Source organism: Bradyrhizobium guangdongense (assembly GCF_004114975.1).
GTDB classification, from domain to species: domain Bacteria; phylum Pseudomonadota; class Alphaproteobacteria; order Rhizobiales; family Xanthobacteraceae; genus Bradyrhizobium; species Bradyrhizobium guangdongense.
Window position 1 is genome coordinate 2,673,567 of record NZ_CP030051.1, and the last position, 57,671, is coordinate 2,731,237.

General features: G+C 58.8%; 34 protein-coding genes and 2 pseudogenes (1 of these 36 only partly in view). 19 read left to right on the forward strand and 17 right to left on the reverse strand.

The window, feature by feature from the left end:
- Nucleotides 1-870 precede the first annotated feature (870 nt).
- On the reverse strand, nucleotides 871-3,975 hold the full coding sequence (locus X265_RS12800) for an efflux RND transporter permease subunit (RefSeq protein ID WP_128969241.1): 3,105 nt from the start codon (nucleotides 3,973-3,975) through the stop codon (nucleotides 871-873).
- Between the two features lie 455 nt (nucleotides 3,976-4,430).
- Here X265_RS12800 and X265_RS12805 point away from each other — a divergent pair, with 455 nt between their 5' ends.
- The 4 genes from X265_RS12805 to cysD all read left to right on the forward strand — a co-directional run bounded on the left by X265_RS12805 (nucleotide 4,431) and on the right by cysD (nucleotide 9,192).
- Nucleotides 4,431-4,580, forward strand: a complete 150-nt coding sequence (locus X265_RS12805) for a type II secretion system protein (RefSeq protein WP_128965141.1) — start codon at nucleotides 4,431-4,433, stop codon at nucleotides 4,578-4,580.
- Nucleotides 4,581-4,736: 156 nt separating this feature from the next.
- Nucleotides 4,737-5,039: a hypothetical protein gene (locus tag X265_RS12810; protein WP_128965142.1), complete on the forward strand. Its 303-nt coding sequence runs from the start codon at nucleotides 4,737-4,739 to the stop codon at nucleotides 5,037-5,039.
- A gap of 1,296 nt (nucleotides 5,040-6,335) precedes the next feature.
- Nucleotides 6,336-8,303 carry an adenylyl-sulfate kinase gene (gene cysC / locus X265_RS12815; RefSeq protein ID WP_244659507.1) on the forward strand — a complete coding sequence of 656 codons (1,968 nt, stop codon included), beginning with the start codon at nucleotides 6,336-6,338 and terminating at the stop codon, nucleotides 8,301-8,303.
- Nucleotides 8,296-9,192 carry a sulfate adenylyltransferase subunit CysD gene (gene cysD, locus X265_RS12820; protein WP_128965143.1) on the forward strand — a complete coding sequence of 299 codons (897 nt, stop codon included), beginning with the start codon at nucleotides 8,296-8,298 and terminating at the stop codon, nucleotides 9,190-9,192. The genes cysC and cysD overlap by 8 nt, the downstream gene beginning before the upstream one ends.
- Before the next feature lie 45 nt (nucleotides 9,193-9,237).
- Here the strand turns inward: cysD and X265_RS12825 are convergent, their stop codons facing one another.
- The 4 genes from X265_RS12825 to X265_RS12840 form a co-directional block, all read right to left on the reverse strand.
- Nucleotides 9,238-9,903, reverse strand: a complete 666-nt coding sequence (locus X265_RS12825; protein WP_128965144.1) for a PEP-CTERM sorting domain-containing protein — start codon at nucleotides 9,901-9,903, stop codon at nucleotides 9,238-9,240.
- 61 nt (nucleotides 9,904-9,964) lie between these two features.
- A complete protein-coding gene (locus X265_RS12830) occupies nucleotides 9,965-11,389 on the reverse strand; it encodes an HlyD family type I secretion periplasmic adaptor subunit (protein WP_128965145.1) in 1,425 nt (474 codons plus the stop codon).
- On the reverse strand, nucleotides 11,376-13,511 hold the full coding sequence (locus X265_RS12835; RefSeq protein WP_128965146.1) for a type I secretion system permease/ATPase: 2,136 nt from the start codon (nucleotides 13,509-13,511) through the stop codon (nucleotides 11,376-11,378). Before X265_RS12835 ends, X265_RS12830 begins: the two co-directional genes overlap by 14 nt.
- 268 nt (nucleotides 13,512-13,779) lie before the next feature.
- A complete protein-coding gene (locus X265_RS12840; RefSeq protein ID WP_128965147.1) occupies nucleotides 13,780-14,037 on the reverse strand; it encodes a hypothetical protein in 258 nt (85 codons plus the stop codon).
- Between the two features lie 24 nt (nucleotides 14,038-14,061).
- On the opposite strand from X265_RS12840, the gene X265_RS12850 reads away from it, so the two are divergent.
- Nucleotides 14,062-25,962 carry a beta strand repeat-containing protein gene (locus tag X265_RS12850; protein ID WP_164938552.1) on the forward strand — a complete coding sequence of 3,967 codons (11,901 nt, stop codon included), beginning with the start codon at nucleotides 14,062-14,064 and terminating at the stop codon, nucleotides 25,960-25,962.
- 104 nt (nucleotides 25,963-26,066) lie between these two features.
- Complete coding sequence (locus X265_RS12855) at nucleotides 26,067-26,894, forward strand: sulfotransferase family protein (RefSeq protein ID WP_128965149.1); 828 nt, start codon at nucleotides 26,067-26,069, stop codon at nucleotides 26,892-26,894.
- A gap of 359 nt (nucleotides 26,895-27,253) precedes the next feature.
- Here the strand turns inward: X265_RS12855 and X265_RS42260 are convergent.
- Nucleotides 27,254-27,352, reverse strand: a pseudogene (locus X265_RS42260) (PEPxxWA-CTERM sorting domain-containing protein); the annotation flags it as partial.
- A gap of 350 nt (nucleotides 27,353-27,702) precedes the next feature.
- Here X265_RS42260 and istA point away from each other — a divergent pair.
- Together istA and istB are read left to right on the forward strand one after the other, a co-directional pair.
- Nucleotides 27,703-29,217 (forward strand): IS21 family transposase, encoded by a 1,515-nt coding sequence (istA, locus tag X265_RS12865; RefSeq protein WP_430648578.1) that lies wholly within the window; start codon nucleotides 27,703-27,705, stop codon nucleotides 29,215-29,217.
- Nucleotides 29,214-30,026 (forward strand): IS21-like element helper ATPase IstB, encoded by an 813-nt coding sequence (gene istB, locus X265_RS12870; RefSeq protein ID WP_208764263.1) that lies wholly within the window; start codon nucleotides 29,214-29,216, stop codon nucleotides 30,024-30,026. The genes istA and istB overlap by 4 nt, the downstream gene beginning before the upstream one ends.
- A 124-nt stretch (nucleotides 30,027-30,150) precedes the next feature.
- Here the strand turns inward: istB and X265_RS12880 are convergent, their stop codons facing one another.
- From X265_RS12880 to rfbA, 3 genes are all read right to left on the reverse strand, one after another.
- The gene (locus X265_RS12880) at nucleotides 30,151-30,360 is read right to left on the reverse strand and encodes a carbohydrate binding domain-containing protein (RefSeq protein ID WP_128965151.1); all 210 of its coding nucleotides are present in this window, start codon (nucleotides 30,358-30,360) and stop codon (nucleotides 30,151-30,153) included.
- Between the two features lie 132 nt (nucleotides 30,361-30,492).
- Nucleotides 30,493-31,572 carry a dTDP-glucose 4,6-dehydratase gene (gene rfbB / locus X265_RS12885; protein WP_128969243.1) on the reverse strand — a complete coding sequence of 360 codons (1,080 nt, stop codon included), beginning with the start codon at nucleotides 31,570-31,572 and terminating at the stop codon, nucleotides 30,493-30,495.
- Between the two features lie 14 nt (nucleotides 31,573-31,586).
- Nucleotides 31,587-32,471, reverse strand: coding sequence for a glucose-1-phosphate thymidylyltransferase RfbA (rfbA, locus tag X265_RS12890; RefSeq protein WP_128965152.1), 885 nt, complete (start codon nucleotides 32,469-32,471; stop codon nucleotides 31,587-31,589).
- Nucleotides 32,472-32,623: 152 nt separating this feature from the next.
- Between rfbA and X265_RS42265 the strand changes: the two genes are divergently transcribed.
- From X265_RS42265 to X265_RS12905, 3 genes and pseudogenes are all read left to right on the forward strand, one after another.
- Nucleotides 32,624-32,833 (forward strand): dTDP-4-dehydrorhamnose 3,5-epimerase family protein, encoded by a 210-nt coding sequence (locus tag X265_RS42265; RefSeq protein WP_128969244.1) that lies wholly within the window; start codon nucleotides 32,624-32,626, stop codon nucleotides 32,831-32,833.
- Nucleotides 32,834-33,222: 389 nt separating this feature from the next.
- Nucleotides 33,223-33,486, forward strand: a complete 264-nt coding sequence (gene tnpB, locus X265_RS12900) for an IS66 family insertion sequence element accessory protein TnpB (protein ID WP_208764274.1) — start codon at nucleotides 33,223-33,225, stop codon at nucleotides 33,484-33,486.
- A gap of 232 nt (nucleotides 33,487-33,718) precedes the next feature.
- Nucleotides 33,719-34,054: pseudogene (locus X265_RS12905) on the forward strand (transposase domain-containing protein); the annotation flags it as partial.
- 52 nt (nucleotides 34,055-34,106) lie between these two features.
- Here the strand turns inward: X265_RS12905 and X265_RS12910 are convergent.
- Nucleotides 34,107-35,018, reverse strand: a complete 912-nt coding sequence (locus tag X265_RS12910; protein ID WP_128965153.1) for a class I SAM-dependent methyltransferase — start codon at nucleotides 35,016-35,018, stop codon at nucleotides 34,107-34,109.
- A 1,166-nt stretch (nucleotides 35,019-36,184) separates the two neighbouring features.
- Here X265_RS12910 and X265_RS12915 point away from each other — a divergent pair.
- On the forward strand, nucleotides 36,185-37,390 hold the full coding sequence (locus X265_RS12915) for a glycosyltransferase (protein ID WP_128965154.1): 1,206 nt from the start codon (nucleotides 36,185-36,187) through the stop codon (nucleotides 37,388-37,390).
- 7 nt (nucleotides 37,391-37,397) lie between these two features.
- Here the strand turns inward: X265_RS12915 and X265_RS12920 are convergent, their stop codons facing one another.
- Together X265_RS12920 and X265_RS12925 are read right to left on the reverse strand one after the other, a co-directional pair.
- Nucleotides 37,398-38,306: an FkbM family methyltransferase gene (locus X265_RS12920; RefSeq protein WP_128965155.1), complete on the reverse strand. Its 909-nt coding sequence runs from the start codon at nucleotides 38,304-38,306 to the stop codon at nucleotides 37,398-37,400.
- Between the two features lie 182 nt (nucleotides 38,307-38,488).
- Complete coding sequence (locus X265_RS12925; RefSeq protein ID WP_164938553.1) at nucleotides 38,489-39,460, reverse strand: acyltransferase family protein; 972 nt, start codon at nucleotides 39,458-39,460, stop codon at nucleotides 38,489-38,491.
- Nucleotides 39,461-39,736: 276 nt separating this feature from the next.
- Between X265_RS12925 and X265_RS12930 the strand changes: the two genes are divergently transcribed.
- From X265_RS12930 to X265_RS12950, 5 genes are all read left to right on the forward strand, one after another.
- Nucleotides 39,737-41,155, forward strand: a complete 1,419-nt coding sequence (locus X265_RS12930) for a hypothetical protein (RefSeq protein ID WP_128965157.1) — start codon at nucleotides 39,737-39,739, stop codon at nucleotides 41,153-41,155.
- Nucleotides 41,156-41,291: 136 nt separating this feature from the next.
- Entirely contained in the window at nucleotides 41,292-42,692 is a 1,401-nt protein-coding gene (locus tag X265_RS12935) for an oligosaccharide flippase family protein (protein ID WP_128965158.1), read from the forward strand.
- A 13-nt stretch (nucleotides 42,693-42,705) separates the two neighbouring features.
- Nucleotides 42,706-44,010 (forward strand): glycosyltransferase, encoded by a 1,305-nt coding sequence (locus tag X265_RS12940; RefSeq protein ID WP_208764275.1) that lies wholly within the window; start codon nucleotides 42,706-42,708, stop codon nucleotides 44,008-44,010.
- A gap of 274 nt (nucleotides 44,011-44,284) precedes the next feature.
- Complete coding sequence (locus tag X265_RS12945; RefSeq protein WP_128965159.1) at nucleotides 44,285-46,438, forward strand: hypothetical protein; 2,154 nt, start codon at nucleotides 44,285-44,287, stop codon at nucleotides 46,436-46,438.
- A gap of 360 nt (nucleotides 46,439-46,798) precedes the next feature.
- Nucleotides 46,799-48,274, forward strand: a complete 1,476-nt coding sequence (locus X265_RS12950; protein ID WP_128965160.1) for an FAD-dependent oxidoreductase — start codon at nucleotides 46,799-46,801, stop codon at nucleotides 48,272-48,274.
- 591 nt (nucleotides 48,275-48,865) lie between these two features.
- Here the strand turns inward: X265_RS12950 and X265_RS12960 are convergent.
- From X265_RS12960 to X265_RS12970, 3 genes are all read right to left on the reverse strand, one after another.
- The gene (locus X265_RS12960; RefSeq protein WP_164938554.1) at nucleotides 48,866-50,047 is read right to left on the reverse strand and encodes an acyltransferase family protein; all 1,182 of its coding nucleotides are present in this window, start codon (nucleotides 50,045-50,047) and stop codon (nucleotides 48,866-48,868) included.
- A gap of 7 nt (nucleotides 50,048-50,054) precedes the next feature.
- A complete protein-coding gene (locus tag X265_RS12965; protein ID WP_245478052.1) occupies nucleotides 50,055-51,008 on the reverse strand; it encodes a glycosyltransferase family 2 protein in 954 nt (317 codons plus the stop codon).
- Nucleotides 51,009-51,080: 72 nt separating this feature from the next.
- The gene (locus X265_RS12970) at nucleotides 51,081-52,106 is read right to left on the reverse strand and encodes a glycosyltransferase family 2 protein (protein ID WP_208764276.1); all 1,026 of its coding nucleotides are present in this window, start codon (nucleotides 52,104-52,106) and stop codon (nucleotides 51,081-51,083) included.
- Between the two features lie 440 nt (nucleotides 52,107-52,546).
- Between X265_RS12970 and X265_RS12975 the strand changes: the two genes are divergently transcribed.
- Nucleotides 52,547-53,560 carry a WecB/TagA/CpsF family glycosyltransferase gene (locus tag X265_RS12975; protein WP_128965163.1) on the forward strand — a complete coding sequence of 338 codons (1,014 nt, stop codon included), beginning with the start codon at nucleotides 52,547-52,549 and terminating at the stop codon, nucleotides 53,558-53,560.
- 50 nt (nucleotides 53,561-53,610) lie between these two features.
- On the forward strand, nucleotides 53,611-56,010 hold the full coding sequence (locus X265_RS12980) for a tetratricopeptide repeat protein (protein WP_164938555.1): 2,400 nt from the start codon (nucleotides 53,611-53,613) through the stop codon (nucleotides 56,008-56,010).
- Here the strand turns inward: X265_RS12980 and X265_RS12985 are convergent.
- Nucleotides 56,007-57,248 (reverse strand): hypothetical protein, encoded by a 1,242-nt coding sequence (locus tag X265_RS12985; RefSeq protein ID WP_128965165.1) that lies wholly within the window; start codon nucleotides 57,246-57,248, stop codon nucleotides 56,007-56,009. The two genes, X265_RS12980 and X265_RS12985, sit on opposite strands and share 4 nt — an antisense overlap.
- Before the next feature lie 35 nt (nucleotides 57,249-57,283).
- Nucleotides 57,284-57,671, reverse strand: partial view of a polysaccharide biosynthesis/export family protein gene (locus X265_RS12990; protein WP_128965166.1) — the 3' portion only. The gene runs 200 nt beyond the window's last position; only the last 388 of its 588 coding nucleotides appear in the window; its start codon lies beyond the right edge, outside the window — the gene reads right to left on this strand; the stop codon is at nucleotides 57,284-57,286.

Below are 57,671 nucleotides of genomic sequence, written 5' to 3' on the forward strand. Positions count from 1 at the left end.
GAGACGTGGACAACAAGCCTCGCGATGGCCAGGACTAATCTGCGCTCATGCCGATAGGCATGCGATTTTGTAGTCGCTAGCAGCTGGTGTCAGATGCGTCGACCGCTCGAGCACCGACCAACGCTTCGCAATTGCGAATGCTGGCACTGGCTCGTTCGCCGAATGCATGCTTCGTGGGCGGCTTACTTGGTGTGCTTCAGAAGATCGTGTCGCTGAGCCGCAATATCATCGGCTCGCGCTTGCTCTTCTTCGACCTCGCGCCTAAGCCTTAGCACCTCTTCGCGCATGCGACTGAGCGTCGACTTTTGCGACGTTACTAACGGCTTCGATTGATTCTTGCCCATGGGGAAGCAATAGTGCGGCGCGCGGAGCGGGCAAGTGGACTCCGAATTTAACCTAACCGGTCAACCTTACTGACTGGCTCTGATCCGGCGACCCCGCCCGTTTGCAGAGTCGACAGACCGCATCTGGCCTGAGACCCAGCCTTTGGCTCGACCCTTTCCCCCCGGCTAGGCGAGAGGTTTACTCGGACGCCTCGGATCGTTCTGCTAACGCGCAGATGGGTATTGCGCCCTCGCAGCCGTAACACCCCCGTGCAATCCTGGAGATTGGCTGATCGCGCTCAGCCGCAAGATCCCTCGCGCCATTCAGATGGTCGATATTCCTGATTTCGATTGAGCCCTTCTACATTCGGCCTTAGGTCGAGCAGCTAGGGCTTTCCTAAAATAGCGTGCAGAGCTGCTGCGCCACCAGCCGAGCTCTGTCCTCAAACTCGCCGTCGTCGATGGGCGATTCTGCTACGGCAGAGCCGGCTGCAGGTGAAATGGAAATGCAGATGATCACGACACAGCCTGTGCATGCCGGGCACGGTCATTCCGCAGGTACAACGTTCGTCTCAGGTGCTGGCGATCGGCGAAGGCGCTCGATCAGCAAATAGATCACGGGCGTCGTGTAGAGCGTCAGGACTTGTGAGACAAACAGGCCGCCGATGATGGTGATCCCCAGCGGACGCCTGAGCTCGGTGCCAGGCCCGGTCGCAATGACAAGCGGAATACCGGCGAACAGCGCCGCCATGGTCGTCATTAAGATGGGGCGGAAGCGGGCCTGGCAAGCTTCGAAAATGGCGTCGGCCGAGGACAGGCTGCGCTGGCGCTCGGCATCGAGCGCGAAGTCCACCATCATGATACCGTTCTTCTTGACGATGCCGATCAGCAGGATGATACCGACGAAGGCAATCACGGTCAGCGGCGTATTGGTGATCTGCAGCGCGAGAAGCGCACCCAGCCCAGCTGAGGGCAGGGTAGAGATGATCGTGAGCGGATGAGCGAGGCTCTCATAGAGCACGCCGAGCACGATATACATTGCTACCAGCGCGCCTAGAATGAGCAATGGCTGGCGGCCGCTGGTCCTGACGAAATCGCCGGCATTGCCGTCAAAGCTGCCGCGGATGCCCTCGGGCATATGCAGCTCGTCGACCGCGCGCTGGATATTCTGGGTCGCTGCCTGGAGCTGCACGTCCGGCATCAAGTTGAATGACACGGTGGTCGAGGGAAACGACTGTGAGTGGTGGACGGCGAGGGGAGCGAGCCCCCGGCTCGCTCGCATCACGGTGGAAAGCGGCACCTGCGTATCGTTTGCCCCGCGGACAAAGATGCGGTCGAGGTTGGACGGATCGACCTGGAATTTGGGATCTATCTCCAGCACGATCATGTACTGGTTGCGCTGGGTGTAAATAATCGAGATCTGCCGCTGCGAGAACGCGTTGTTCAGCGCGTTGTCGATGTCTTGGACCCGGACGCCGAGGATCGAGGCTTTCTGCCGGTCGATCGAGAGCATCAGCTGCAATCCATTTGGGTCGCGGTCGCTGGAGACGTCGGTGATGCCCTCGACCGTCTCCATCCTCTTCGCGACGACCGGCGCCCATGTCTGCAGCAGGCCAAGATCGGCGCTGGTGAGCGTATATTGGTAGTTGGAGTCGCTCTGCCGGCCGCCCGCACGGACGTCCTGGGCGGCGAACATGAACAGGCGGATGCCAGGCACAAGGTAGAGCGCGCGGCGCAATCGGTCGATGACGATTTCGGTCGAGACGTATCCGCGCTGGTCCGGCGGTTTTAAATTGATGAACATGACGCCGCGGTTGGACCCCTGTCCGCCGACGCCCCCGCCGCTGCCAACGACCGAGCCCAGTCCGGCCACCGCGGGATCGGCGAGAACGATGTCGGCGAGCTGTTGCTGCAAGCCCAGCATCGACTGGAATGAGGTGTCGGCGGAGGCGCGGGTCGCGCCGATGACAAACCCGGAATCATCCGTCGGAAAATAGCCTTTGGGGACCTTGATGTAGAGTGTCACCGTAAGGGCGATGGTCGCGAAGAAGACCGTCAGCGTCAGCAGCGGGAATTCCAGTGCGATGCGTAAGGTGTAGGCATAGAATGCGACGATGCGCGACAGCGAGCCCTCGATCAGGCGGTCAAACAGCGTGGCAGCCCTGGACGTGGTCCGCCGGATGTAGTGGGCGCAGATCATCGGCGTGACCGTCAGCGACACCAGCGTTGAGACGACGATGGCAAAGGTCAGCGTCAGGGAGAATTCGCGCAACAGGCGCCCGACGATGCCATCCATGAAGATCAGCGGCGTGAACGCGGCGATGAGGGACAGGCTGATTGAAACCACGGTAAAGCCGATCTGCCGGGCGCCCTCTACGGCAGCCTGGAACGGCGGCATGCCGCGCTCGAGATTGCGGTACATGTTCTCGATCATGACGATGGCGTCATCGACCACGAAGCCGACCGAGATGGCGAGCGCCATGAGCGACAGATTGTCGATCGAGAAGCCGGCAATCCACATGCCCGCGCAGGTACCGGCCAGCGCGAGCGGGACCGATATGCCGGCGGCGATCGTCGGGGTCGCCCTGCGCAGGAACACGAATACAACTAGCATGACGAGGAGCGCCGTTGCGAGCAGCGTCCACTGCATGTCGATCACGCTGGCCCGGATCGTGCCGGTGCGGTCGACCAGCGTGGCGATGTCCACGCCGGGCGGGATCCACTGCTTCAGCGCCGGGATCAGAGCCTTCACGCCGTCGACGGTGTCGATGACGTTGGCATTGCCCTGTTTCCGGATCTCGATCAGCACGGCGGGCTGCTTGTTGAACCAGGCGACCGAGCGCACGTTCTTCACGGAATCTTCGATTTCGGCGACGTCGCCAAGCCGTATGAAACTACCATTGGAACTCTTGATCAGGATGTCGCGAAACTCCTGCGCGGTGCGCATCTGCCGGTTCAGCGCCAGTATCTCGCTCTGCCGCTCGCCGTTGAACATGCCGACCGGACCGAGCGGATTGGCATTGATGATCGCGGCGCGCACGTCATCGGTGGCGATGCCGGCGTTCGACAGCGCAACGGGATTGAGCTGGATGCGCACCGCCGGCTGATCGGCGCCCGAGATCGTCACATTGCCGACGCCCGGCACCTGCGAGATCCGCTGCGCCAGCACGGTATCGGCGACGTCGTAGAGGGCGCCGGTCGACAATGTCTTGGATGTGAGGGCGAGGACATAAACCGGGGCCGCATTGGTATTTGCCTTGCCGAAGCGTGGCAGCGACGGAAGATCGCTTGGCAGGTCGGGAAGGGAGGCGTTGATCGCCGCCTGGACATCGCGCGCAGCGCGATCGAGGTCGCGGCTGATATCAAACTGCAGCAGCACGCTGGTGAGGCCGAGCGTGCTCGTGGAGGTGATCTGGTTAATGCCGGCGATCTCGCCGAGCCGCCGCTCCAGCGGTGCGGCCACCGTCGCCGCCATGACCGAGGGATCCGCTCCCGGACGAAAGGCATAGACGAAAATCGTCGGAAAATCGACGTTGGGGACGGCAGCGACGGGAAGAACGGGATAGGCGGCGACCCCGAGCAGGAACAGCCCAATCGAGAGCAGGGTGGTCGCGACAGGTCTGCGGATGAAGGGGGTCGAAATCGAGATCATCATTAAACCGCCATCCCGCCGGTGGAATGCCCTGAAGGGCTGTCCAGGCTTTCATGCATCCGCAGCTTGCGAGCCGCCATTCGATCAAATCGCCGCATCCGCGTTCTGCTCACCGCAGTTAATATGAGTCCCGATCGGGAATGCAATTCAGTCTTAAGGCGCGTGCGGTAGGGACCCAGCCGGTCGCAGCTGGCCTTCCGCAGTGATCGCTATCGCGCTTAAGCCGGTTTTCCGCTTGCCTGCAATTTGCAACCCGCCGACACTCCGAGATTGACCCTTTTGGCCTCGAATTCCTCCCATTGACGCATTAATCATTTCTCGCCGCACAGGATGCGGGGAAAAGAAGATCAGGTGCTGTTGGGGGCTTCAAATGCCGATCATAGCGACGGCACCGAGCGTTGGAAGACTGCGCCCGCACTTTGCCGGCCGCGCAACGGCCTCGGAGAAGGCTACCCTTGCGCGAGCTTCTGGTCGTGACGGGCATGCTAGCCATCCTGATTGCAGCCGCCGTCCCGCAGATGATGCGCTGTTTCGCCAAGGCCAAAGCACAATCGGCCCAGGTTGAGAACGAAAAATCAATACCGCGCTCGAGATGCATCACATAGACATCGCACTTAAACGTACTTTCGTCTGCATTTCGGAGACATGCGCGAGCAAGTTGCCTGAAGCCCGTGCCAGGTTGCTTGAATTCCATGCAAGCCTTGGCTTGATTTGGTAACTCTCGCCTTGCGCGCTTTCCGCCGAGTGAGGGGAATTTCGATATGGAAAAGTTGCTGCTTGCCTTGGTGCTCGCCTGCCAGCCCGGTGATCGGCTCTGGGATCTCAGCGGCAAGTTACCGCGCAATCTTCAATTCATCGACTTGGTGCTGTCCGTAGATCCCATCTACAGTCGGCTCTACATTTACGCGCCTGGCTTGCCGAGCGAATTTCAGCAGTGCTGTAGCAACAAGCCAACCTCTGTCCTGCGACTTCCGGTCGGGGATGGTCGGTTTTGCATTCGACAAAGTCAGCGACAAATGAAGTGGCGTATTCAGGCAATCGGACGGGCGGACATAGAAAGCTAGTCCAGTGTCACGCATGACCCGCTGGAGCTACGGGCAGGGCGTCCACTTTGTTGCGCGGAATGATACGATTTTTGCCCGGCACATGTCTGGAGTAAGCTGACAAATATACCTTGTCGACGTTTGGGTCCGTTTAAATTTTCTGGCGCCAGACGGCGGCAACGCCCGCGTCAACTGGCGGTCTGAGGAAGCGCTCATATTAGGTGTTGAGAAGATCCTGGTGCTACTCGGACCAGGCTAAGGTCACGGAGATCGCCTGCTCGCGGGTGGCCCCTCCAGCGATCAGTGCGGGAAGCGTTTACAGACCACCCGGCCGTCGATGCAAAAGTCCTGAACATGGCCTGCACGAAACAGGAATTGGTGCTACCGCCCCCCGCGTGCTCGTACTCAAAGTTGCCCAATAATTCCTCCGCCCGTTCCTCGGTGACGCTGGCGAAGAGGCCGATATGGGGAAGCTGCTCGCTGCCGGTCGGTGCGCGCAGCAGCAGCGTCTTTAAGACGCGTCAACGAGGTCAGCTCGGTATTCGAGCGAGCCCAGCACGTTCCGAGCCAGGGCTGGACGTTATTCGTTGCGATGGCATTTAGGCTGGCCGACAGACCGGCCGGATCGGCAGGCCGGCTCAGTAGGTCACCATAGACGCGGTTGACGAAGGCAGTGTCGGTGACGATGTCCGCTTGCACTCTGTTTTGCTAAACAGCACGAATACAACGACCGCACATGCGGCGAAGACGGGCGATCTCATCACGGCCAGCCACGCGGCTGTATGGCGTCTAACGCTTAGGAGCGACCGATGAAGCGAACGCTCGCACATCTCGTCGCCCCTCCCTCTGACTATAGACAGAACTTTGCTGCCATCAGCTCTCCCGCCGTCATGACGACGCTAATGTTTTTCTCTGAAGGACATGCCGAGCAAAGCCAAGACCGCGGATTTGGAGGCGCAGGCAAGCTTCGCTTTAGAGGGCGGTAGCCGACGCTTGGGAGTCTTCATCGAGTTACTCGGCATCGGCGCATGGGCTGACAGCACCCGACCCAGAAAGCCCTGGGCATATGGCGCACCTAAAAGGTTTCAGGAACGGCGGCTGCTGCGGTCGGCCTAATGTCGCCGGAGAGCGTTGCTCGACGACACCCGGAACTTGCCAAGGTTTCAAGTTGCGTCTAGACTTTTTCGTACAATCGTTCGTTGTTGGAGCAGTCCAGACGTTGGAATGTGGTCTCGAGGAAAGCTAGCCGATCAATTAACTTGACGGCTTGCGCAAGGCGAGAAGACGTTCGTGGGGCTCTGAGCAGTTTTCCTCTTGGTGATTTACTCATCTCAATCGGCGCATCTGCGGTTCTACGGATGTAAACGGATTGACGAAAACGGCGTGTTCGGCGCGTGTCGTGCAGTTCCAATCGGGTTAGTAAATAAATTGGCCGCTGACCAACGTGTTCTCAAGATTTTAACTTGCGGATCTGTCGACGACGGAAAGTCTACGCTGATTGGTCGACTTCTCTACGAACAGAGGCAGATCCCGGACGACGAGCTGGCCGCACTTCCGATCGGAGCCGATGCGGTGGTTGACTACTCATTGCTCCTGGACGGGCTCGAGCCGGAGCGAGAGCAAGGCATAACCATCGACGTCGCCTACCGGTATTTCAGGGCTGCAGATCGACACTTTATTGTCGCCGACACTCCTGGGCACGAGCAATACGTGCGCAACATGATTACGGGGGCCTCCACGTCAGATCTCGCAATTTTGCTGGTCGATGCCCGGAACGGCCTGACATCTCAGACATTTCGCCACGCTCATATCGTTTCGATCATGGGAATACGGCATGTCGTTTTGGCGGTGAACAAGATTGATCTCGTCAACTTCGATGCACAGGTGTTTCAGAGCATCTGTGCTGATTTTGCCAAGCTTGCGGAGCTCCTGCAGTTTTCAGATGTGGCGATGATTCCGGTGTCCGCGTTGTTGGGGGACAACGTGTCGACGCGCAGTTCGCGGATGAAGTGGTATGAGGGTCCGTCTCTGCTGCAGCATCTTGCGCGAACCGAAGTACTCGAGAAAGCAGCGATCGGCTTTCGGATGCCTGTCCAGCTCATCGTAAGATCCGATGGAGGCCCGCGCGGGGTTGCCGGAACGATCGCCTCCGGACAGATAGCGATCGGCGACAAGATTGTTCTGCTTCCTTCGGGACGCATCACTTCCATTAAGGAGATCAGCTCGGCAGGAAGGCCCGTTGGCCGAGCAGAGGCGCGCGAGGCGGTGACCCTCACACTTTCCGATCACGTCGACGTGGCTCGCGGTGACGTCGCGGCCGCTCCGTTCGATCAGCCTCACGTCGGCTCGCAATTTGTCGCCCAGATTGTTTGGCTGGGAGACGAGACGCTCCACCCCGGCCGGTCGTACCTGTTGAAGCAGGGAACGCGCACCGTTGGAGTTTCGATAACGGCGATCAAGTATCGTGTCGATGTGCAGACCATGGCGCACGAGGCAGCCAAGGATCTGCGCACAAATGAGATTGGCGTTTGTAACCTGATCACGGCAGCTCCCCTGGTCTTCGACAGTTATGCTGATAATGCGACTATGGGCGGTCTCATCCTCATCGACCGCGCCACCAACATGACGGTCGCCGCAGGGATCGTGCTCCACCCGTTGACGCGCTCCACGACCATACGGCCGCCTGCGCTTTTCGTCACCAAGGATGCTCGCGCGCATCTGAAGGGGCACCGGCCCGCGCTTCTCTGGTTGACCGGCCTGTCGGGCGCAGGAAAATCCACCATTGCCAACGCCACCGAAGCAAAATTGAACGCCATGGGCGTTCACACGATCCTTCTCGACGGCGATTGCCTGCGCGGCGGCATCAATAAGGATCTTGGATTTACAGAAACCGACCGAATTGAAAACATTCGAAGAGCAGGCGAGGTTTCGAAGCTCATGCTCGAGGCCGGGCTCGTCGTGCTTTGCTCCTTTATTTCGCCCTTTGCCGCCGACCGGCGGATGGTGCGCGAGCTGATGCCTGACGAGTTCATCGAGGTCTTCATCGATACTCCGCTCGAAACCTGCATCGAGCGCGATCCAAAGGGACTCTACCGGCGTGCTCTCAACGGGGAAATCAAGAACTTCACTGGGATCAGTCAGGCCTATGAGCAGCCGGAGCACGCTGAGGTGACGATCAGGACCGACGAACTCACAGTCGAGGGTGCTGCTGATCATTTGGTCTCGGAACTTGCCAGGCGCGGCATTTTCGATTTGTCAGGAAAGTCCGGTCCTCGCCATGAATAGCCGTCTTCGCGCTCTCGAAGCTGAAGCTATTTTCATCATCAGGGAGGCGGTGGCCGAGTTCCGCAATCCGGTGATGCTCTATTCGATCGGCAAGGACTCGAGCGTGTTGTTGAGCCTGGCTGTTAAAGCGTTTGCGCCCGGGAAGCTGCCCTTTCGATTGCTCCACATCGACACGGGTTGGAAATTCAAGGAAATGATCGAGTTTCGTGACCGGACTGCCCGAGACATGGGCCTCGATCTCCTAGTTCACGTCAATCAGGACGGTTTGAAGCGAAACATTTCGCCGGTCTTGTCCGGATCATCGGTTCACACCCAGGTTATGAAGACGGAGGCGCTTCGCCAGGCCCTCGATGAACATCGCTTCGATGCCGCGCTGGGTGGCGCGCGACGCGACGAAGAGAAAAGCAGGGCGAAGGAACGCATCTTTTCACATCGCTCGCCGGGTCATCTTTGGGACCCCCGAAATCAGCGCCCCGAGCTTTGGCGCCTGTTCAACGCGCGTCTGAAACCCGGTGAAACGATGCGCGTCTTCCCACTATCGAACTGGACCGAACTCGACGTCTGGGAATACATCCGCGCAGAGAACATCCCGATCGTTTCGCTCTATTTCTCTGCGCTTCGTCCCGTCGTGGAGCGTGAGGGACGACTGATCATGGTCGACGATGATCGCCTGCCATTGCTCGAGGGGGAACAGCCTCGGATGGAATGGGTTCGATTTCGTACACTGGGCTGCTATCCGCTCACAGCTGCAGTTCGCTCTCATGCAAAGACGATCGGCGAAGTCATCGACGAGACCGGGAGTGCGGCCTTATCTGAACGACAGGGACGTCTGATTGACAAGGACGATGTCAGCTCAATGGAGAAGAAAAAGAGAGAAGGATATTTTTAGGTCTGGAATAAGTTCATGTGGTTGATGGCAAAGAGATCCGAAAGCCTAAGCGGCCAAAGCGCGGATGCGGTAGTAACGCAGAGCGCCTAGGCCTGCGAAGCCGAGCAGCAGCAGCGCCCACGTACCGGGCTCAGGGACGGCCGAGACAGAGGAGACGGAAAAGTGATCCAATCCATCAAACGAATTGTCGTTCCGGAATGCGACCGAGAACGTGTCGTTTCCAGTCGCAACCGCTGAGAAAACATACTGCGTCCATTGCTGATCCGGCACAGGATTTATCGCACCCAGCTCGATTCCATTAAATAGGAAGCGTACGTCGCTCGGCTGAGAGCCGTCACCTGTCACCCATCCCGAGATAGTCAGGGTCGCACCACTCGTATCGGCGAATGACTGGGACAGAGTGGCCTCAGATAACATCGGCCCCTCATAGACGTAAAATGATCCGTGCTGAGCGCCTTGAGAGACGCCGCCGCCGATATACGGAACTGCAGTCCCGTCTACCACGAAGACCAGCCCCTGGTCGCCGACCAGATTCCATCCGGAGAAATCTCCGGTCTCAAAGCTTCCATTCGTCAGGTATTCAGACGCAAAAGCGTCGGTGGAGCCGACTGCAAGAGCCGCGATGCCAGCGGCAACGACAAACGATTTAAACCACACGTTGCGCTCCCAATGATTATATTTTAAATCAAATTTACTACAGGTTACTTCCATATCGTTGCTGCGACAAGCCCAATCCGTACTCTCGTTCAGCGAGCCGGTTGATGTTTGACTTCTAACGCTCCCGCAGACTTTCCTGCTTGTAGCGCAGCAGCGGCGACAGAAGGTAGCTCAGCACCGAGCGCTTGCCCGTCTTGATTTCCACAGTGACCGCCATCCCAGGCGACAGATTCACGGTTCTATCGTCGATCTGCATCTGGCTGTGATCGAGAGAGATCCGCGCCTGATAAAGAAATTCCTTTCCTTTCGGCTCGCTGGTGGTTGCGGCCGCACCGAAGGCCGGGTCGCCCGATCGATCAGCCGGCCTGTCCTGAGTGATAGCATCTTGCGAGACGCTCTGAACGCGCCCATGCATCAGCCCGTAACGGGTGAAGTTGAACGTGTCGACCTTGATCTCGGCTTCCTGCCCGATCTGGATGAATCCGATATCCCTGTTCGAGATCAGAGCTTCAATCTCGAGGCGACTGTCGGCTGGCACGACGACGAGCAGGGCCTGAGCGGGCGTGACGACGCCGCCAAGAGTATGAACGGACAGCTGCTGGACCGTACCCTCAACTGGCGAGGTGAGCTGCTGAAGCTGCGTCCTTTGAGTCGCCTTGATTAAGTCCTCGCCGAGCCCGGTCGCCTTGCGTTGAGCTTCCACCAGATCCGCCGAAACGGTCCGTCTGAATTCGGCGGCCGTCTGGGCCCTCGCCTCGGTAATCGCGGCGACGGCGGCCTCCGCCTCGTGCGACCGGCTCTTCTGAACCAGGAGCTCATGTTGCGTCTCGGTGAGTGACTGCAGGATTTCAAGATAGTTCGCCTTGGAGCCCACCTCGCGAGCGTACAAAGTGCTCTTGATCTCCACGCGCTGCTGCAGAATCGGAAGCGTTGCGTCGAGTTTCGCAACGGTCTCGAGCAGCGTCTTCAATTCCGCCTGCTTTTGAGCCTTCTGGCTGTCCAGTGACGCGAGTTTGGCCCGGTGCTCTTCCGCTTGCTGGCTCAGCAACTGACGTTGCGAGGCGAGAAGAGGCCCGCTCGCATTGGGCGGCGGTCTGAAGCTGCCGAGTGGATCGTCAGTCAGTAAGGCCGACAGGCGAGCAACGTCAAGCGTTGCGGCGAACAGGTCGCCCTGCAGGTGGTCTCGTTCTGCCGCGTTGATCGTGGGGTCTAGCTCGATCAGGAGCTCGCCTGCCTTGACGGGTTGCCCGTCCCGAACGTGGATTGCTCTGACGACGCCGGTCTCGAACGGTTGTACGATCTTCGTTCTGCCGCTGGGTATGACTCTGCCCGGGGCGGAGGCCACAATATCGACGGCGGCAAAGGAAGCCCAAGCAAGGGCCAGACAGAACAGCACGATGATGGTGCCACCGATCGCACCCGCAAGCGGAGGTGGAGGAGACTCGATGATCTCGAGAGCTGCGGGCAGGAATGCTCGTTCGATCCTCCCGCGCGTCCTAGGTGCGGCGACGGGGCGCCCGTTTGCGTCAGCGAACTTCATGGAGTCCTGCCTGAATGCGATGAAGGGAAGCGTAGCGGCCGCCGGAATTCACCAGTTCGTCGTGAGTGCCGTCCTCTACAATCCGGCCACGATCAATCGCTATGATGCGGTCGCATCGCCGCACCGTCGACAGGCGGTGAGCGATGATGAAAACCGTCCGCCCGCGTGCGATCAGCGGCATATTTTGCTGGATGACGCGCTCACTTTCATAATCCAGAGAGCTGGTCGCTTCATCGAAAATCAGGATCCGTGGTGTCATCACCAGGGCGCGAGCGATGGCTATCCGCTGCCGCTGCCCCCCTGACATCGTGCTTCCGCGTTCTCCGATGATCGTGTCGTAGCCATTTGGAAGTTCGAGGATGAACTCGTGAGCGCCGGCGATCTGCGCGGCTGCTATGATCCTTTCGATAGGCATCGCGCGATCAGCAAGTGCAATGTTGTCGCGCACCGAGCAGTTGAACAGAACGTTCTCCTGGAGCACAACCCCAATCTGCCGGCGCAACCAGGAAGGATCAACGACGCTAAGGTCGATTCCGTCCACCAGGATTCTTCCGGTCTCCGGCACGTATAATCGTTGAAGCAATTTCGCGAGCGTACTCTTGCCCGAGCCCGATGAGCCGACGATGCCGATCACCTGGCCTGCTGCGACCGATAAGTTGATATCGTGCAATATCTCCGGTCCGTCGACCCTGTACCGAAACGTGACGTGCTCCAGGGCGATCTCGCCGCGAATTGGAGGAAGTGCCGACTGGCCTGAACTGTAGGTCCGTTCCGGCGTCGTATTTAGAATGTCGCCCAGCCTCGCGACAGAAAGCCTCGCCTGGTGAAAATCCTGCCAAATCTGGGCAAGCCGAAGAACCGGCGCGCCGACCCGGCCTGACATGATGTTGAAGGCGACGAGTTCACCGATCGTCAAGGTGCCATCGATGACAAGTTTGGCGCCGAAATAGAGAATGGCGGCGGTCACCATCTTGTTGACGAACTGGGTGAGTTGGCTGGCTGTATTGCCGAGGCTCAGCACGCGAAAACTCGCGGAGACATATCCCGCCAGCTGCTCTTCCCATCTGCGCTGCATCTCGGGCTCGACCGCCATAGACTTGAGCGTCTCGACACCGTTGACGCTTTCGACCAGGAACGCCTGATTTTCGGCGCCACGCTGGAATTTTTCATCGAGCCTGCTGCGAAACATCGGCGCGGCAACCGCGGATATCGCGATATAGAGCGGGAAGGACCCCATCACCATGAAAGTGAGCATGGGGGAGTAGATGAACATGACGCCGAGGAAAACGAGGGTGAAAAACAGGTCGATGACCAGGGTGAGCGCCGAGCTCGTGAGAAAGTTGCGGATATTCTCGAGCTCGCGAACGCGTGCAACTGTATCGCCGACCCGTCGTGTCTGAAAATAGGAGATCGGTAGCGCCAGGAGATGCCGGAAAAGCCGTGCGCCCAATTCGACGTCGATGCGGTTGGTCGTGTGCGCGAACACATAGGTTCTCAAGATGCCGAGAATCGTTTCGAACAGCGAGATGGTGACAAGGCCGATGACGAGGACGTCGAGTGTCCCGAGGCTGCGGTGGACCAGCACCTTGTCGATGACGATCTGAAAGAATAGTGGCGAAACAAGCGCAAAGAGCTGGAGGAAGAACGAGGCGACGAGGACTCGCGCGAATATGTGTCGATACTTATTCAGTGCTGCCAGGAACCACGATATCCCGAACCGGCGCGAGAGGTCGGAGAGGCCCGCCCGCCGTGTCATCAGGATGACTTTGCCGTCCCAGATCGCCTCGAATTCAGCTCTGTTCATCAGGATAGGGCGGGGCGACAGCGGCGATTGGACCAGTGCCTTGTCGCCCACGAGCTTGGCGAGGATCAGGAACTTGCCATCCTTAAGAACTGCGATGCCGGGAAGCGGCGTGGCCGAGAGCTTCACCCATTTCGTCTTGTAACAGTGTGCCCGCAGCCCGAGCTCTTTGGCGCCCAACAGGATCTCCTGGGTACCAAGCGCGCGGTGGGCAAAGCGATGGCTCAGCTGATCGGGGTCGGCGCTGACGCCGTGAAGCCTAAGCAAAACGACGAGAGCCATCATGCCGGCATCTGCGTCGAAATTCGGTGCGATCGTCATAACCGAATCCAATCAAATGGGCGTTGCAAAAAGTCGACGGCGCTCTATCGGGGCGCGGTCCTATTTCAAAAAAGTGCGAGCCTCCCACCGTTCAAACACGTGCCGGGAAAATGGGAGACATAATATTAAAACGAAGTCTAATTGCGATTATCGCGTCCTTGCAAGAGCGTTTTGCATCCGTCGTGCGCGCGGGCTCTGTACTGGGCGAGGTATGAAATTTTGGATTCGAAGTGAATTATGATCTTGCCAGGTCAATGATTGGCGTGTTTTAATTTTTAAAGTTGTTACTGAAATTGCCGGACCGTGACGGGGCGGCGCCGATTCTTTTGCCGCTGGCTATTTTGATTTCCGACACGTGGTACCTTCTTTTGGGGGAGAGGCTAGCGTGGGATATTATTTTTTCCTGAAGCTTCTGCTCCTGAAGCCGTCCTTCTTTCAATCTTCTCATCATCTTCCGTCGTGCGGTTAAGGCGATTTCTTCGCTCTGACCGTCTTCAATATGCTGTCGTGTTTTGAACTGAGCCATTCCTGAATTTATGGGAGTTCAGCCATGTCCGATATCAATTTGACGGGTACAGCCGGCACACCAGGCACGAACGGTGTGGGCTCGGGATCGAATGGTACGGCAGGCGGCCCCGGTGGCAACCAGACGACGACCAACAACGGTACGGTTGACACGACGAATTCCGCAGAAGCGACCGGCGGCGCCGGTGGCAGAGGGGGAAACGGCGGTAGCGGTGCCGTTGGCGGCAATGCCGGCGCAGGCGGAAGCGGTGGAAACGCGACGTCGACGGCCTCCACGGCCGTCAACTCGGGCGGCTCGATCACGAGCACTGCGCGGGCAACAGGCGGCGCCGGCGGCGCTGCGGGCACGCCAGGAACGGGTGTGCCGAACGGCAACGGCGCCAACGGCGGCACGGGAGGAACTGCGACAGCATCATCCTCGTCTACGAACGCGAACGCGGGTGGGTCAGCGCGCGCCTCGGCCTATTCTACGGGTGGCACCGGTGGGGCGGGGGTCGGCGCTGGTTATTCCGGCGGTGCAGGTGGCGTTGCGAGCGGGACGACGGCAACCGCATCGGGGCATTCGGCTTACGCGACGGTTGGTCAGACCGGCGGTAACGGCGGTCGCGGCTATAGTGGCGCAGCAGGTGGCGCTGGCGCCAACAGTTCGCTGACAAACGCGGTGAGCGGCACGACGACCGGCGGTTATCTCGCCCTCAACCAGACCGCGACGGGCGGAAATGGTGGATACAGTGCGGGAGGCGCGGGCGGTGCTGCGGGGAGCGCCACGTCGAGCCTCACCTTCACCGATGCCAACGCCACGAAGGCATCCACGCTGTCGGGAGCGAGCACCGCAAACGGCGGCAACGGTGGATCTGCGAACGGCCTCGGTGGCACGGGCGGAGCGGGCGGCGTCGCGAATTCCTCGATCAATCTGACGGGAGCCCACACTGTTCGCGCCACGGCAACCGCATCCGGTGGTGATAGCGGCAGTCTGTACGGCACTGCGGTTGGCAATGGCCTTGCGGGCGGGGCGGCAAGTGCGACCGCCGCAGCAACGACGACGTCGACTACCGAGTACGCGCGCGCCTACGCGACCGCAACCGGCGGCAGGGGCGGCGGTGCGGCGGGCGCTGGCAATATTGGCGGTGCTGGCGGAGTGGCAAGCAACACGACTGCGACAGCCTCCGGTCACTCCGCGCTCGCGAGCGCAACCGAGGTCGGTGGCGCTGGTGGCAACGGTCTGAACGGCGCGGGCGGCGGAACGGGACAGAACGTCACGCTGACGAATGCGGTTACCGGCTCGAGTGGTGGCAGCTATCTGGGCCTGAGGCAAAGCGCAACCGGCGGCGCGGGCGGCGCGAGTTCTGCCGGGACAGGTGGACTAGCTGGCAACGCGACGTCGAACCTGACCTTCAATGACACACTCAACGTGACGCCGGCCGCAACATTTGACGGACAGAGCACCGCGCGTGGCGGCGCGGCCGGCAATGGACAGGCTGGCAACGGGGCGCTCGGCGGAAGCGGCACGGCGACGATCAATTTGACCGGAGCTCACGCCATCGGCTCGGCCCTCTCCCACGCTTATGGCGGCAGCGGCGGCCGCGGGTACGGAAGCGCCAATGGCGGCGCTGGAGGGACAGCAAATGCAAGCGCGATCGGCGCCAGCACAACGGCGGGAAGTGAGAGCGTTACAGTCCGAGCCTATGCGACTGGTGGGACCGGAGGCGGTGCTTCCGGCAGTTCCGGAAACGGAGGCGTGGGTGGTTCTGCGACCGGTGCGAGCGCAACCGCAACGGAAACCAGCGCCACGGGCGGTCGAGCCTACGCCACTGCAGGCGAAACAGGTGGCACAGGCGGTCGCGGCACTGGTGCTGGCAGCTCCGGTGGAGCTGGCGGCGCGGTCAGCGGCACGAGCGCAACTGCTTCGGGCCACGCAGCTTACGTTAGAGCTCAACAGATCGGTGGAAGCGGCGGCAATGGTTACTCCGGCGCGGCGGGTGGTGCGGGCGCCGCCAGCTCTTTGACCAATGCCACAAGCGGTATTGCAAACGGCGGGGCAATACGGCTTTACCAGACCACGACAGGCGGCAATGGCGGGTACAGCGCAGGCGGTCTCGGCGGCGCCGGTGGTACGGCGACTTCGAGTCTGACCTTCGATGACACCGCACATGCCACCAATGCCTCCACCTTGACGGGCTATTCCGTCGCCAACGGCGGCAATGGCGGAAATCGCGGAGTGAGCGGCGCAATCGTTGGCGCTGGAGGCGTCGGTAACGCTTCGATCAACCTGACGGGAATTCACGACGTCAATGCATCCGCAACCGCATCGGGCGGAAATGCCGGCGATCTGGTCGGAACAGCGACTGGCAACGGGCTCGCCGGTGCCGGCGCGAGCGCGACCGCGTCGGCGACAACGACATCCGCGACCCAGACGGCCACCGCAAACGCCAATTCCAGGGGCGGCGTGGGCGGCGACGCGCGGGGAGCAGGCAACACGGCCGGTTCAGGAGGGATCGCGAGCAGCACCACGGCAACTGCGTCCGGATTTTCCGCCACTGCGACAGCCACAGAGACCGGCGGCGCCGGCGGCCAAGGTAACAGTGGCGCTAGCGGTGGCGCGGGACAAAGCATCTCCCTGACCAATGCGGTCAGCGGCTCCGCAGCCGGAGGCACATTGAGACTGGCCCAGACGGCCATAGGCGGAGCTGGTGGTTACAGTTCGTCCGGAATTGGAGGAACGGCCGGCAGCGGGACATCGAGTCTGACGTTCGACAACAGCGCGAGCGCGACGCCGGCCTCATATCTCGAAACTTACAGCACGGCAAACGGCGCCAGCGGCGGCAACGGCTTCGGTGGCGGAGCGACTGGCGGAGCTGCAACATCTAACGTAAATGCGACCGCCGCGCACCGCCTTTATGGTCGCGCCAACGCCACCGGCGGCACCGGCGGCCGCGGCTATGGGACGAGCAATGGCGGCGCGGGTGGCACGGCGACATCTACCTTGCTCGTGAACAGCATCACGCATGGCAGCGACAATATCGATGGGCGTGCCAATGCGACCGGAGGCAATGGAAACTCGGTCAGCACCAGCGGAAATGGTGGCGCGGGCGGTGCTGCGCTTGGCGCCAGCGTAACGGCAACGTCGGCGGCGGCGATCGGCGGACGGGCCTACGCGCGCGCTGCTGAAATTGGCGGCACGGGCGGAGCCGGACGCGGAGCAGGGCACGCCGGCGGAACAGGCGGAGCGGTTGGCAATACTGTTGCGACGGCGTCGGGTCACTCGGCGGTGGCAACCGCCGATCAAACCGGCGGTGCCGGTGGCCGCGGCTACGGCGGTGCCTCGGCGGCAGCAGGTGCCAGCAGCACGCTGACCAATGCGGTCAGCGGTTCAACCACAGGTGGTTATTTGACTCTCAATCAGACTGCGACGGGCGGCGCCGGCGGATACGCTCAATATGGTGCTGCCGGTGCAGGTGGTTCGGCAAGCTCGAGCCTGACCTTCAATGACACGACGAATGCCACGGCGGCGGGGACGTTGAGGGGTAACAGCACGTCGGGGGGCGGTGCAGCCGGAGGTAGTGGAGGCGCTGGGGCAAGTTCGGCGATTGCTGGAACGGCAACCTCCTCGATCAACCTGACGGGCGCGCATTCCGTGTATGCGACGGCTCGCGCCACTGGCGGTGCCGGCGGCAATCTCACCGGTTCGGCCGTGGGCAACGGCGCCGCTGGATCGTCAGCGAGTGCCACGGCAACAGCGACCACGTCGTCATCGACCGAGGCTGCGCACGCCAGCGCGTATTCCACAGGAGGAAGCGGATCAGGCGGAGGCGGCGCGGGTAACTCAGGGGGCATCGGCGGCATTGCAAACAACACGACCGCGTCGGCATCCGGCCATTCGGCCTACGCCGTTGCCAGTGAGACCGGCGGAGCCGGTGGCCGCGGCTACAACAGCGCGAACGGTGGCGCGGGACAGAGCATCAGCCTGACGAATGCGGTCAGCGGTTCGGCCTCACCGACGGGCACGTTGGGATTATCTCAGACGGCGAGCGGCGGCGCCGGCGGATACAGCAGAGGCGGAACACCCGGCCTCGGCGGTAGCGCGACCTCGAGCCTGACGTTCAACGACAATACCAATGCAACACACGCGGCGACCCTCGACGGTACGAGCCGCGCCTATGGCGGGACAGGTGGCGCGGCCCAAACCGGCAACGGCAATGGCGTTTCGGGCGGCGCGGCAAGCGCAACACTGACGTTGACCGGCTCCCATAACATCGGCGCCACCAGCAGCTTTGCGGCGCGGGCAATCGGCGGGACGGGCGGCAGCGGCTACGGCACGGGAAATGGCGGGGCGGGCGGTACGGCGGCGTCAGCTTCGACAGCAACCAGCACGACGACACTCGCCGAGACCACTAACGCCTTGGCCTATAGCACAGGCGGCGCTGGTGGAACTTCTGGTAGTACGGCCGGCAATGGTGGTGCGGGCGGCGCCGTCACCGGCACGAGCGCAACAGCGACGGAGGCGTCCGCCACCGGCGGACGGGCCTATGCGTATGTCAGAGCGGTTGGCGGCGCCGGTGGCCGGGGCTTCGGCGCGGGCCACAGTGGCGGTGCCGGCGGCGTGCCGAGCAACTCGAGCGCGACGGCATCGGGGCACTCGGCCGTGTCGGTCGTCATTCAAACCGGCGGTAATGGTGGGCGCGGCTACAGCGGCGCCACGGCAGGGACCGGTGGCAGCAGCACGCTGACCAATGCGGCGCATGGATCGACCACAGGTGGTTATCTGACGCTTCGCCAGACCGCAAACGGCGGTGTTGGTGGTTACGCTCAGACCGGTGCAGCCGGGGCCGGTGGTGCGGCAAGCTCAAGCTTGACCTTCAACGACACGACGAACGCCACGGCGGCGGCGACGCTGACGGGCACCAGCACGTCCGTGGGCGGCGGAGCCGGAAACGGCGGCGGCGCTGGAGCAAGCTCGCAGGCCGGCGGTGCGGCAACCGCGTCCATCAACCTGACAGGCGCGCATGTCGTGAATGCGACGGCGCGCGCCACCGGCGGCACCGGCGGCAATCTCACCGGTTCGGCCGTGGGCAACGGCGTCGCAGGATCCACGGCGAGCGCAACGGCGATCGCGTCGACGACGTCGTCGACCGAAGCTGCGCACGCCAGCGCGTACTCAACCGGAGGAGGCGGATCGGGCGGCAGCGGTGCGGGCAACTCCGGTGGCGCGGGCGGCGTTGCAAACAATACGACCGCGACGGCATCGGGTCACTCGGCCTACGCCATTGCCAGTGAAACCGGCGGCGCTGGCGGCCGCGGCTACAACAGCGCGAACGGTGGCGCGGGACAGAGCATTACCTTGACGAATGCGGTCAGCGGCTCGGCCTCCTCGGCCGGTACGCTGGGATTGTCCCAATCCGCGACCGGCGGCGCCGGCGGATACAGCAGGGGCGGCACGCCCGGCCTGGGCGGTAGCGCGACCTCGAGCCTGACGTTCAACGACAACACCAATGCGACGCCCGCGGCGACCCTCGACGGCACGAGCCACGCCTATGGTGGGTCCGGCGGTAATAACCAATCCGGCAGCGGCAATGGTGCCTCGGGCGGCGCCGCATCGGCAACGCTTGTCCTGACCGGTTCGCATAACATCGGTTCCACTAACAGCTTTGCGGCGCGGGCAATCGGCGGGACCGGTGGCAGCGGCTACGGCACGGGAAATGGCGGCGCCGGCGGCACGGCGGCGTCAGCTTCGACAGCAACCAGCACGACGACACTCGCCGAAACCACCAACGCGCTGGCCTATAGCACAGGCGGCGCTGGTGGAACTTCTGGTAGTACGGCCGGTAATGGTGGTACCGGCGGCGCCGTCACCGGCACGAGCGCAGCAGCGACGGAGGCGTCCGCCACCGGCGGACGGGCCTATGCGTATGTCAGGGCGATCGGCGGCGCCGGTGGTCGGGGCTTCAGCGCGGGCCATAGTGGCGGTGCCGGCGGCGTGCCGAGCAACGCGAGCGCGACGGCATCGGGTCACTCGGCCATCTCAGTCGTCATTCAAACCGGCGGTAATGGTGGGCGCGGCTACAGCGGCGCCACGGGAGGGGCCGGCGGCAGCAGCACGCTGACCAACGCTGCCAGCGGATCGACCACGGGTGGCTATCTGAGACTCTACCAGACCGCGACGGGCGGCGCCGGCGGTGGCGGATATAGTGGCGGAAGCGGCGGCCTGGGCGGTGCTGCAACTTCAAGTCTGACATTTGATGACACGACGAACACGATCCATGCCTCCACTTTGAATGGCACCAGTACCGCTTCCGGCGGAGCCGGCGGAAACGGAGGGGCGGGCGCGACGGGTGGCACGGCGACGTCATCGATCGTGCTCACGGGTGTGACCCACGTGACGGCCACATCGCATGCAACGGGTGGCAATAGCGGCGTCGGCCTGACTGGTGGCGGCGCCACTGCCTCGGCATCGGCGATTGCGACCGGGTCCGGTGCCGCAGATACGGCAACCGCGAGCGCGACATCGACAGGCGGTACTGGTGGCACTCAAGGCTCTGCCACGGGCCACGCGTCCGCAACGACAGCGAACGGTCAGCTCGCGCTGGCGAACTCCACGGCAACCGGCAGTACCGGAGTCACAGACACGACCGCGTCGACGGGCGGCGGCGGCGTGGTGACGAACGTCGCTGCATTTGCCTCCTCGCAAGTTGGGAGTGCTGCGAATGCAATCAGCCGAGCCCTGCTCGGCTCGGTGGACGGCTTCAATGGTCAGTCCAACAACTCCTATAGTTTTGCGACGGAAGTGCCCGCCTCCAACTTCGTTTCGTCGGTCCTGGCGAGCAACAACAATCTGAACACGGCCTTCAGCGGCGGAACTGTCTTCGGTGAGGCGTCAGAGGGTGCGTCTTATTCGACCACCGCGAGCGGTTCGCGGGAATATAGAAACACCGTCACATGGACGATCAACACGACGTCCCTCTCGGGGCATTTGATTGCGGGATTCTTCGGATCGCAGACATTCGGCACGGGATTTACGTCGCTCGATTTCAGTGTCTCTGAAAACGGCACGCAGATCTTCCACACGGCGTTCTCGGCCGCGACGCTTGCGTCTGCGCAAACCTTCTTCAGCAATCATGCACTTGACCTCGGCACATTTACGAATGCGGCCGGGCAGACACTGAGCTTCTCCTACGATTTGTTTACGAGCTCTTCTGGCAGCGGATTTGGCACCGAATTCTTGCTCGGTACATCGGGAGGAAATCAGCCTCCGATAACCACGGTTCCGGGGCCGCAAACCATCCAACAGGGAATTGTCACGCCGCTCAGCGGAATCAGCATCGTCGACGGTGATGCCAGTAGTGCAAGCGAGACCATTACCGTGGTGTTGAGCGACACCAACGGATTACTGTCCGCTACGGGAGCGGGAGTTTCGGGATCGAACACCAATCATCTGACGATCACCGGGACGCTTGCGCAGGTCAATTCGGACCTTTCGACCCTTACATTCCAGGATAATACGGCTGGTAGCGAAAGCATCGACGTTGCGACCAGCGACGGCCGCGGCGGCAGCGATGATCACCATATCGCGGTTTCCGTGTTCTCGCCCCTGGCGGGTCAGGTGGTGCTGACGTCTGCGACGGAGCATGTGGCGATTGCAGCGGGGACGTCGGTTGCGACGTTCACGGACAGCAACACGACGGATGCTGCGGGCGGGTTCACGGCCTCGATCAACTGGGGCGACGGCACGACGACGGCGGGCACAGTGACGGGAGCGAACGGCTCGTTCACGGTGGCGGCCGGCACGGGCGGTCACACCTATGCGGATGAGGGCAGCGATCCCTTGAGCGTGACGATCACGCGCACTTCGGACAGCGCCCACATCACCCCGACGGGCACGGTGGTGGTTGGCGAGCACGATGTCCTGTCGGGCAGCGGCACCTCGCTGAGCACGAACACGAACCAGGCGCTGAGCAACGTGGTGGTCGCGAACTTCACCGATACCGACCTGGTGACGCCGGCCTCCGACCTGGTTGCGACCATCAACTGGGGCGACGGCACGACGACGACGGGTACGGTGACGGGCGCGAACGGCAGCTTCGCGGTGAGCGGCAGCCACACCTATACGTCGGCCGGCACGGACACCATCACGACGACGCTGAGCGACCGCTCGCCGGGCACGGCGACGGCCACAGCGACCGGCAGCGCGACGGTGACGGGCGGGGCGCTGGCAGGTCAGGTTGTGCTGACGTCTGCGACGGAGCATGTGGCGATTGCGGCGGGAACGTCGGTTGCGACGTTCACGGACAGCAACACGACGGATGCTGCGGGCGGGTTCACGGCCTCGATCAACTGGGGCGACGGCACGACGACGGCGGGCACGGTGAGCGGGTCGAACGGCTCGTTCACGGTGGCGGCCGGCACGGGCGGTCACACCTATGCGGATGAGGGCAGCGATCCCTTGAGCGTGACGATCACGCGCACTTCGGACAGCGCCCACATCACCCCGACGGGTACGGTGGTGGTTGGCGAGCACGATGTCCTGTCGGGCAGCGGCACCTCGCTGAGCACGAACACGAACCAGGCGCTGAGCAACGTGGTGGTCGCGAACTTCACCGATACCGACCTGGTGACGCCGGCCTCCGACCTGGTTGCGACCATCAACTGGGGCGACGGCACGACGACGACGGGTACGGTGACGGGCGCGAACGGCTCGTTCGCCGTGAGCGGCAGCCACACCTATACGTCGGCCGGCACGGACACCATCACGACGACGCTGAGCGACCGCTCGCCGGGCACGGCGACGGCGACAGCGACCGGCAGCGCGACGGTGACGGGCGGGGCGCTGGCGGGTCAGGTGGTGCTGACGTCTGCGACGGAACATGTGGCGATTGCGGCTGGGACGTCTGTTGCGACGTTCACGGACAGCAACAGCACGGATGTTGCGGGCGGGTTCACGGCCTCGATCAACTGGGGCGACGGCACGACGACGGCGGGCACGGTGAGCGGGTCGAACGGCTCGTTCACGGTGGCGGCCGGCACGGGCGGTCACACCTATGCGGATGAGGGCAGCGATCCCTTGAGCGTGACGATCACGCGCACTTCGGACAGCGCCCACATCACGCCGACGGGCACGGTGGTGGTTGGCGAGCACGATGTCCTGTCGGGCAGTGGCACCTCGCTGAGCACGAACACGAACCAGGCGCTGAGCAACGTGGTGGTTGCGAACTTCACCGACACGGACCTGGTGACGCCGGCCTCCGACCTGGTTGCGACCATCAACTGGGGCGACGGCACGACGACGACGGGTACGGTGACGGGCGCGAACGGCAGCTTCGCGGTGAGCGGCAGCCACACCTATACGTCGGCCGGCACGGACACCATCACGACGACGCTGAGCGACCGCTCGCCGGGCACGGCGACGGCCACAGCGACCGGCAGCGCGACGGTGACGGGCGGGGCGCTGGCAGGTCAGGTTGTGCTGACGTCTGCGACGGAGCATGTGGCGATTGCGGCGGGAACGTCGGTTGCGACGTTCACGGACAGCAACACGACGGATGCTGCGGGCGGGTTCACGGCCTCGATCAACTGGGGCGACGGCACGACGACGGCGGGCACGGTGAGCGGGTCGAACGGCTCGTTCACGGTGGCGGCCGGCACGGGCGGTCACACCTATGCGGATGAGGGCAGCGATCCCTTGAGCGTGACGATCACGCGCACTTCGGACAGCGCCCACATCACCCCGACGGGTACGGTGGTGGTTGGCGAGCACGATGTCCTGTCGGGCAGCGGCACCTCGCTGAGCACGAACACGAACCAGGCGCTGAGCAACGTGGTGGTCGCGAACTTCACCGATACCGACCTGGTGACGCCGGCCTCCGACCTGGTTGCGACCATCAACTGGGGCGACGGCACGACGACGACGGGTACGGTGACGGGCGCGAACGGCTCGTTCGCCGTGAGCGGCAGCCACACCTATACGTCGGCCGGCACGGACACCATCACGACGACGCTGAGCGACCGCTCGCCGGGCACGGCGACGGCGACAGCGACCGGCAGCGCGACGGTGACGAGCGGGGCGCTGGCGGGTCAGGTGGTGCTGACGTCTGCGACGGAACATGTGGCGATTGCGGCTGGGACGTCTGTTGCGACGTTCACGGACAGCAACAGCACGGATGTTGCAGGCGGGTTCACGGCCTCGATCAACTGGGGCGACGGCACGACGACGGCGGGCACGGTGACGGGTGCGAACGGCTCGTTCACGGTGGCGGCCGGCACGGGCGGTCACACCTATGCGGATGAGGGCAGCGATCCCTTGAGCGTGACGATCACGCGCACTTCGGACAGCGCCCACATCACCCCGACGGGTACGGTGGTGGTTGGCGAGCACGATGTCCTGTCGGGCAGCGGCACCTCGCTGAGCACGAACACGAACCAGGCGCTGAGCAACGTGGTGGTTGCGAACTTCACCGATACTGACCTGGTGACGCCGGCCTCCGACCTGGTTGCGACCATCAACTGGGGCGACGGCACGACGACGACGGGTACGGTGACGGGTGCGAACGGCAGCTTCGCGGTGAGCGGCAGCCACACCTATACGTCGGCCGGCACGGACACCATCACGACGACGCTGAGCGACCGCTCGCCGGGCACGGCGACGGCGACGGCGACCGGCAGCGCGACGGTGACGAGCGGGGCGCTGGCGGGTCAGGTTGTGCTGACGTCTGCGACGGAGCATGTGGCGATTGCGGCGGGGACGTCGGTTGCGACGTTCACGGACAGCAACACGACGGATGCTGCGGGCGGGTTCACGGCCTCGATCAACTGGGGCGACGGCACGACGACGGCGGGCACGGTGACGGGTGCGAACGGCTCGTTCACGGTGGCGGCCGGCACGGGCGGTCACACCTATGCGGATGAGGGCAGCGATCCCTTGAACGTGACGATCACGCGCACCTCGGACAGCGCCCACATCACGCCGACGGGTACGGTGGTGGTTGGCGAGCACGATGTCCTGTCGGGCAGCGGTACCTCGCTGAGCACGAACACGAACCAGGCGCTGAGCAACGTGGTGGTTGCGAACTTCACCGACACGGACCTGGTGACGCCGGCCTCCGACCTGGTTGCGACCATCAACTGGGGCGACGGCACGACGACGACGGGTACGGTGACGGGTGCGAACGGCAGCTTCGCGGTGAGCGGCAGCCACACCTATACGTCGGCCGGCACGGACACCATCACGACGACGCTGAGCGACCGCTCGCCGGGCACGGCGACGGCCACAGCGACCGGCAGCGCGACGGTCGGTATCCTGCTCGGCGATGCCAACGGCGATGGCGTTCAGGACAATGGTGAGACGACGCTCTCCGTGCCTTGGGCTGCCGCGCAGCAACTTCTCAATGCGAGCGATACGAATCCTGACGTTCGCATATCGATGATGAAGCAGGCACTCAGAGCGCAACTCAACATTGACGCCGGAGAGGCTGACCCAGGCTTATTCCCTGGCCAGCCAGCGGGCCACGATCTCATTACTGAGGCCGTCGATTGGCTTAGAGGCCTGTCGCCGTTCACGTATGCTCCGACGTCTGCCAATGTGGACATCAACCATGACGGCATTTTGCAGACAGGTGCGACGAGCATTGGAAACGATTACAACACCGTTACCCAGGCTTTCACCACGCCACCTCAGAAGGCTACGATGAATGCCTGGCTACAGTACGTTGATACAATCCACAGCCCGCCCCAGTCCGGCGATCTCTTGATCAACGGTCAGGATCTGAGAAACGCCTTGGCGGCGTTCAATGCGAACCAACTGGTTACCCTCATGGCGGGCACCCAAGTTGGCTGGAACAACGGTAGCGTAACGACGGACATTCAGCCCAACACGGCAAACACGTTCTGGAATGTGCTGGCCGACAACCATGTTATCGCGGCGCCTCATGTATCGTGATGAAGTGACCGCGACAGCTTTGCGTCGAACTAAGGTTCGTCCTGGAATCTCAAGGCGGGGCGTGCGTCTCGACCTGCTTGAACTTTAGTGAGGTAATTTAGTTTATGCAGAATGGCGTGCACTTCATCTCGGGACTGCCTCGCTCTGGCTCAACGTTGCTTGCGGCGATTCTCCGCCAAAATCCTCGTCTACATGCCGGAATGAGCAGTCCTGTAGGTTCACTTTTCATGGCGCTGCAGGGCGCCATGAGCCGAAGAAACGAAGCGGCTGTCTTTATTGACGAAACGCAAAAGCGAGAGCTACTCAAGGGGATTTTCGACAACTACTATCACGCAGTCCATCCCAGTAAGATGGTGCTCGATACCAACCGCGCTTGGTGCTCGAAGCTGCCTACCCTTGTAAAGTTGTTTCCCGAGGCGAAGGTCATATGTTGCGTTCGGCATGTCCCTTGGATCATGGATAGCATCGAACGTCTCATCAGGCAGAACGCGTTCGAACTATCCGGAATATTCAACTTTGAATCGTTAAACACCGTCTACACGCGAGTAAACCGTCTCGCTACGAGCGACGGCCTGGTCGGGTTTGCAATCGATGCGCTTCGTGAGGCCTTTTGGGGCGAGAATGCTGGTCGTCTCATTCTGGTTGGCTACGAGGCCTTATGCAAAGAGCCGAGCAGAACGCTAGATCAGATTTACGATTTTCTAGGCGAGAGGCGCTTTGCGCATGATTTCGAGAACGTCGAATATGAAGCGGACGATTTCGATCTGGGGATTGGAACGCCCAACTTGCACAAAGTGCGCCGCAAAGTGAGTTGGATAGAGCGAGAGACAGTTCTCCCGCCGGAACTGTTCAACCGATTTGCCAACGACGCCTTCTGGATGGTTCCAGAACTAAATACCCACAATGTGCCTATTATCGTGCCCAGAGGATAGATGCTTCTGCGCTCGGCCTGCGCTTTGCGCTCCATCTCGGCCTCGCAAGGCTGCTGGAATGAGGCCTCGGTTTTCCAAACCGAGGCCGTTCATTAGGGAGTCGATTTGTCCTCCCGGACATCACCTTCCACTGAGTGGAACGACCGTGGTGCAGAAACCTGCTTGGCAGGTCAATGTTCCGAATATGTCGAGCCACGGTGCGCCGCCGTCAAGTCTATCCATCTGATTTAGCGAAGAGACCGTCTGGCTCTGATCTTCAAGAGGCAACGGCCCTTACCGGTCCAGAGCTGCAATCGCCACCGCGATCGTCAGGGCGGCGCTGGCTTACCGCCCGAAGCAGGTACCCACCATCGCCAATCTTAGGCCAGCATCAGCTTGCCGCGTCGATATGCTATGAAGCCCACGCCCGCGAAGCCAAGGATCAGCATAGCCCAAGTTGAGGGTTCGGGGACGGCAGAGATCGACACGCCGCCGATGACCGGGCCGTAAGGCGAGTTCGAGTCGAGGCTTGCGAAATTCAGCGTTGCGTTACCGCCATCCCAAGCGAAGGAGAATGTCTCCTGCACGTAGTTCATGCCGTTCGGCCTGACAGTACCTTGGGTTACGTAGTCTGTCGCGCGGCAATCAGGATGGAAGGCAGCGTCAATCAAGGTGAGAGAGTTTCGCTGGGCCCGTGACGTAGGGAGGGCGTAGCCCGACCGGAGTTACGGGCCCAGCGTCGGCGCGATCCCGAGGAGGACCGCGCCGACTGGTGATCGCGGCCGGCGGGGTTATGCAAGTGGTTCTTCCGCCAAGAGGAATCACTCGCTTGCCCGGCCGACACATCACAGATCACCAGATGAGGCTCTACATGAAGTACCGTCAGACCGATAGCCCGCCAGTGGCGGCGGCCAAGGCGTCATTCAGTGCGTCGACCGCCTATCGGATCGAGAGAGACCCCCGATTTCCATCGCAAAGGAAGGCTCCCCGCGGCCGGCGACGACCGGACCCGTTGAGCAACGTGTTCGAGACCGAGATCGTCCCGATCCTGAAGGCGGCACCTGGCTTACGCCCGGTGGCGGTGTTCGAGGAGATGCTACGGCGTCATCCGGATCTCGGCAGCGGTATCCGTCGTACCCTGGAACGTCGGATCCGTGCATGGCGGGCGGTCCACGGCGAGGAGCAGGAGGTGATCTTCCGCCAAACCCACGAGCCTGGCCAACTCGGCCTCTCCGACTTCACAGACATGGACGAACTGGGTGTTACGATCGCGGGTGCTCCGTTGGATCATCGTCTCTATCACTTCCGTTTGGCCTATTGCGGGTTCGAGCACGCCCACGTCGTGCTTGGCGGCGAGAGCTTCGTTGCCCTGGCGGAAGGCCTGCAGAATGCCCTCTGGTCGCTCGGTGGGGCGCCGCGGGAGCATCGGACCGACAGTCTGTCGGCCGCATTCTGCAATCTCGATCGCGATGCACGGGACGATCTGACGCAGCGATACGAGGCCCTTTGTGACCACTACGGCATGCGGCCTTCCCGGAACAATCGAGGCGTTGCTCACGAGAATGGTTCGATCGAAGGGCCCCACGGTCATCTCAAGCGAGCAATCGCGGATGCCTTGCTGCTGCGCGGAACTGTCGACTTCGACGATCTTGCCACCTATCGCGGCTTCATCGACGAGATCGTCAGCCGCCGCAATGCCCGCAACGCCAAGCGGATCGATAGCGAGCGCGTGGTGTTGCAGGAGCTGCCCGATCGGCGCACCTCCGACTACGAAGAGGTGATCGTCCGCGTGACATCGTCCGGCGGCTTCACCCTGCGCAAGGTGTTCTACACAGTGCCATCGCGCCTGATCGGTCACCGGCTGCGGGTGCGCCTTTACGACGATCGTCTCGACGTGTTCGTCGGCGGCACCCATCTCGTCACCCTGCCGCGTGGGCGGCCGCATCCCAATGGCAAGTACGACCAGGTCGTCGATTATCGGCACGTGATCCATTCCCTGCGGCGCAAGCCGATGGCGCTTCTCAATCTGGTCTATCGAGATCGGCTGTTCCCGCGCGATGCCTATCGGAAGACCTTCGATCGCCTGCGCGAACGCTTGCCGGACAAAAAAGCCTGCCGGATCATGGTCGACCTCCTCGCGCTCGCTCATGACCGCGGCTGCGAGGCCGAACTCGCCGATCAGCTCACCGCCGACCTCGACGCCGGCCGACTGCCCGACCTCAACCGGCTACGTGCTCACTTCGCCCCCGATCCCGCCAACCTGCCGAACGTCGTGGTGCAGCTCGTGCCGCTTGCGACCTACGAATGCCTCATCGGTACCGCCGAGACCGGAGGTGCCGCATGAGCGTAACGAACACGGTTGATGCCGCGCGCCTCAATCTGTTGCTCAATGAACTCCGGCTGCCTGCCATCAAGGTGCTGTGGGCTCAATTTGCCGAACAGTCCGACAAGGAAGGCTGGCCGGCCGGCCGCTTCCTCGCGACCATCGCCGAGCACGAGATCGCCGAACGCGGCCGCCGTCGGATCGAACGACACCTTGTCGAAGCACGTTTGCCCGCCGGAAAGACCTTCGACAGCTTCGACTTCGAAGCCGTGCCGATGATCTCAAAGGCGCAGGTGATGGCGCTCGCCGCCGGTGACAGCTGGCTGGGCAAGGGCGCCAATTTGCTGTTGTTCGGCCCGCCCGGCGGCGGAAAGAGCCACTTGGCGGCAGCGATCGGCCTGGCCCTCATCGAGAACGGATGGCGCGTCCTCTTCACCCGGACCACCGATCTCGTGCAGAAGCTCCAGCTGGCGCGACGCGAGCTCAACCTCGAGGCGGCCATCAATCGTCTCGATCGCTTCGATCTCCTGATCCTAGATGATCTCGCTTACGTCACCAAGGATCAGGCCGAGACCAGCGTGCTGTTCGAACTCATCAGCGCTCGCTACGAGCGCCGCTCGATGCTGATCACCGCCAATCAGCCATTCGGCGAATGGAACAGGGTCTTCCCGGATCCCGCCATGACCCTCGCCGCTATCGATCGCCTCGTTCACCACGCCACCATCGTCGAGATGAACGTCGAGAGCTATCGCAGACGGACCGCCCTCGAACGAAAACGCGGTCCAGGACGGCCACCATCGCACGCGACACCCAAAACCGTCGCTGATTGACGCTGCGCGACAATCAGAGTTCAACAAAACTCTTGCGCGCGACAATCATCGCGGCAATCATCATCAGGCCGCGACACTGCCTCGCCATCCTGTTTGCCGCGCACTTCCCACCCAGATTGCCGCGCTACACGTAGTCATAGGTGTAGGTTTGCGAACCGGCTCCGGTAATGCCGACCTGCACCGTCTTGGTCGGTGGCTGACCGTCCGGGTTACCAGAGAGATAAAAGGTGATGGCATAATTACCGGCGGCAAGGTTGGTCAGGGTTTGGCTGATGCTCCCGGGGCTGTTGCCGTCAAGATCCACCGAGCCGCCGCCGGTGGGGCGCCCTGCCAATAGTTCCCGATCCAGTCGACGCTGCCGGAGGTAACGGTCCAGGCGTTGGTCGCGGCCTACTTCGTAACGCTTCAGCCCCTGAGGCGCTTCATCTGCTTGTACTCGGGGCTCTCCATCACCGCTTCCAGCAGCCTACGCCGGGTATCCCGGACCTAGGCCGACTCGAGACTTCTCGTAACCTCGAGCCAGAATTGCCTGCCACCAATCTCTGTTCTGGCAATACCATTTAACGGTCTTGGCGAGTCCCGTCTCAAAGCTTTCCTTGGCTTCCCAGCCGAGCTCGCGTTCGATCTTAGAAGCATCGATCGCGTAGCGAAGGTCGTGGCCAGGCCGGTCCTTAACAAAGGAAATCAACTGTCGTCGAGAGCCGTCGCTGCTGGGGATCAAATCGTCCAAGAGATCACAAATGGCGTGCACGACTTGAAGATTGGTTCGTTCGTTACGACCACCAACATTGTAGGTGCCTCCCACCGAGCCTCGTTCAAGCACAATCGACAGTGCGGCTGCGTGGTCTTCGACGAATAACCAATCGCGCACGTTCTGACCATCGCCGTAGACGGGTAAGCGTTCGCCTGCCAGCCCCCTGATAATCATATTGGGAACGAGCTTTTCGGGAAAATGATAGGGGCCGTAATTGTTCGAGCAATTTGTGATCAGGGTGGGCAGTTCGTAAGTCTCGCGCCAAGCGCGGACCAAATGGTCGGAAGATGCTTTGCTTGCAGAATAGGGCGAGTTCGGCGCATAGGCGCTCTGCTCTGTGAACAGCCCGTCACGGCCTAGCGAGCCAAACACCTCGTCGGTCGACACGTGCAAAAAGCGAAATCGAGCGCGGCGGTCAGGGGGCAGCGACCGCCAATGCCGTAAGGCTTCCTGGAGCAAAGTGAAGGTTCCGACGACGTTCGTTTTGATGAATTCTCCCGGACCGTCAATCGAGCGATCAACATGGCTTTCCGCGGCGAGGTTCATCACCGCGTCAGGTTGGTACTTTTCGAACAGGCTGCGAAGCGCTTCCGCTTCACAGATACACTGACGCTCGAACGAATAGCGGTCGTTTTCGATTGCTCCTGGCAGGGAAGCCAAATTGGCAGCATAAGTCAGCTTGTCGATATTGACGACCCTCGCTCCTGTTTCGCGCAATAGATGGCGGACGACTGCCGAACCGATGAAGCCGGCTCCGCCTGTAACGAACATCGTCGTGCCCTCAAATCGCAAGGCAGGGTCCATTGCTAGAGCTGTCCATTGCTAAACAAGAGAGCGACCGATGCCAGATACTCACCATAACTGCTCTTCGCATTCTTCTTGGCCACTTTGATGAAAGTCTCCAACGAAATGAAGCCCTTCCTCAACGCGATTTCCTCGGGACAGGCGATCCGTAGACCTTGGCGCTGCTCGAGGATCTGCACGAAATGGCTAGCCTCGACCAAAGATGCGTGCGTACCGGTGTCGAGCCAGGCAAAGCCTCGTCCGAGAACCTCGACGAAGAGATCTCCTCGCTCGAGATAGGCTTTGTTCACGTCAGTAATCTCGATCTCGCCCCGTGCAGAGGGGCGGATATTGGCAGCAATGTCCAGGACGTGGTTGTCGTAGAAGTAGAGGCCCGTCACGGCTATATCTGATTTAGGTCGCTGGGGCTTCTCTTCGATCGACAACGCCTTGCCCGCAAAATCAAGCTCGATCACGCCATATTGTTCGGGTGTCTTCACCACATAACCAAAAATAGTTGCGCCCTTCTTGCGCAGGAACGCCTTGGCGAGCATTTCCGGCAGGCCATGACCATAGAAGATGTTGTCGCCAAGGATCAGCGATACCGGGCTATTCGCCACAAAACCTCGACCCACGATAAATGCGTCCGCAAGGCCACGCGGTGTGTCTTGCGTGGCATAAGAGAATTGAAGGCCGAAATCCGAGCCATCACCGAGCAGTTGTTGAAACAGCATCTGATCGGGAGGGTTCGAAATAATGAGGATTTCGCGAATACCAGCCAACATGAGGGTCGACAGCGGGTAATAGATCATCGGCTTGTCAAAGACCGGCAACAACTGCTTGGAGACCACTGTCGTGACGGGATAGAGGCGCGATCCGGTGCCGCCGGCGAGAATAATACCTTTCATGGCCCCTCACAAATTTACCAAGCAGAAATTATCAAATAGGATGCGCCGGACAAGACTGTTATTTTTTACACACGCTAGCCGAGCCACGCGTGGGCAGATTTTGGAAGCGGAGCTTGAAGGGGGTCTGATTGTCGAACCTCAACTGTTCGGCAATGCCTGGGAAGCTCGTCAGTGTGCTCAAGGGGCGCATCTTGGATGTTGCTGCCGATGTGAGGGTCGGAAGCTCCACCTTGGGCCGGCATGTGGCTTTTGAACTGAACGACAAGAAGAGTCGTCAGCTTTGCAGTTTTCGTTTCACCTCCGGTGACGGCCGCCTTGTCAGGTTAAGACGATTGCTGTGTAAAAGCCCTTATGGACAGTAATAACTGCAGGACTCAGGTCGAGCGGTCCGAGGTTGTCGAGCCTGGCCGGGCCGTCGGTGGGCCGATGATGAGAAGCTCAAGATCGTTCTGGAGAGTTTGGAGAGCGCGCGGGCCCTCTCGTCGACGGCACCGGGATACGGCATCTCACGTTCGCTGTCGCTGACTCGGCGTCGATCGTTTGGTGCACGGGCGAGTAGTAATGTAGAGCCTCGGCCCTGCTTTGTGCCAGCGATCGTGTTGCCGGACTCGTCGACAGTGCCATCGACAGCGTTAGCGCGGCCAGCGAGCGGACGCATGGGGATTGTCTCCGGCAAAGCTTATCGAGTGATTGTGGACGCCGACGTTGATCTGACGGTGCTGTCTCGCGTGTCGGATCTGCTGGAGCGGCGATGATCCCGATCGCAGCAGGAGCGAGAATCTGGATCGCAACCGGTCATATTGACATGCGCAAAGGCATGCAGGGTCTGGCGTTGCTGGTGCAGGAGGGCCTTGGGCGAGATCCTTTTGCTGGAGACGTTTTTGTGTTCCGTGGTCGCGCTGGCACCCTGATCGAGGCGCTTTGGCACGATGGGATCGGGTTGTCACTCTACGCTAAGCGGCTGGACCGTGGCCGCCTCATCTGGCAGGCGACGGTGGACGGCGTGGTGTCGTGAACTGCAGCTCAGATGGGCTATTTGCTGGAGGCGATCGACTGGCGCAGTCCTCAACACAGCTGGCGGCCGCAGAGCGCCGGATAGTTGCGCATTAATCCCGTGAGAGTACGAAAAGCCCGCGCTAAATCGCGGCTTTTGTGATTCCATGGGTGGATGGGTGACGGTCGCGAAGATCTGCCGGACGACATTGAGGCGCTGCAGCAGCGTTGCTGGCGACGCGCGCTGAACTTGCCAAGTTCGCGCCGAGTTGTCCGACGATCATGCGCTGATCGCTCACCTGAAGCTGCAGATCGAAAAGCTGAAACGTGATCGTTACGGCCCGCGTTCGGAGCGCACCCTGCGGCTAATAGATCAGCCCGAACTGACGCTGGAGGAGCTGGTTCGGCGACGGCGGACGAACTCGCAGCTGAAATGGCGACGAGCATGACCAGGAAGGTGGCCTCGTTCACGCGCAAGAGGCCGTCGCGCCAGCCGTTCCCAGACCACCTGCCTCGCGAGCGGATGCTCGTGCCGGGACCTGCCACGATGCGCCTGCTGCAGCGGAGCGAGTTTGTCCAAGCTCGCGGAGAGACAGCTGTTAATGTGTAAAGGCGGGGAACCAGCGTTTTCAGTGGTAGCCCTCACCGTTTCCTAAAATAGAGCTGCGTTGCGCGCCCGTCTCGGTGCAAGAGATGCTTTGCGAGAGTCCTGGCTGCTCTCGGCAACTCGGCCGTCGCTAGAGCCAATGGATGTTCGATGTGATCGAATCCAGCGCGGGACGCAATCGATTTTAATGTCCCGTGGCTAAAGCAATTGATGTGCTCTAGCGGATGAGCAAGGCGGTAGTCTCTTTCTGTCGAGATTGTCGTCACGCCGGAGCAGTCGGGCGTGGTGATGAAGAGGATGCCGCCAGAGACAATGTGAAGATTAAGCGCTTCCAGTATCGACCGGGGGTCGTCGAGATGCTCTAAAACCTCGAAAAGAGTAAGGGCGTGGAACATGCCTGTCACATCATCAAGCGATGGAAGTATCTCGACTGCAGCTTTGCTGCGCCTGCCCATCGAGCGATCGACGCCAATAGCCTCGAAACAGAGCAGCGAGCAGCTTTGCAGGAAGTGACCGAACCCGCAGCCGAAATCTAGGAGGCGAACAGCATCGACACCACGGATTGATCTGGTAAGCAGCTCGATGCGCAAGGCGTGCTCGATGTAGCTGAGGCCGCCGCGGAAGTTGCGCGTGAAGGTATAACCCTGGCTTCTCTCGAATTTATTGATCGCATCGCCGCTCATCCAGCGCGAGAAGCGCCGCTCGTTCCATTCTTTGTTGAGAATGCGACGGTGAAATACTTGCGAGCAGCCGTGACACTTCACAAGGGACCACGTGGCCGAGCGGAGAAACGGGAGGGGATCTTCGCCCCACGGATCCGCAGCCAAGAATCCTTGGACAGGCTCGTCCACGTATCGGCCGGATGAAAGTTCGGTCAGGTCGGTCGACCGGCAATTAATGCACTCGGTTCGTTCGGTAAAGACGGCTTGCGAAACTGCATTAAGCATGAGAGCACCTCGAAAACGGGTTATGCTATCGCACGTTGCAGGCGCCGCCTAGTCCCCGGTCATAGGTAACGGACGCTCCCTCCCGCTCCTTCGCGACGGGCGCCTGACGAAAGCGTTGGGCCACTCGTTGGCTGGTGCAGGGGATATAAGCCCTAGGCGTCGCTGGCTCGGATCATGTGCAGGAAACATTGGCGATGCAGCCATAGTCGGCCACGACGTCTCGGCATCTGGGCCTTGTAGCAGAAATGGCGTATTGCTTTGCGCGTACTGCGAGGGAAGCGCGCAAGCGCGCCACGAACAGCTCGCTTGTCTAGCGGAGCGTTGAAACATTGCACGCCTCAAGTGGATACGCAATGGGGGCATCTTCCGCGAGATCTGGTACGCGCGTTCCGAATTGGTGCGCGGCGGGGGAGATCGTGTGCCGTAAGAACGGCCCTCGCGTGCCCCGTAATCAGCTCCAAAGCTCTCCTCAACTGCGAGCAGCGACGGCGGAGGCAGAGCCGTGCTCTGCCTGACTCAGTAGGTCATAGATCACGACCAGGCTGGTTGTGGCATGCGCGTTAATGAGCGCGACCAGGAGTTCGGAAGCCAATGGCGCGCGAGCGGCGTAGATGCAGACGAATTGGACCCGCGACCGTGAAGGGAGGATTGCCGAACTTCATCAGGGCACTGGCTTTCGAACAGTGTTGGAGAGGTGAAATGGAAAGTCTCAACCTGTTCGATCGTGGCGTCAAGGGAAAGGGCCAACTCGAACAGCAGTCGTTAGTCGGGATTGAGGAGCTTGTCCAATGCTAGGCTCAAGGACTGCTCGGATGCGTCTTTTCATTCCGCGGTTGGCGTCGGCTGCGGCAATCTTGTCCTTCGGCGGAGCCTCGATTTACAGTCAACAGGCGAATGGCGATCCGTTGGACCTCGCCCCCCGTTGGGCGGCGGGCGGCTGGACGAACTCGGCTGGGTCGCTGCCGCTAGTACCGCCGCTTCGCTGCGGCTTCGCGCTGACGCTTAGAAACAGGCTAGGCGTTAGAAGCGGTAGGCTTACGCACCTTAACAGCAGGATTAGAGTTGTGCTAAAACAGCCCCTGTATCGCTCGCCCTTTCTTTCCAACAACTTGAGAAAGCAAGTTCCAAATTAATTATGGGCTGTAGCCGGCCTACCAAGGAGCACAATGAGACTCGGATACCTTGTTCCTGAATTCCCAGGACAGACGCACGTTTTTTTTTGGCGCGAGATCCAAGCGCTGCGAAGAGCCGGAGACGAGATTTTTCTTGTTTCAACGACGCAGCCGCCGGCCAGTGCGACCACGCATGAGTTTGCGCCTGTTGCGATATCTCAGACCAAATACCTGTTTCCTCCGTCTCCCGCGGGGCTCGGCCAATGGGCGCTCGGCGGATTGCGAGGGTTGACCCATGGACTTAGCTATATTCGACGGATCCAAGATCGGAGCCTCGCAGGCCGCGTCAGGCAGCTAGCGCTGCTGTTGTTGGCGGCTGACCTCGTTGACTGGGCCAGAAAGAATGGCATCGACCATATCCACGGCCACTCCTGCGCCGATTCGGCCCATATATTGGCGCTCGCCCATAGGATGGGAGGCCCTCCGTATAGTCTCACGCTTCATGGTGACCTAGGAGTGTACGGCAGCGATCATTTGCTCAAGGCTGAGCACGCCACCAGAGTATTCGCAGTGGGCAGACATCTTCGACAGCAGCTGTGCGGTATCGGAGTGGATAACGAGAAAATCGTGGAAACATTTATGGGCGTAAACACAGGGGAGCTCGCGAAACTGGGGTCGGCGCGTGATATGCACCGGGCAGAGCTTCGGCTCGTCACGGTTGCTCGCCTCGACCCTTCCAAAGGGCATCTTCACGTCTTGATAGCGATCGCGCGTGCGCGAGATGCAGGCATCAAAGTTCGATATCGTATTGCTGGCCAAGGTTACTTCCGGGACGCGATTGCCTCAAAGATCAACATGCTGGGACTGTCGGACTGCGTCGATCTCTGCGGAACGGTTTCAGAGATGCAAGTTTATTCACTGCTATCTAACTCAGACGTTTTCGTTCTCGCGAGCACCGGAGAAGGAGAGGCTTGGCCGGTGTCGGTCATGGAAGCTATGGGTGCCGGCCTACCAGTCATCTGCAGCGAAATTGGCGCAACAGCCCAGATGATAACTTCCGGTGTGGATGGAATTTTGGTGCGCCAGGGGGATGATGACGCGATCTTCCGCGCGATTTGCAGCCTCGCGGGAGATATTGAGATGCGCGAGCGTCTTGGAAAAGCTGCAAGGCAAGCTGCAATCAAACGGTTTGATGTTGCGGCGAGTGCGCGAGTCCTGCGCCAAGCTATCGCCGCTCCTCAGCCCGATCGCGTTAGTTGAACCGAATTCATGGCTCGCTTTGCATGAACGAGCTAAGCTCTCTTGGAGATGCGCTCTTGGGAGGGCTCGAATTGTTGCCGATCCTCACTGCGACGAGGTCATGAAACCGGGAAATCTGCGAAAGTACGTCGATGCGCATCAATCTTACACGCAGCACCCCGCGTTCCAAACCATACAGTATTAAGCCGGACGATCGAATGGTTTCAAACAAAGTCGATTGGTTGTGGGCCGCCTCGAAAATAAGAAATTTCAGATTAGGCTGATCCACTAACCACGGCATTACTTTCGGTTCTGCCCCCTCGATGTCGAGCTTCGCGCCGAAAGTGCGGCCGCTCACCAGCGGAGCGGCGTATGTCTTGATGTCCTTGACCTCGCATTCCTCGACTATATCGAAGCAGGACACCTCATCGTGATCCGCGAAAGTTGCCATTCCAGAATGATAAGAGGGCGAGTGCAAAGAAAGCTTGTCATCATGATCCATAAGGCCAACCCGATGGAGCGTGACGTTCCTATAGTTTCCGGAGTCAATTGCCCTTTGAACGCGATCACTAAGCAGCCGTTGCGGTTCGAAAAGATGGACTGATCCCGTTGGTCCTACTACGTGCGATGCGGCTAGTCCGATTGTTGAATAGTTTGCGCCTATATCAAGGAAGGCGTCGCTTGGCTGAAGAAGGAACCGAGCGGTCTCCTCGACCTTGGGATCATTAGTGCCAAAGAAGTAAAGAATGCGGCCATGATAATCAGACATCGATACCTCGATGTGGCCTCCGTCTCGCAAGCGCGCCAGTGCGACTGGTGGTCCTTTGCGCAATAACCGATTCATCGCTGGATTGAAGCAGATCTGCGTCAGGCCGCTTTTAATTGGCAGCTTGTGGAACATGCCAGCCAGGACGTCTACAGTAACTTCTTTGAGCATCGGTTCCGCTTCGATGGTGGTTGATTGGATATAGGTAAGTTAAGCCGAGCTTTGTGAATTTAGGTGCACGTTGCAACCGAGTGGTCTGATTTCAGTCTAAACAAGCGGGGTGCTTCCCGGATGTAGGAGGCCAGTCTCAGGAGGCATAGCGGAGAACGAAGTTGGGTCCGAACGCCTACGGCTTATGACAGCCTTCTGTTGATCCGTAGCCGCGGCCAACCAATCAACTCCCCGAAGGATACCGAGTTCTTGAAGATGGCTCGTTTGAGCCGCACATCTATCAGCTCATAGGCGATGATAGTTGTGAGAAAGACCCCGACCAAGAGCGCTACAGGGTTAGTTATGCCGCACATTCGGTAAATTAGGATGAAGGTGGGGAGCTGTAACAAATAGAGCGAATACGAAAGGTCGCCCAAATAGTCCATTGCCTTTGACTGTTTGAAGAGAATGGTTCGAGAGAGTGCAACGACTGCGAATGAACAGGCAAATGTTGCAACGGCAAATCGTTCCGGGTTGAAATCAGAACACCAAATTAGGGTAGCTCCAATCGCTCCGAGAACGAGAGCAACTGCCGTCGACTGGTATTGGTAGAGCAGAAACCCCATCGCAAACGGCCAGAAATACTTGATGACATTTGCTTTGAGAGCGACAGCGTAAAGGAATCCCCCATCGACCGAATGCGGCAATACGAAGACTGTCGCTGAAATTAGGGTGAGCGCTGCCCATCCAGCCGCAGGTAGTCGCTTCAAGCAGGGCGAAATGATATAAAACGCGCACTCGACAGCGAGCGACCACAGGACGCTATTGTACGCGAGGCTTCGTACAAAAAATGTCTGTAGCATTAGCAAATTGCCGATTGCCGTGAGCGGGCCTTGGGCCTCAATAGTGTATAATGGGAGCTGATACGTACCAAGCCAAATTTCGAGCGCGATTGCGAAGATCGCGGAGCAGAAATACATAGGATAGATTCGTTTGAAACGACGGAAATAGAACCCCGATTCGTCGCGATCCAACGAAGCTGCAATCGAAAATCCAGAAACGACCAGAAAACCGGCAACTGCGGCTTTGCCTCCCAAGCTGGCAATGCCGGAGGTAAGAGCATCACTATGCAACCAGATCAGGTGCCCCCCAGCGACGATGGTCGCGAGCACCATCCTAAGTAGCGCCAATAGACTCCAGTTTATCGGGATTTCCCTGCTCATATTTTGAGGTTTTCTGTTGCCTTAATCGGAAGCTATATTAGATTTTTATTTAAAAACAGCCTCCACACGGCTTCCCAGCTCGTAGATTTAGGTCCAGCATCGGATAACGTTAATTCTAATCTTGCTTCCGCGCCAGATCTGATATTGCGCCGCCTTCCTAGACATTCGAGGGTACTCCCGCTACTGAGGAACGCCTCTTTTTGCCATCTCGCGGGGCGTCAATCTTTCATGGATTCCAGTTTAACTGCTTACGCAGCCCTGTTCATTTGGCCCGTCGTGGCCATGTCACTTTACGTGCTTTTTTCACCGTTCCAAGCGACCCTGTGGACGTTTCTCGGCGCACACCTGTTGCTGCCGGTCGGTACGATGATCAAGGTCGAAATGCTGCCTCAAGTTGATAAAGCGACAGTTCCGATCTTCTGTGCTCTCGTTGGGTGTCTCATCCGTCAACCTCGAAGGGAGAGGCCGCCGGGCCGCCAAGGAACGCCGTTTGACCTCATCGCTGGTTTCTTGATGGCATCATATGTTATTGGCGCGGTGACTTCGTCACTCCTTAACAGCGATCCAGTGATCATGGGCGACCGGGTCCTCCCCGGCACGGGCCTTTATGACGGCATATCGGGTGCGGAAGCCGCAGTCATCGCGCTAGTTCCATTCTTCTTAGGTTGGAGATTTTTTGGATCCGCCTCTGATGCTGCGCACATGATCAAGGGGCTGGTTGTCGCTGGTTTGCTCTACTCGATCCTGATGTTGGTAGAAATCCGCCTGAGCCCGCAACTGCATTTTTGGGTGTACGGATACTACCCGACCGATTTCCAGCAGGAGATTAGGGGCAGTGGATATCGGCCAATGGTTTTTACGGGACATGGCCTGCTGGCCGCAATTTTCCTAATGACGACCGTCGCAGCATCTGCCGCAATGAGCAAGGCGAGGGTCTCACTTTGGGGCGTCGGCGCCGGCAAGTTCAACGCCTATCTCGGTGCAATCTTGATAATGTGCAAGAGTGCGGGATCCTTGATGTTCGGCGGTGTTGCCACGGCGCTGATCTGGTTGACCTCGCCTCGAATGCAGGTCCGTGCAGCGGCCCTGCTCGTCACGTTCTCGCTCGGATATCCATTGTTTCGCGCGTTCGACTTGATTCCAACTAATTTGATAGCTGAGCTGGCGGGCGATCTGAATAACGAGCGGGGGCTTTCGCTCGCAACTCGGTTCAGGAACGAAGATCAGTTGTTAAGCCGAGCAGCAGAAAGAGAGATGTTTGGATGGGGCAGATATGGACGTAGCAGAGTCTACGATCCAGAATCAGGTCGCGACGTCACACTCGCAGATGGCAAGTGGGTGCAAACGCTGGGACAGTTTGGGTTGGTTGGATTTCTGTCTGAGTTCGGGCTGCTGAGCCTTGGGATTTATCGAGCGATGCGCGCAATAAGGTATTGTCGTGATCGTCGCGAACTAATCTACCTAGCCGCGCTTTCACTTATCGTAGGTCTGAACGTGCTTGATCTTTTGCCAAATTCTACGCTGCGTCCGTGGACCTGGTTTCTCTGCGGTGTGGTTTTCGCGAGAGGACAGGATTGCGTTGCGCGGGCAGGGGATGTCAGGATTCGTTCCCGCGCGTCAGATGCTAGAGCGCTCCGGCCAAGTTAGGCGTCGGCTCTCAGATAGCGATAGCTCCGCGCGCGCTACGTGGGTATCTACTCGGTCCGAGTACGAGATCAAGAAATGTCTTCACGGTCGGTAGGCTCGCCTTGTCTGTTTGCGTTCATCCTGCTCGACCGCACTCGTGGCTAAAGTGATGTCAGCCAAAGGGAGCGCTGCTTTACCGTCATTTAAAGCCCGGGTCCTAGGGGCCGGGAGCTGGACTCTGCTAGGGCACTTTCTCAGTTTGGTTTTGCGATTTGTAGGCACCCTGGTTCTTAGCCGCCTCTTTTACCCGGAAATCTTCGGGCTGTTGTCAATCATTGCGGCCGTACAGATGATCATCACGCTACTGACTGATATTGGGCTCAGGCAGGCCGTCGTTCAGAGCAAGTATGGCGACGAGTCCTCGTTCCTGAACACTGCTTGGACCGTTCAGGTGCTGAGAGGCTTTGCTATATGGTCAGCAGGTATTTTAATTTCCGGCGGGCTGTGGCTGGCGAGCAGTTTTGGTCTGCTTGCAAAAGGAGCAGTCTATAATCACCCCGATCTGCCGGTCTATATTGCGGTGGCATCGGCTTCTGCGGCCCTTCTCGGCTTCCAATCGATGAAGTCTATCACGGCAAGCAGGTTATTACAGCCAAAGCGCTTAGTGTTCATTGACCTAACGGTTCAGGCCGCTGCCCTGGTCTTCAATATTGCGTTCGGCTGGTTAACTCGATCCATTTGGGCCTATATCGCTGGACTGATCTTTTCTTCGGCTGTGACTGTCTGGCTAACACACGCCTACCTTCCAGGATCGCGGGACCGTTTCGGCTGGAATCGCAGCGCTCTCCGCGAACTGCTGCGATTTGGCAGGTGGACTTTTGCGTCTTCGGCGCTCAGCGCATTTACAATAAATGGCGACCGCTTGCTCTTGGGTGCATGGGTCGCCGCACCCATAATGGGGTACTATTCGATCGCAGCAAACCTGTGCTCCATCGCCGAAGGGGCGTCAAATCAGTTATTCGGCAACGTTGCCTTCCCTGCTCTTAGCGAAGCAGCCCGAGATAGCTCGGCACGGCTGAGGCATGTATATATTCGTATGCGGTGGCTCACCGATCCGGGGCTCCTTTTCATGGCCGGATTTTTGTTCGCCACCGGCGAATTGTTGGTCTCTATTTTGTATGACCCGCGATATGCATCCGCTGGGTGGATGTTGCGCTATCTCTCATTCGGCTTAGTTTTTTGCCGGTATGGAATTTCACAGAGCGCATTTCTTGCTCTAGGTCGTCCTGATCGGGTATTGGCGATCAGCTGCGCAAAGCTAATTTCACTGTTCTGCTTTGTCCCGGTCATGTTTTTCAGTTTTGGCCTCGATGGCGCAGTTATAGGCTTCGCGATCCATATGCTGCCAGTCTCGATGTTGATCCTTTACTTCAACTGGGAACATCACCTGCACAGCCTCCGTTTGGAGGTGACCGTCCTCGTTGCCTGGAGTGCTGGTTGGTTGGTCGGCTTGGGAATCGTTGAGCTGCTGTCAACCTGCTGTCGATTGGTCAGATAGTAGAGAGAGGGCCGTGCTGAAGATCGGAGCAAATCAACCAGGAACGCCGCGCCTTCGGGTGCTGCTCATCGCCGAGGCGGCGAATCCCGAGTGGACCAGTGTTCCTCTGATCGGGTGGAATCTTTCGAGAGCACTTTCGAAGTATGTCGATACCCATATCGTCACCCAAGTCCGAAATAGGGATGCGCTATTGCGCCATGGTCTAACCGAGGGCGTGCACTTCACGGCAATAGATAGTGAGCGTATCGCTTCGCCTCTTACAAAAATAGCAGAGAGGCTGCGTGGCGGCGATGGTAAAGGCTGGACCATGATCTCGGCCTTCTCCGCCCTTTCTTATTATTCCTTTGAGCGTAAGCTATGGGAGAAATTTCGGGATAGGCTGGCCTCGCGTGAGTTCGACGTTGTCCACCGAATAACCCCGCTCAGCCCTACGAACGCCAGCCTAATCGCCAAGCATCTGGCGCGCCTCAATATCCCGTTTGTGCTTGGCCCCTTGAATGGCGGAGTGCCGTGGCCTCCCGGTTTCAGACGTCGGCAGCACTCTGAAAAAGAATGGCTCGCCTATGTTAGAGATCTTTACAAGCTGATGCCCGGGTATGCTTCTACCCGAAGGAATAGTTCCGCAATTCTTGTTGGGTCCAGATACACTCAAAGTGAGCTACCGGGTTGGGCCGTCAAGTCCTCCACATACCTTCCGGAGAATGGGGTTGATGAAAAGGTATTCCATACTCCCCGATCGCCGGGAGCTGTGCTTCCACTAACAGCGGTCTTTGTTGGCCGCTTAGTAGCGTACAAAGGAGCCGATATCGCCATTGCTGCCACGTCGCGATTCTTGCGTGCAGGGCATCTACGATTGCAGATTATTGGGGATGGCCCAGAGCGGGGACGGTTGGAGGAGCAGGTAAGATCCTCAGGTTTAGAAGATAAGGTGAAATTTTGGGGATGGCTGACGCAAGCGGAACTCCAGGAGAAGCTTAGAACGTGCGACTTGCTAACCTTTCCCAGTATACGTGAGTTCGGAGGAGGTGTAGTTCTTGAATCGATGGCACTTGGAGTTGCGCCGATTGTGGCTGATTACGCAGGGCCATCCGAGTTGGTTGATGAAGACACGGGAATACGAGTGCCTTTCGTAGACGAAGCGACTCTGATTCAAGGCTTCGAGCGGGCGATTCAGAGGATTGTCAATGAGCCACAGCTTTTGGATCGACTGGGCGCCGCTGCGAGAGAAAAAGTCCTCACTGAGTTCACTTGGGACGCGAAAGCAATGAAAATCGTCGAGGTCTACCGTTCTATACTCAGTCGAACTCGAATTGAGTGAAAGTGAGCTCTGACGCGCGGGCGTTCGGGTTCTAAAAGTGGCCCGCCGCACCGGCAAGCCTTAGTTCGCAAGCGATTGGCAAGATATTAGTGCTAAGATTGGGTAGCTTTTTATCTGTTTCGATGAGACGTTTACGTTAAATTGGCTTCCTCAGCTGCGGGGTGAAACCGTCAACCAATTTGAAACTCGTGATCTAGGAGGATCGTCGCGCCAAACTGCTGGACATCGGTTCGGCAGTGAACAATGGCGTGGTGAAGGCTTGGAGCAGGGTGTCGTGAAGATTTCCAGAAGGCAGTTTCTAGGGTCGGTTTCAGCAACCGGACTTGTATCCGTCGTTCCGGTGTTGGCCAAGCCCCTATCTCCGACGGGCTCGGGAACGACGACAAGTACTACGACCTCAACGGCATCTCCATCACTTCTGATCGGGAGCGCGATCGAACCCGGCATTTTCAAGAATTTTGCCCTTACTTTGGTGAGCTTGCAGTCAGGCGCTGGTTACGCTTACCCCGCCATTCTGGATGCTAATGGCTACCCGACGGCGACACCGACCCAGAATATTTTTGGTGTAATCAAATTCCCTTCTAACCTCGCGCCATCAACCCAGATGGTACTCAAATGGAGCGGGACCGGCACTGTTCAGCTCGGCCGCGGAGCGCCTGGTTTTACTCTAGTATCGGGTGGAAGCTTTGTAAGCGGATCGACAGGTTACAATTTAACCGTGGCCGCCAGCAATCCGCGGGTCGTGTTTACGTTCACGTCATCTACACCCGCTTCGGTTTCTTTTGCTTTCCTCGCTGGAGGAAGATTCTCCGGCATGTCGAACCTGGTGCTATGTCGGTTGTCTGATGAGGCTGCAGTTGATGCCGCAACCACACCCGAGCAAATGTTTAGCGATGACTATATTGCAACATATGCGGCCTTGGCACCTACCATCGTACGGCCGATGGGATGGACAAATCCCAACAGCGGGAACGTCTCCCAGTTGAGATATATTCCTTCTTGGCGGAGTAGCATCAACATCTGCAGTCAGCACTGGGCTCCTGGAGCTTGGGCTGGAAAAACGATGGGCGTGAATGCGTACACCTGCGCGGCGCAGCCTGACGCGACCGCAGCCTACGTCGACGGAGAGATGATCCACGTCCAGTTTGGACAGGCAAATACAGCGACAAACGTGACGATTAACTCGGGCGGAAGGGGCGCCGTGCCGATCTTAGTCGGTAGCGGTGGATATGCCGGTTTGCCAGTTCCCGTCGGAAAGATCATCGCGAACAGCCTAGCGACACTAACTTACGATCGTGTTTTAAAAGCCTTCATGTGGCAGCCGGACGGCCAGACGGCGTGCATCCCATACGAAATTCAGATTGCTTTCGCAAATCGCTTGGGCATGAACTATTGGTGCAATCTTCCAGCATATATTGACGACGCCTCGACGAATGCGATAGCCGGGTTGGTGCGCGACCATCTTCATACGGGTGCGACCGCTTACTTTGAATATGGCAATGAGATCTGGAACAACGGGTTTCCGGCAACACGGTGGGCTGCGGCTAAGGGCGCGGCACTAGGCTTCCCGACGGACAACAACCGCCAAATCTACGGATGGTACGGTTTGCGTACTCGTCAGATCATGGGCCTAGTGACTTCGACGTGGGCGCCTCGTTCAATGGGCCAATTGAAACGAGTTATGGCATTCCAGGCCTTTGGGCCCCCTCAAGCGACCAGCATTTACCGATTCCAAGGTGCTGATCTAACTAGAACCAATGCTCAATACGCTGTAAGTGGGTATCCGAGCTATAATGCTGCTCCAAACCGCCCAATTGACTATTGCGACGTTCTGTCATACGCGACCTACTATTCTGGCGCGCAATGTACAAACTTCGATGCCAATTACATAGCGAATGGCGCTGCGGGGATCGCGGGTCTGTTGGCGGCCGCTGACGCATATGCGAGCGCCGTGCCGACCAGCATGGCATCGGCGCTTGCATTCATCGACAACGATATTCGCGCGGGAACGCTCAGCACCGGGGCGGCAGGGGCTCAAACGCTGCTGGCGCTCTATAGCGGCGCACGGGGAGTTGGAATTTATCCCACTTGGGAGGCTCTGGCTGCCACGCTCAACAAGGTCGTAGAATGTTACGAGGGTGGATGCGAGAGCTGGTATCCATCAACTCAGACCTGCACCGCATTAGGCATCTCGTTAGCTTACGGGGGACCGACCGGGAAGATCGCGAACTTGCTGAACGGCTACAAATTGAGCTCTGCCTTCGGCACCCTGGTGCAAACTCAGATGGCTCAATTTATGTCACAGGCCCATTCGAGGACTCCCGCGTGGCTGCTTATTCCCGGTATAAACCAATGGGCTTTGAGCACCGGCGACAACTATGCGCCAAAATACGCATCATGGGCGAGTTTGGTGGCCAAGCGATATTGATATAGGTCGCCGCACCCCTGCCGAGCCTAAGAAGAATTTGTAATCTTCCGAGTATCGATTTTTGCACATATCGACTACTTGCGTGAAGCCTGCCCCGCAGATAATGATGTCTGTATTCCAACGTATCTTCTTTGTGTGACGGGACCTGCCAATGTTTCCTTCACGTGGGAGGTGGCGCGTTCAACGGCTCACGCGACGTGAATTCGGCTGCACTCTCCTAAAAGTCGCTGGTTATCCAGTATTTGGATCCTTAATAGCCGGGCTCCTTCGAGCAGAGGATTCGCGCGAAGATTATGTAGTCGTGAACGGGTGGATCCTAACAAAAAAGGACGTCCGCTTTCATCAGAAACGTCGCTTGTTATGATCTTTGATTTCAGTGAGAATTCATCGAGAGTAGAGGCCCGCGGGCGATACGACGTTTGCATTTGCGGCACAGGGCCGGCCGGCATCACCGCAGCACTGCGATTGGCTGCGCGGAACAAGCGTGTTCTTCTACTAGAGGGTGGAGACCTCTCCTACACGGACAGATCTCAAGACCTGTATCAAGGAAAAAGCGTCGGCCGACAATATTGGCACGTCCAAAGTGGTCGTTTGCGATATTTCGGCGGTACGTCCAACCATTGGACAGGCAGGTGCGGATTATTTGATGCGATCGATTTTGAACGGCGTGGCTATTTCGGTTTGCCAGGGTGGCCCATTTCCAGAAGCGAGGTCTTAGCTCGACTCGCGGAGGCCAAGGAAATTCTCGATGTGGGAGGAAAGGATCTAGACCCGCATTACGATCCTGAATTTAACTCGAGTATCTTTGCTCAGAGCGGATTCGCTTTAAGTCCACCCACGAGGTTTGCGGAAAAGTACGCATCCGATTTGAAGTCTTCCGATCGAATTGATTTGTTCTATAATGCCAATTTGGTTGATATCCGGCTCGGTGATAATCGAACTTCGATTGAAAGTTTTTCGATTCGAAGCTTTGGCGGAAAAGAGGCTAGGATTTCTGCATCTTGTTATGTCTTGGCGCTTGGTGCGATCGAGAACGCGCGGCTTCTTTTACATTCAAACAAGCAGGAGCCTGACGGAATCGGCAATCGCAACGGAATGGTTGGTCGTTGCTTCATGGAGCATCTCAATGTTTCTGTTGGCCGCTTCTTGGTGACCGATCCAAGTTTTTGGGGCAAGGATTGGGCGATCGTGCCGACAGCTGACACGATACGAAAGGAAAACATTGGAAACGGGATTCTGCATTTCGAGCCCAATTCGTCACCGCAAAGTTCTGGGCGCTTACGCGTCTTGAAGCAATTCTTGCGTGAAACGAGCTGCGGAATTCCGAGTCTGGCCAAGGTTGCAAGGGCGGTCATCGATTATGATTGCCCTGGTGACGGGCTGATTACCACACTGATTGAACAAACGCCCAATCTCGCCAGTCGAGTTAGCTTGGGCGGCGATCTGGACGAATTCGGGATGCGTAAGGTTCGGCTCGACTGGGAGTTCAGAGAGGAGGATTTGCGTACTATCCGTACTCTTGCGATAAAAGCATCGCAGGAAATGGCGCGACTCGATCGTGCTCGCGTTCAGCTAGCTGCGTTTATCTTAGATCCGAAGCTCGAAATCGAAATCGGGGGCCATGCCCATCAGATGGGGACCACGCGTATGGCCTCTGCCCCCGAATTTGGCGTTGTAGATGAAAACTGCAGAGTTCATGGGATCGATAACTTGTACATCGCAGGTAGTTCCGTCTTTCCTACCGGCGGCGGAACAAACCCCACCTTGACGGTCGTTCTCTTGGCGCTCCGACTTGCAGACCACCTTGCGACAGTTGAGGCGCCGAGTAGAATGTGATTCTTGAGCGGTGCGGTTTGTCTTTGTTCGTGGCAGACTAACAGTCCGAGTTCGGCCGCTATTTGGCAATCAAAAACAGCCGCTAGCTCTTAGGAGGCCAAGTAGTAACCACTGCGTTGGCCGAAATCTCTGAATGAGCCGGTACGATAACGGGGCCGAGCACTTTGGCGCCGGCACCCACGTCCACGTGCCCCTCCAGAACCGGCACACCGCCACCGCGGCGCGTTCCGAGTGTCACCTGCTGAAACAGGAGGCAATTGACACCTATCACTGCGTCGGGATGAATCACGATCCCGTTGGGATGGGGCATCAAAAGTCCGCCTCCGATATTGCATGTTAAGGGGATATCCGCGCCTGTAACAACGCTCCAGAAGCGGTGCTCGAGAGCGCAGAGCCGTCGTTGCAATCTCGAGAAGACGTCGGATCTTTGCTCTTGCTTCTGGTAGCGGCGAATCGTTTTCAAAAGCTGTTTGCTCGGTTGCCAGAAAGCCGTAACTTTCTCGCGAGACCAATCCGGAATGGTTGCGCTTATATCAGATGTCGTCAATCGAATAGCCTATGTGGATTAGTGAATTCATATTCGGCACGAGCTCAGTAGAATTCAGTTGATGCAGTTACACCTCCCAAAATGCCCAGCAGAACTAGCGTATACGCTAAGGCCCCGAGCGTTTTACCGAGGGTGGGGGAATAGTAAGGCCCACGATTTTTCATTACGTTCCGATCGACCAAATAGTAGGTACAGCTAGCGACGATGACAGCTAACCCATACGAACAGAAGCCTAGAGCGGGTTGAGCGAGCCAGCCAACATGCTTCGCCACTCCGTTCAAGACGAAGGCCGCTATCCAATGATTCAGATACATTGGGTAAGAGATCGCACCGGCAAGTATGCCCGGTTGGGTTCTTAAACCGGGCCTTGCGCAGAGAAGAACTATGCATAAAGCAAAGGGCGGAGCCCCGACGGGATAGTAACCAGGCTGCACCAACAAGATGAGAGAGCTTGTCGCAGCTATAGAAAGAAAGATGATCGACCGCCGTCGGAGGTGAAGGTCGCCAAATCGAGCCTGAACGCTTGCCGCCGAAACACCGATGCTGATCGAGGCGAAGTCCGTCAGACCAAAATATAAGACCGCCAGCGATACCACCATCCATAGCTGTGGGACGCGGCCGAAGCGCGAGCCAAGGATTATGAGCGGCGCGACGAGATAGAATTGCTCTTCGACAGAGATGCTCCAGAACCCATTACCAGTGCCCTTCAAGGGCATCTCCGCAAGTGCGGCAGCCGCATCCGGACGGAGCGAGAACCAGTTGTGGGTAAACGATAAGTCGTAAAATAGAAATTCAAGCCATCTGCCTGTGATAGGCTCACGTAACGCGCTGACGGTATATAACGCACCGATCGCAAAAAAATATGGTACCCAGATTCGGGTAGCCCGGTTGAAGAAGAAGCGTGGAAGCTGCTTGATAGATGAGCGGATCAGGATCGACCCGATGAGCCAGCCGCTCAGCGCAAAGAAGACCTGGACCGAGAGATTGCCCGTGACATCACTGTGTGGGACGATGCCCTCATGCCCGAGGGCTACTATTGATGCCAGAGAGAACCGAAGCCAATCGAAGAGCGGATACTCGGCGGCTGGCCGGCTAGGTGCAGCCAAGATCTCGGGGCCGATTTGGTCATGGCGAGTGATGAGGTAGTCCGCCGGACCGAACGTCGATGCGCTCGAAATCGATGCATCTCTCTCCTCATGTCGTGCATCTTTCGGAGCGATGCGCAAGCTGTTCTCATTTATACTCAATGATAGCGGTCCCGGTTCTGAGAAGTCGATCTAACAGAAATCTCAGCTGTCCAATTCCTTCTGGGAGTCGCCCCAACAGCTCGAAGAAGGCGAGTTGGCTCCGTTCACGCCAACTACCCTGCTGTTGCGCGGCCCTCCGCAAGAATTGCAGAGGATAGGCAGCCAACAGAACGAGACCTTGTAGGCCAAAAACTACGACGGCTATCGCGCACGCAACTGGCAGCCAGATGGCCCAAATCCAAGCGCGTCGGCTCTCCCAGACCCAATGACGCTCTGGGGCCCCACCGTGCAGATGGCTACCCTGGGCGAAAGCATAGCCGGAACGGACACGGCGGAGCCACCATTGCCGGAAGCGCGTCATAGCGGCATCGTGAAATCCCATTTCTTTGTCGATCCGCCAGACGGAGGAACCCAGCCGACGAAGCCTAACGCAAAGCTCGGGCTCCTCACCAGCAATCAGATCCTCGCGATATCCACCGACCCGCATCACTGCTGCAAGTTGCATCATGGCATTTCCGCCGCAGTGCTTTACTTCCCCGATCGGGACGTCCCACTCTCTGTCACAAAGCCAGTTGTAGATCGAGCCTTCTGGATTCCGTTCCCGGAGTCGGCCAAATACTGCCGCAACCTCAGGATGTTTATCTAGGAAATCGCTCGCCTCATTAAGCCAGCCTTCGGCCAGCTCACAGTCGCCATCAACGAACTGCACGAAGGACAAATCGGGAGCGAGTTCTTGCAGACGCTGAAGTCCAGCATTGCGGGCACGCGCAGCCGTGAACCCGATGGACAGGTCAAGCTCGACGACCTCGATTCCTTGCTCTCGCGCCCAAGCGACTGACCCATCGCTCGAACCGGAATCGACGTAAACGACCATTTGAACCTGACGAACCGACAAAAGACAGCGCTTGAGCCGTTCACCCTCATTGCGGCCGATCGCCACGGCTCCAAGTATAGCCCGCCGATTGGTCGAACTTCCGTTGATGGCAGCTAGCTCTTGCATCGCGGGTTGCGCCTACTGTGTCGGACGAGTTGCCCAAGCCGTTGAGACCAAGATCCGCATCGTGCTTGCAGCGTGCGCGAGCGCTAGCCGCGCTCGTCTCAAATCGCTCCGCTTCAGCGCGTGACGGGCAGCGGTGAGGCCGTCCGCCACGAAAGTCAAAAAGAACGCGGTAAAAACACCTGCCATTCCGTAGTGCTTGCGGAAATAAAGCAACTCACTTTCAATCTGGAGTGAGGATATTTGTTGAGAGGCATCAAGGGGCGTCCCGTCGGCCTTGGCGCTCTCACCGCCCAGGTGAATGACGCTGACGTGGGGATAGAAAATCACTTCCCATCCTGCCTGGCGCACGCGCCGGCAATGATCCACCTCCTCGGAGTACATGAAAAATCGAGGATCGAACAAGCCGACCTGATCGATCACCTCACGCCTGATAAGATAATAGCAGCCCGGAACCCAATCGCAGGCTCGCGTGGATGCATGGTCCCACTCCAAGTCGTCAATCATTTTCGTATCGGGAAATAAGCGCTGCAAACCCGTCCGGAGAAGAAACGAATTCCAAGGGGTCGGAAAATATCGGCAGCAGGGCTGCAGCGAGCCATCTTCGCCGACTAACTTAACACCGAGCACACCACATCTCGGATGCTGCTCTATGAAGCTGACGGTCTGCGCTAGAGCGTCAGCGCCAACAAAGGCATCGGTGTTGAGAAGAAGAACATAGCGCCCCCGAGCTTTGGTCAACGCAAGATTATTTGCTCTTCCGAAGCCCAGATTGACCTCACTCCGGATCAGCTCAACCTCAGGATAGCGCGCCGAGAGGAGGGCGACGGACTCGTCCTTCGAATTATTGTCGACGACAATTATCTGCAGCCGAAGATTTCCGGCCCCGGCGGCGAGGCTCGCCATCATTCGGTCGATTAAGTGCTGGGTGTTGTAGTTAACGACCAACACACTGACATCTGGAACCGGAGCGAATTCCAAAGTAACGAGCCTTGTCGGAGAAACATCGACTTTTTTCTTACGTTCTGATCCAAATTGCAATGGTGAGCTCAGCGTGTGGTTACCTCAAAACGGTTATTTACCTCTAGCCCTAGAGACGGAGGTTGTTTTGGCGGTGCGTAATCTTCCTTCACCCCGGAGAAGGATTATTGTAGCAGTGCCAGTTCGGATCCAAAGGCGGTACTCGAAAACTTCCATTTGACCCATTAATCACACGAATTAATTGGATTTTACCGACCGAATTTGGCATGGTAGGTTGTTACTAACCTTTAAAGACTTTACGAGGCGCAGCGCGGGCCTCCTTTTTATATGCAGGGCGTTTTGTGTTAAATAGCTTGCGAACACGCCGCACCGGATTGCTCCCAGACGAGGGGATAGTCGCCCCCGTTCCCGTTTCCGAGCATGATGATCTTGCCCGTGACGTGTATGGCTTATTGGGAGTACCGATCGACGCGATCGATTTTCCGGTCTTGCTCAGGCGAATGGCCGAAGCAGCCGAGCGGGGCTGGCCTGCGCTGATCTCGACACCCAATGTGAATTTTCTCGTCAAGAGTCAGTGCAATGCAGCATTTCGCGAAAGCATTTTGGCCAGCGATCTCTGTCTGGTTGATGGAATGCCGCTAATCTGGATCGCCAAGTTCCTGCGGATCCCGATCAAAGAGAGAATCGCCGGCAGTGATTTGTTCGGTCGGCTTAAAGCAAGAAGAGACATGGGACCCCGGATTCGCGTTTTCCTGTTCGGAGGCCAGGATGATCTCGTTGCAAAAGTCGGCGACATACTCAATGCAACCAACAGCGGCATGCAATGTGTCGGGGCCCTCAATCCAGGATTCGGAACCATTGAGGAGATGAGTTCGCCTCAAATCATCGAGGCTATCAATGAAAGCGGGGCCGACCTGCTGGCCGTGTTTCTTGGTGCCGAGAAAGCCCAGGCTTGGCTCATGCACAATCACCGGAGCTTGCGCCCGCCCGTTCGAGCGCAATTTGGTGCCACTATCAATTTCGAGGCTGGAACGGTGAGGCGAGCGCCCCCGCTCCTGAGGAGTACCGGCTTTGAGTGGTTGTGGCGGATCAAGGAGGAACCTCACCTTTGGCGCCGCTACCTGAGTGACGGAACTACACTTCTTCGAATGCTGGTAACGTCGGTCCTGCCCACGATGATGCAGTTGCGTCGGGTGCCGCAAGATGCTCCCTTGTCGGTCCTTGTGGATGAGGAACCATCATGGGTCACCGTCAGGCTTACTGGCGCCGCCATCGAAGTGAACCTGGGGACGGCTCTTGCTCAGTTCCGGGCCGCTCTCAGCACGGGCAAAATTATCAGAATCGACCTCGCCCAAGTTGGAAGTATCGATGCTCGGTTCTTCGGTTTATTTTTAATGCTGCGAAAGACAGTGGCCCGGCGGGGTCAATCGCTGCAGTTCACCGGGATATCGCGAGCTGTGCGTCGTCTATTTAGGTTAAATCGATTCGAATATCTTTTGCCGGCTGATATATGATAGCCAGGCGTCTGCCGCAGAGACCGCGTCTGCACGTATCCGAGTTTGCCATGATCAACCTCTATCCCCGATTCCTACCCGGCGCCGCGATTTGCGTCGCTCTCATTGCACTGCTTGGCGGATGTGGATCGCCTGAACAGCAGGCCCAAAGCTATTACGAGCGGGGGATGGCGCTCATTCAGAAGAAGGATGACCTCGGCGCGCGCAAAGAACTGCTTGCTGCGGTCAAGTACAAGAGCGACAAGGTCGAGGTCTGGCGGGCGCTCGCCGGCATCGATGAAAGAACAAAATCAACTTCGCTGTTTCTGGATCTGCGTAGAATCGTTGAGCTCGATCCCAATGATTTGGACGCACGGCTGAAGCTCGCTCGCATCATGCTCGCGGGCGGAGCGATTGAAGGTGCGCAGCGAGTAATCGATGCAGCGAATGAGGGCGAGAAGCCCAGCGCGGAGCTTCACGCTTTGAAAGCGTTGACGCTTCTCAAAGCCAAAGAAACCTCGTCCGCCATGAAGGAGGCGCAGCGCGCCTTCGAGATTGACCCGAAGAATGCGGACGCTCTTTTGGTGCTCGCTTCCAAGAAACTGTCCGACGGCGACGCTGATGGCGCACTGAGGCTTTTGGACTCCGTACCTGAATCCGCGTCGAGGGATGAGCTCCGTATTTCGCTGTTGAGGGCGGACATTCTCGCTCGAAGAGGCGACCTGCCGAAGGCAGAGGGCATCATTCGAAAGATTTATGCCGACCATCCTCAGGAGGAGGTATATCGTTCACAGCTCATTCAGCTGTTGATCGCCGAGCGCAAATTTGACGATGCAGAGAAAGAGCTGCGGGCCAAGACCCAGGCGCTTCCGAATGATAGCAAGGTCGGGCTCGACCTGGTCCGGTTCCTGACCGCTTACAGGGGGCCGGACGCCGGTCGCGCCGAACTCGATGCGCGTATCAAGGGGACCAGCGACAATTTCGACTACCGGATAGCTCTGGCCGAGCTTGATTTTGCCCAGAAGCGCTTCAGCGACGCGACGAAGAGTTTGAGAGATCTCGCGGACAACGCTGACAGTTCGGCTAGGAAAATCGCTGCAGAGCTGAAGCTCGCAGAAATGACTGTTGCGCAAGGAGATCAGCAGGGAACACAGGCACTCGTGGCCGATATTCTCTCGAAAGACAAGCGCAACGGTGGCGCACTACGCCTGCGTGCCGCCATGAACGTGGATAAGGGCCAGATCGATGCTGCGATTGCAGATCTTCGCGAAGCACTGAATGATCAACCAAAGTCTCCGGAGCTTCTGATGCTCCTGGGCCTTGCCTACGAGCGAGGCGGCAAGAATGAGCTAGCTGATCGGCAGTATGCCGACGCGCTGAAAGCCTCGAACCTTAATCCAAACGTAGCTCTGCGATATGTCTCTTTCCTGCAGAAAAGGAACGATGCTGCGCGGGCTGAGGACGTCCTCGTTCAGGTCAATAATCGGAATCCGAATAACCTTCAGGTCTTGTCATCGTTGGCTCAAGTGCGACTGAGCCGTCAGAACTGGGCGGGGGCGCTTGCTGTTGCCGATTCTTTGCCGCGTAGCAAAGAAGGACAAGTGCTGGCGGGTGAGATCAAGGCTGCTGCCCTCGGGGGGCAAAACAAGATTGATGGGAGCATTGCCGCGCTGGAGGAAGCGCACAAGCTAGTGCCTGAGGCGGTCCAACCGGTAGTCGCGCTCGCCTCCGCCTACATTTCCAAGGGGCGTGCAGACCAAGCTACCGCCTTGCTGCAGGATATGAATCAGCGGTTTCCAGACAATGCCAGGCTCCTGGTGCTGCTTGGGCAGGCGAAGCTAGCCCAGAAGAAGGACGATGAGGCCATCGCCGCCTTCAACGAGGCCATGGCAAAGCAACCGAAGGATGTGACGGGCTACACAGCGCTGAATGAATACTATATCCGGAGCAAGAACTACCCCGCTGCTGAGAAGGTGCTGCAGTCAGGGCTGAAAGAAATGCCGAAAGACCTGAACCTGCGCCTCTCGCTCGGTAGCCTCCAGATTCTGAAAGGCAACACCGAAGGCGCAATGGCTGAGTACGAAGCTATACTCAAGGAGCAGCCCACGTCGCAGGTGGCTGCCAATAACCTCGTCAGCTTGATTCTGGACAATCGTTCGGACAAGGAAAGCCTCGATCGTGCATTCTCGTTATCTGAGATACTGAAGGATTCCAGCCTGCCACAACTCCAGGACACTTTTGGGTGGGCTCGGTACAAACAGGGCGATCTAAAAGGTGCAATTTCTGTCCTGGAAACCGCAGCCGCGAAGATCCCAAATGTCGCTGCCGTTCAATATCATCTCGGAATGAGCTACGCGGCCGCAGGAGAACGGGACAAGGCGGGGGGAGCGCTCAAGAAGGCGTTTGATCTGGAGCCGGAGGGCACGCGACTAAAGGAAACAATCCGTTCGGCAATGAAATCTAACGGTTAGTAGCTACCGGGTGGTACAAGCACGTAACTGTGCGTGAAAACGAAGAGCAGGCTGTGAGAGTCGGCAGGGCCCGTTCCTGAAACGGTCTGAATGCCCGTCAGCGGGTCGATCGTATTAAGTCCCGTGCTGGCAAAGCGGTGCTGGTAGCGATACGTGAACTGGCCAAGCCATTCGCGCGTAAAGTTGTAGCTGTAAGTGGCTGATGCAGACGCATAGTCTGTGGTTGTCGTCGATATCTGCCTGTTACCGCTAGCCGAAAGCGATAGGCTCGAGTGGCTGTTGATCGTGTATATGAGGTTCGCGCTTAGCGTGTCTCGCTTGAAGATCGATCCCACTACGCTTGGTCCGACCGACTGACTTGCGAGGAATGTCAGTGTCGTATCTTTCATCATCTTGTAGGTGAGAACCGCGTCACCAATCCAATCCAGAACGGAACTAGAAACTGCGCCGGTTGCTCCAGCCCCGCCGAAGGGCGAAGTAGGCACGCCATTCTCGGTCACGAGGAAGGCCGGACCGACATTCCCCCGAAAAGATAGAAGCGGCGAAAGTGTTGCATCCACGCCGACCTGTTCGCGGTAGATCTGGACGCGTGAGTTGAAAACATTGTCGTAGTCCAGCAACTCAGCCTCTGACGAGAGGTTCACTGCCACAATGGGGCTAAAGGAGTGGCGCCAGGAGCCTCGTGCCAAGGTGTCGGTGAAGGGCAGGCCGCCACTCGACGGCTCGTAGCTGGTGCGCGTCGATGTGGCAAAAAGGCTCACGAAGTCAAGGTGCGTGGGCGCGCGATCGATCCCGCCACTGGTCGTCAAGCGATCGAGAAATCCGCTTGTGCGGGTTGAAACACCAAGGTCGTTCAGGATGGCGAGCGCGGTGCTTTGCTGCCGCCAGGAGGCTTGAACAAATTCGCGATCGAAGTTTGTTTTCTCGTTCTGCTGGTAGCGTGCGGTGAAGCCGTAATTGAGAAACTCCGATGTTGAGCCATGGATGCCCGGCCCCCAGTATTTCTTGTAGGTCCCGTCGCCGTCAAAATCGAATTTTGAGGTTGGTGTTCGTGCTTCTGCATTTGCAGTCAGAGTTGAATATGAGCCAAGAGACCCCGCCTGATATGGCCGCAGAAGCAGATTACTGTTGACTTCAACACTTTCGCTTTGGGTCGTATTGATGGACCAGTCGAACGCAAATGCAGCCGAGGGCGCTATGCAAAGGCATACCGAGACCGTGGCGGCAATTCTTTTCACGGCAGGTACTGCCTCTGACCAGCGTTAACGCGTTTTCAGTCGAACAAACCTCTTTCGGGCACAACAATGACATCGCCGCGCCGAAGCGTGATATTCCCTTCGAGGTCTGCGCCGGCCTCGTACGCGCGGTAGTTGAACACAAAGATCGTCTCGTCACCTCCTGGCGCGCGCCTGCGGACCTGAATGCGCTTCTTCGATGCATAAGGTCCAAACCCGCCGGCCAAGGCAATGGCCTGCATGAGCGTGGTCGGCTGTCGCACGACGTAAGAGCCGGGCCTTAGAACCTCTCCGGTGACGAAGACCTTTGGCTTTAGATCCTCTTCGGGCACTTCTTCTTTCGGAGCGTTCGCGATCGCGACAGTCACGTCCAGCGTGTCATCCTTGTAATTCGGCTTGAGCTTGGCCTTGAGGATATTTTCCAGC

Coding starts and splice junctions, on each gene's coding strand:
- X265_RS12925 (WP_164938553.1), bottom strand. CDS start 39,460: ATGGTGCTCGCGACCATCGTCGCTGGGGGGCACCTGATCTGGTTGCAT.
- X265_RS12825 (WP_128965144.1), bottom strand. CDS start 9,903: ATGGAAGTAACCTGTAGTAAATTTGATTTAAAATATAATCATTGGGAG.
- X265_RS12840 (WP_128965147.1), bottom strand. CDS start 14,037: ATGGCTCAGTTCAAAACACGACAGCATATTGAAGACGGTCAGAGCGAA.
- X265_RS12950 (WP_128965160.1), top strand. CDS start 46,799: ATGATCTTTGATTTCAGTGAGAATTCATCGAGAGTAGAGGCCCGCGGG.
- tnpB (WP_208764274.1), top strand. CDS start 33,223: ATGATCCCGATCGCAGCAGGAGCGAGAATCTGGATCGCAACCGGTCAT.
- rfbA (WP_128965152.1), bottom strand. CDS start 32,471: ATGAAAGGTATTATTCTCGCCGGCGGCACCGGATCGCGCCTCTATCCC.
- X265_RS12930 (WP_128965157.1), top strand. CDS start 39,737: ATGGATTCCAGTTTAACTGCTTACGCAGCCCTGTTCATTTGGCCCGTC.
- istB (WP_208764263.1), top strand. CDS start 29,214: ATGAGCGTAACGAACACGGTTGATGCCGCGCGCCTCAATCTGTTGCTC.
- X265_RS12810 (WP_128965142.1), top strand. CDS start 4,737: ATGGAAAAGTTGCTGCTTGCCTTGGTGCTCGCCTGCCAGCCCGGTGAT.
- X265_RS12910 (WP_128965153.1), bottom strand. CDS start 35,018: ATGCTTAATGCAGTTTCGCAAGCCGTCTTTACCGAACGAACCGAGTGC.
- X265_RS12855 (WP_128965149.1), top strand. CDS start 26,067: ATGCAGAATGGCGTGCACTTCATCTCGGGACTGCCTCGCTCTGGCTCA.
- X265_RS12850 (WP_164938552.1), top strand. CDS start 14,062: ATGTCCGATATCAATTTGACGGGTACAGCCGGCACACCAGGCACGAAC.
- X265_RS12980 (WP_164938555.1), top strand. CDS start 53,611: ATGATCAACCTCTATCCCCGATTCCTACCCGGCGCCGCGATTTGCGTC.
- X265_RS12800 (WP_128969241.1), bottom strand. CDS start 3,975: ATGATCTCGATTTCGACCCCCTTCATCCGCAGACCTGTCGCGACCACC.
- cysD (WP_128965143.1), top strand. CDS start 8,296: ATGAATAGCCGTCTTCGCGCTCTCGAAGCTGAAGCTATTTTCATCATC.
- X265_RS12835 (WP_128965146.1), bottom strand. CDS start 13,511: ATGACGATCGCACCGAATTTCGACGCAGATGCCGGCATGATGGCTCTC.
- X265_RS12830 (WP_128965145.1), bottom strand. CDS start 11,389: ATGAAGTTCGCTGACGCAAACGGGCGCCCCGTCGCCGCACCTAGGACG.
- X265_RS12975 (WP_128965163.1), top strand. CDS start 52,547: ATGGCCGAAGCAGCCGAGCGGGGCTGGCCTGCGCTGATCTCGACACCC.
- X265_RS42265 (WP_128969244.1), top strand. CDS start 32,624: ATGCCTGGGAAGCTCGTCAGTGTGCTCAAGGGGCGCATCTTGGATGTT.
- X265_RS12915 (WP_128965154.1), top strand. CDS start 36,185: ATGAGACTCGGATACCTTGTTCCTGAATTCCCAGGACAGACGCACGTT.
- X265_RS12920 (WP_128965155.1), bottom strand. CDS start 38,306: ATGCTCAAAGAAGTTACTGTAGACGTCCTGGCTGGCATGTTCCACAAG.